The sequence below is a fragment of the Salegentibacter sp. T436 genome, assembly GCF_001932675.1.
Taxonomy (GTDB): Bacteria; Bacteroidota; Bacteroidia; order Flavobacteriales; family Flavobacteriaceae; genus Salegentibacter; species Salegentibacter agarivorans.
This window is the reverse complement of sequence record NZ_CP012872.1, coordinates 3976518-4034188: the sequence shown is the minus strand read 5'-3', so window position 1 is coordinate 4034188 and position 57671 is coordinate 3976518. Positions and strand designations below refer to the sequence as shown.

General features: G+C 35.6%; 38 protein-coding genes (1 of these 38 only partly in view). 18 read left to right on the top strand and 20 right to left on the bottom strand.

The genetic code is table 11. The features are described from left to right. Positions 1-128 carry the 3' portion of a transposase gene (locus tag AO058_RS17900; protein ID WP_075327778.1) on the top strand. The gene continues 97 nt to the left of window position 1, outside the view, so 128 of the gene's 225 nt are visible here — the last part of the coding sequence; the start codon falls outside the window, past its left edge; its stop codon occupies positions 126-128. A gap of 7 nt (positions 129-135) precedes the next feature. Here the strand turns inward: AO058_RS17900 and AO058_RS17895 are convergent. The 6 genes from AO058_RS17895 to AO058_RS17865 form a co-directional block, all read right to left on the bottom strand. Beyond that, positions 136-1268, bottom strand: a protein-coding gene (locus AO058_RS17895; RefSeq protein ID WP_156858163.1) for an IS3 family transposase whose coding sequence is annotated in 2 segments (ribosomal slippage) — positions 136-1007 and positions 1007-1268 — 1134 coding nt in all. Because the reading frame shifts where the segments join, the coding sequence is not laid out codon by codon here. A gap of 50 nt (positions 1269-1318) precedes the next feature. After that, positions 1319-2158 (bottom strand): IS21 family transposase, encoded by an 840-nt coding sequence (istA, locus tag AO058_RS17885; RefSeq protein WP_232228869.1) that lies wholly within the window; start codon positions 2156-2158, stop codon positions 1319-1321. Positions 2159-2447: 289 nt separating this feature from the next. After that, positions 2448-3023, bottom strand: a complete 576-nt coding sequence (locus tag AO058_RS17880) for a hypothetical protein (protein ID WP_075327776.1) — start codon at positions 3021-3023, stop codon at positions 2448-2450. Continuing rightward, on the bottom strand, positions 3023-5038 hold the full coding sequence (locus AO058_RS17875) for an AAA family ATPase (RefSeq protein ID WP_075327775.1): 2016 nt from the start codon (positions 5036-5038) through the stop codon (positions 3023-3025). The genes AO058_RS17880 and AO058_RS17875 overlap by 1 nt, the downstream gene beginning before the upstream one ends. 2 nt (positions 5039-5040) lie before the next feature. Then, a complete protein-coding gene (locus AO058_RS17870) occupies positions 5041-8688 on the bottom strand; it encodes an Eco57I restriction-modification methylase domain-containing protein (RefSeq protein WP_075327774.1) in 3648 nt (1215 codons plus the stop codon). Continuing rightward, positions 8688-11999 carry a helicase-related protein gene (locus AO058_RS17865; RefSeq protein ID WP_075327773.1) on the bottom strand — a complete coding sequence of 1104 codons (3312 nt, stop codon included), beginning with the start codon at positions 11997-11999 and terminating at the stop codon, positions 8688-8690. The genes AO058_RS17870 and AO058_RS17865 overlap by 1 nt, the downstream gene beginning before the upstream one ends. Positions 12000-12247: 248 nt before the next feature. On the opposite strand from AO058_RS17865, the gene AO058_RS17860 reads away from it, so the two are divergent. From AO058_RS17860 to AO058_RS17850, 3 genes are read left to right on the top strand one after another with little or no spacing between them, the layout of a single operon-like run. After that, positions 12248-13954 carry a hypothetical protein gene (locus AO058_RS17860; protein ID WP_075327772.1) on the top strand — a complete coding sequence of 569 codons (1707 nt, stop codon included), beginning with the start codon at positions 12248-12250 and terminating at the stop codon, positions 13952-13954. A gap of 10 nt (positions 13955-13964) precedes the next feature. Further along, entirely contained in the window at positions 13965-14411 is a 447-nt protein-coding gene (locus AO058_RS17855) for a hypothetical protein (protein ID WP_075327771.1), read from the top strand. Continuing rightward, positions 14353-15486, top strand: coding sequence for a hypothetical protein (locus AO058_RS17850; protein WP_156858162.1), 1134 nt, complete (start codon positions 14353-14355; stop codon positions 15484-15486). The genes AO058_RS17855 and AO058_RS17850 overlap by 59 nt, the downstream gene beginning before the upstream one ends. Positions 15487-15577: 91 nt before the next feature. Here the strand turns inward: AO058_RS17850 and AO058_RS17845 are convergent, their stop codons facing one another. The 3 genes from AO058_RS17845 to AO058_RS17835 all read right to left on the bottom strand — a co-directional run bounded on the left by AO058_RS17845 (position 15578) and on the right by AO058_RS17835 (position 17762). Further along, positions 15578-15997: a hypothetical protein gene (locus AO058_RS17845; protein ID WP_075327769.1), complete on the bottom strand. Its 420-nt coding sequence runs from the start codon at positions 15995-15997 to the stop codon at positions 15578-15580. 87 nt (positions 15998-16084) lie between these two features. Next, entirely contained in the window at positions 16085-17344 is a 1260-nt protein-coding gene (locus AO058_RS17840) for a Y-family DNA polymerase (protein WP_075327768.1), read from the bottom strand. Position 17345: 1 nt separating this feature from the next. Continuing rightward, complete coding sequence (locus AO058_RS17835) at positions 17346-17762, bottom strand: LexA family protein (RefSeq protein WP_075327767.1); 417 nt, start codon at positions 17760-17762, stop codon at positions 17346-17348. Positions 17763-17830: 68 nt separating this feature from the next. On the opposite strand from AO058_RS17835, the gene AO058_RS17830 reads away from it, so the two are divergent. Further along, complete coding sequence (locus tag AO058_RS17830; RefSeq protein ID WP_075327766.1) at positions 17831-18559, top strand: SOS response-associated peptidase; 729 nt, start codon at positions 17831-17833, stop codon at positions 18557-18559. Positions 18560-18577: 18 nt separating this feature from the next. Here AO058_RS17830 and AO058_RS17825 read toward each other — a convergent pair whose 3' ends face one another. From AO058_RS17825 to AO058_RS17805, 5 genes are all read right to left on the bottom strand, one after another. Further along, positions 18578-20194 carry a type IV secretory system conjugative DNA transfer family protein gene (locus AO058_RS17825; RefSeq protein ID WP_075327765.1) on the bottom strand — a complete coding sequence of 539 codons (1617 nt, stop codon included), beginning with the start codon at positions 20192-20194 and terminating at the stop codon, positions 18578-18580. 11 nt (positions 20195-20205) lie between these two features. Further along, positions 20206-21243, bottom strand: a complete 1038-nt coding sequence (mobB, locus tag AO058_RS17820) for a MobB family relaxase (RefSeq protein WP_075327764.1) — start codon at positions 21241-21243, stop codon at positions 20206-20208. A gap of 7 nt (positions 21244-21250) precedes the next feature. After that, positions 21251-21625, bottom strand: a complete 375-nt coding sequence (locus tag AO058_RS17815) for a BfmA/BtgA family mobilization protein (RefSeq protein ID WP_075327763.1) — start codon at positions 21623-21625, stop codon at positions 21251-21253. Between the two features lie 382 nt (positions 21626-22007). Further along, the gene (locus AO058_RS17810; RefSeq protein WP_075327762.1) at positions 22008-22457 is read right to left on the bottom strand and encodes a JAB domain-containing protein; all 450 of its coding nucleotides are present in this window, start codon (positions 22455-22457) and stop codon (positions 22008-22010) included. A gap of 73 nt (positions 22458-22530) precedes the next feature. Further along, positions 22531-22875 carry a single-stranded DNA-binding protein gene (locus tag AO058_RS17805; RefSeq protein ID WP_075327761.1) on the bottom strand — a complete coding sequence of 115 codons (345 nt, stop codon included), beginning with the start codon at positions 22873-22875 and terminating at the stop codon, positions 22531-22533. 735 nt (positions 22876-23610) lie between these two features. On the opposite strand from AO058_RS17805, the gene AO058_RS17800 reads away from it, so the two are divergent. Further along, positions 23611-25287, top strand: coding sequence for a sodium/sugar symporter (locus tag AO058_RS17800; RefSeq protein ID WP_075327760.1), 1677 nt, complete (start codon positions 23611-23613; stop codon positions 25285-25287). Between the two features lie 62 nt (positions 25288-25349). On the opposite strand, the gene AO058_RS17795 is transcribed toward AO058_RS17800, so the two are convergent. From AO058_RS17795 to AO058_RS17770, 6 genes are all read right to left on the bottom strand, one after another. After that, positions 25350-26369, bottom strand: coding sequence for a LacI family DNA-binding transcriptional regulator (locus AO058_RS17795; protein WP_083634218.1), 1020 nt, complete (start codon positions 26367-26369; stop codon positions 25350-25352). A 1-nt stretch (position 26370) separates the two neighbouring features. Continuing rightward, entirely contained in the window at positions 26371-27417 is a 1047-nt protein-coding gene (locus tag AO058_RS17790) for a UDP-glucose--hexose-1-phosphate uridylyltransferase (RefSeq protein ID WP_075327759.1), read from the bottom strand. A gap of 13 nt (positions 27418-27430) precedes the next feature. Beyond that, entirely contained in the window at positions 27431-28600 is a 1170-nt protein-coding gene (gene galK, locus AO058_RS17785) for a galactokinase (RefSeq protein ID WP_075327758.1), read from the bottom strand. 249 nt (positions 28601-28849) lie between these two features. Then, entirely contained in the window at positions 28850-29869 is a 1020-nt protein-coding gene (gene galE, locus AO058_RS17780; protein ID WP_075327757.1) for a UDP-glucose 4-epimerase GalE, read from the bottom strand. Positions 29870-29950: 81 nt separating this feature from the next. Then, a complete protein-coding gene (locus AO058_RS17775) occupies positions 29951-31483 on the bottom strand; it encodes a sulfatase family protein (protein ID WP_075327756.1) in 1533 nt (510 codons plus the stop codon). Between the two features lie 67 nt (positions 31484-31550). After that, complete coding sequence (locus AO058_RS17770) at positions 31551-35516, bottom strand: hybrid sensor histidine kinase/response regulator transcription factor (RefSeq protein WP_075327755.1); 3966 nt, start codon at positions 35514-35516, stop codon at positions 31551-31553. Positions 35517-35963: 447 nt separating this feature from the next. Here AO058_RS17770 and AO058_RS17765 point away from each other — a divergent pair, with 447 nt between their 5' ends. The 12 genes from AO058_RS17765 to AO058_RS17710 all read left to right on the top strand — a co-directional run bounded on the left by AO058_RS17765 (position 35964) and on the right by AO058_RS17710 (position 57533). Beyond that, positions 35964-38192, top strand: a complete 2229-nt coding sequence (locus tag AO058_RS17765; RefSeq protein WP_198036124.1) for a glycoside hydrolase family 2 protein — start codon at positions 35964-35966, stop codon at positions 38190-38192. A gap of 540 nt (positions 38193-38732) precedes the next feature. Further along, positions 38733-39893: a hypothetical protein gene (locus tag AO058_RS17760; protein WP_075327753.1), complete on the top strand. Its 1161-nt coding sequence runs from the start codon at positions 38733-38735 to the stop codon at positions 39891-39893. Between the two features lie 31 nt (positions 39894-39924). Further along, positions 39925-43011 carry a SusC/RagA family TonB-linked outer membrane protein gene (locus AO058_RS17755; RefSeq protein WP_075327752.1) on the top strand — a complete coding sequence of 1029 codons (3087 nt, stop codon included), beginning with the start codon at positions 39925-39927 and terminating at the stop codon, positions 43009-43011. Then, positions 42998-44500 (top strand): RagB/SusD family nutrient uptake outer membrane protein, encoded by a 1503-nt coding sequence (locus AO058_RS17750; RefSeq protein WP_083634216.1) that lies wholly within the window; start codon positions 42998-43000, stop codon positions 44498-44500. The genes AO058_RS17755 and AO058_RS17750 overlap by 14 nt, the downstream gene beginning before the upstream one ends. A gap of 72 nt (positions 44501-44572) precedes the next feature. After that, complete coding sequence (locus tag AO058_RS17745) at positions 44573-47194, top strand: alkaline phosphatase D family protein (protein ID WP_075327751.1); 2622 nt, start codon at positions 44573-44575, stop codon at positions 47192-47194. A gap of 100 nt (positions 47195-47294) precedes the next feature. Next, positions 47295-48353, top strand: coding sequence for a glycosyl hydrolase family 43 (locus AO058_RS17740; protein ID WP_075327750.1), 1059 nt, complete (start codon positions 47295-47297; stop codon positions 48351-48353). A 190-nt stretch (positions 48354-48543) separates the two neighbouring features. Beyond that, positions 48544-49518 carry a glycoside hydrolase family 43 protein gene (locus tag AO058_RS17735; RefSeq protein ID WP_075327749.1) on the top strand — a complete coding sequence of 325 codons (975 nt, stop codon included), beginning with the start codon at positions 48544-48546 and terminating at the stop codon, positions 49516-49518. A gap of 125 nt (positions 49519-49643) precedes the next feature. Next, positions 49644-51503, top strand: coding sequence for a hypothetical protein (locus AO058_RS17730; RefSeq protein ID WP_075327748.1), 1860 nt, complete (start codon positions 49644-49646; stop codon positions 51501-51503). 405 nt (positions 51504-51908) lie between these two features. Further along, on the top strand, positions 51909-53102 hold the full coding sequence (locus AO058_RS17725; RefSeq protein ID WP_075327747.1) for an aldose epimerase family protein: 1194 nt from the start codon (positions 51909-51911) through the stop codon (positions 53100-53102). Between the two features lie 68 nt (positions 53103-53170). After that, the gene (locus tag AO058_RS17720) at positions 53171-54292 is read left to right on the top strand and encodes a formylglycine-generating enzyme family protein (RefSeq protein WP_075327746.1); all 1122 of its coding nucleotides are present in this window, start codon (positions 53171-53173) and stop codon (positions 54290-54292) included. Positions 54293-54378: 86 nt separating this feature from the next. Continuing rightward, positions 54379-55956 (top strand): hypothetical protein, encoded by a 1578-nt coding sequence (locus AO058_RS17715; protein ID WP_156858161.1) that lies wholly within the window; start codon positions 54379-54381, stop codon positions 55954-55956. Positions 55957-56024: 68 nt separating this feature from the next. Then, positions 56025-57533, top strand: a complete 1509-nt coding sequence (locus AO058_RS17710; protein WP_075327744.1) for a sulfatase — start codon at positions 56025-56027, stop codon at positions 57531-57533. Positions 57534-57671: the final 138 nt, after the last annotated feature.

Here is a 57671-nt window from a genome sequence, read left to right as displayed (position 1 = left end):
AAATCACCCCGCAGCAGATCAATACCTGGAAACGGGATTTTTTAAAAGATGCCGATACGGTTTTTTCCAAAGGTAGTAAGTCAAAGAAATCGGAAGAAGAAGAGAAAAAAGATCAGCTTCTTATGTAAGCTTCCCCTAATTAGAACTGCTTGATTGTCCAAAAATATCATTTTTCATTCTCCTGTCGGTACCGACAGGAGAATGAGTTTTTGCGTATGCTACGGGGGCCATTTTTCCCAGTGCATTATGTGGTCTTACATTGTTGTAATCTTCCATCCACGTCTCGGTTTGTTCCCTTACCTGATTTAGATCTTCAAAGAGGTACTTATTGAGAACGCCTCTTCGATATGTTCCATTGAATCTCTCTATAAAAGCATTCTGGGTTGGTTTCCCAGGTTGAATATACTGAAAGTCGATTTCTTGCATCTGGCTCCATTCTGAAGCGATCTTAGCAACAAATTCAGGACCATTATCCATTCTTATTTTTTTGGGTTTTCCCCTGCGATTAATCAAATGGTTCAATACCCAGACGACACGTTTGCTAGGCAGTGAAAAATCAATTTCTATATGCAATGCTTCTCGGTTGTAATCATCAATTACGGTTAAGCCACGGAAGCGTCTTTTATTTTCTAGGACATCGGTCACAAAATCAATACTCCAGCTGCGATTAGGAGCTATGGGAGCCTCCAGGGGTTCTTTAACCCTCGCAGGCAACCGCTTTTTTACTTTTCGTCGCAAACTTAAGCCAAGCTTTTTATAGACCCGGTACACCCGTTTATGGTTCCAGGGCTTGCCTTCACTCCTTAATCGATCGTAAGCCATCCAGAAGCCTTCTTCGCTATGTTCTTTAGCTTTTTGTTGTAAGGCCGCTTCGATAGCAGTATCGTCCTTTGGAATTGGCCTGTAATAAAAAACGCTTTTGCTCATATTTAAAACACGGCACGCCCTGCTAATACCGTAACGCGTAAGTTCTTTGGCTATGGTTCTTTTACGGCAGGGCTTTAAAGCTTTTTTTCGATGATTTCTTTGGCCATTTGATGATCCAGGGATAGATTGGCATACATCTGCTTCAGCCTTCGGTTCTCCTCCTCAAGGTCCTTCAGGCGCTTCAGCTCTTTGCCGTTCATCCCGCCATAACGTTCCCGCCACTTATAGAATGCAGCTGTACTAATACCATATTCACGGCTGATCTCTGCGGCCGTTTTTCCGTTATCAAACTCCTTTAAAATCTTTGCGATTTGCTGTGGTGAATATCTACTCTTCTTCATAATTACTGTTTAAAGTTATAAAATATATTATACTTTTAAACAGTTCGTTTTTAAGGGTAGCTTACAATCTCACGCAAGGGGTAATAGATCCGCTGGTAGACAAGGTTTACGGCATTCTCCACCAAAGCTTTGTCCTGCGGGGCATAGCCCCGGGCAGGATTGATCACACAGTTGTAATGCCGTGCGAAGTCTTTAAAGCTCCGATTGATATCGGCCTCATACCTGCTGGCACGGGTAACTGCTGATTTTAGGTTGTCGGAGACAATGGCTTTGGGAACGCCTCCATAATAGCGCAGGGCATTGCAGCAACAGGTAATCAGGTCCTCACGTTTCTGGCTTTTACAGGCTTCCACGTAAGTATACTGGCTATTAGGAAGGATGGCTACAAATACTTCTACCGGGACCAGTTCCCCGGTTTCCTTATCAATAATTTGGAGCTTTTTGCCGGCATAATCAATGAAGACTTCATTTCCAGGATCGTGTTCAATTTTCATCGAACCTTTAACCTTGGCATATTTGCGCCGGTAGTGTTCCATAAACTGGGTATAACCATAAGGATCTTTAGCCTGCGCTACATATTCCTGATAATGGTATAAAAAGGTAAATCCTGGATGATTCCGGGCTTTATTGACCCCCTCAAAGTATAACATCAGTTCCTCATAGCGAGGGTTGTCAATAGTAGTGTGGGAAGGAAAAAGCTTTTCTAAGCCAGCATTATCAAGGGCCAATAATTCCTTAAGGGAAGAACCGCTGGCCTTGAACAGCCGCATATAAGTGTTTACCGTATTGCGGGAGATCCCAAGGGTGGCACCTATTTTACGGTTGCTAAATCCATCGAGATGTAAGGAAATAATTTGTTTTAAGTCCATTGGATCAAGTGTATTGGCCATATCGCTTGTTTTTAAGCGACAAGGTATTATTTACTTGATCTTTCAAAGTGGCACAAATCGAACCGATATAGGCTTAACTTAAAACCAAAAGTGGCACAATTTGAACCGAAATCACTGGCACTAACCGACCGAAATCACTGGCACAAATCGATCCGAAATATCCAGACACCAGGGAATAGAAGATGAAATACCTTATAACCGATATTTAAAACAAGAAAGAAAAGCTGCATGATAAATGAAAAATAGAACTTAATTTAGCAGCTAAGCTGTCCTGATAAATGGGGGTACTTCATTCCGAAAGAACAGAATAGAACTGAGAATTTAAAAACTGACCAAAAGCAAAAAAGGCTTCGTCTAATTGCTTTATATCTTTAATGTTTTGCGACTCTATAAATGGTAAATATTTTTCAAAATAAAATTCCTCTTTAGCCTTATTACTCATTGTGTTCCTTACGTTACTCCAAGCTCCATTATGAATATATAAAAATGCTCGGTGAATATGTTGGTCGTAGATAGGATATTTGCTTGGTTTTATAATATGTAATAAAAATATTTTCCAAACTGCTGGTACTTTTTTAAACTCTATTTTAAAGGCTTCTAATTCTATAGTGTCACTTTTTTTATAAGCATTAATTATAGGAAGTTTTGTTATGATTTTAGTATCTAATGATTTCTGCTTGAGGACACTTAATTTCATACCATTCTTCCAATTGTATAAATTTTGAATGTCTGTTTTTGTAAATATTTCTTTGACTATTGATTTACTATAAATAGCTTTATTTGAGAATGAATATAATTTTGACCACTTATCAATAAATAATTTTAGCGAATTTTCAAATTGATTATTTAAAGTAGGTAGGTTCATTAATTATTATAATTAGTTATAAACTCATCTATGATAATTTGAATACTTTTTCCATTTTCAGTTCTAAATATTTCTCGAGAGTCTGTTTCAATTATAGCTTGTTTATTCTGTTGATTTTTAACTTTATCGGTTGTAAATTTATATAACTCAGATAAAGTTAAATTGGTTAAATCCCCTTTTGGTTTAATTACTTTTCCTTTATTATCATCAATAGAAATTAAGCCATATCCTCTCTTATCGTTATCTTGAATATCACAACGTGTATGGTTTAAATCTTTATATATTCTAATATGGTCTAATAGTTTTATAGTGTATGTATATTTATTTGAATCAGTAGTTTTAACATCAAAAACTAAATTAGTGTTAGTTAATATTAATGGTGTATTTACAATATTTATTAAATCTTGATAAATATGGAATACATCTTCTAATTCTTTTCTATAGAAATTAGATTTAGGGTTATAGTGTGATTGAGGGTTTAAAGAACGTAAAACAAACCTTTCGAGTTTAACTAATGGCTTTTTATCAAAACCTATTTGGTCATAGAATGATTTTGCTTTTTCCAACAATTTACCTAATGTTAAGTCTTTTGGTTTTAATGGATTACCATCTATATCTTTTAAGTAGGTGTAAGGAAAAAAATCATCTCTAAAAAATGATTCAAGAGCAGACCTCAAATTATTTGCGCAGGCTTTAAAATCAATATGTTCTTTAAAATAATAATAGGCTTTTTGAATATGCGATTTATGTTCCGTAATAAAAGGTATGGGATAACCATTAGAATGTAACGCTTGATACATTTCCTTAATAGTCCAATTTTCATTTATAAATACTTCAATATCTTTTTCTGATGTTATACCATTTGATAACGCTAATTCTGTGTAATGTTGCTTTATATGCTGTAATGTATCATAAAACAAAGAACGGTCGTGTGTTAATATAAAAACCTGATACTGATTAACATATTTATTCAATATTAGTTTCAATATTCTTTCACGATTACTCATATCCAAAGAAATCAATAAATCATCTAATACAAGTAGTTTTAAACTATCAGTACTATCTTTTGATAGAGTACGCTTTAGTACGGCTAATCTTATAGCTAAAGCAACAGCGGTTAATTTAGCTTCATTTAAAAACGAATGAGGTTTTTTTACTTGGTTAGTTTTACCTTCATAATCAGGTAAGGTGAGTAAAATTTTAATCTCTGGACTATCATAAGAATTTTTAGAAATTTTATAATCTTTTGAATACTCAACTGATAGGTTGAAAGTAATATTATATTCTAAATCATTTTGTAAAATAGGATTGCCTTCTGTATTAAGATATGTAATTAAATCCTCTAATTGACCAACACTTTGCTTTACAATTTTTTCAAAACTCTCGTGATAAGGTTTATTGGAACTCTTTGTTGGATATACAGGTATACCTTCATCTTCTTCTATTTTAGGTGGGCCAGATATAATATAATTAATTATTTCACTTGCACTTTGACTGTTAATAGATTTACCTCCTTTATGAATACTTAAAGGGCTAAACTTATCATAAGGTAAAATCGCATATCTAAAAAAACCAAACAAGTTTATTTCGTCACTATGAGCAAAGTTATATAGACTTAACAAATGTCTATAGTTTATAAAATCTGACGATAGATTACTCTCTTTAGCAAGAGTATTTTTATTTATGTCGGTTTTAGATTTAGAAACTTCATAAAGATCGTTACTATTCATAATATCAACTTTGACGAAAGATTCAGGTGTATTGTCATCATCCTGCTTTAAATTAATATTAAGTAATCTTTCATCGTGTTTAAAATCAAAGTATTTCTTTATTTGCTTCTTATCTTCCTTATTAGCAGCTTCTAAAAGCGTATATAATGCCCAATAAATTGAAGACTTCCCACTTCCGTTCTCACCATACAACAATAAATGTTTACCTAAAACAAATATAACTTTCTCTTTAGCAAAGAATTTAAAGTTTTGAACTGCTATTTTATCTATTTTTTGCTGTGCCAAAACTAAAGAGTATTACTATTTATTAAAGCGATAATTTCGTTACTATGTATATTGCTCAATAGTATTCTATTTCTTATCGGATTATTCTCTTTATTTAACCAAGTATAACATTTACCAATAATTTCTGCTTTTAATTTATCATCCTTTAATTCTGAAATTGGATTAAAAATACTTTCTGTGTCAATAAATTGTATTACATCAATTTTCAGATCGATCATATGCAGTTTAAAATAAAGCTCATAAACCATCATATCCACTAAATCCTCAAATGCTTTAGCAATAGATTTATTTTTCGCAAAAGAATTTGCTTGTAGTGTATTTGGATTATGAAGAAATATCAAATAATCAGCAAGTATTGTAAAAGGTTTTATGTTTTCAGGTTGTATGATAGGAATATTTACTAAAGGCTCTTTATCTATCTGATAATTATTTCCTTGCATTTTCCCTTTAAAACGTAACCAAAAAGCAATTAGTTTTGAATTTAAAAGGGCTGTTAAGTATTTTAGGTTAAAACGATTAGTTTTAAGGGAATAAAAAGTTTGAGTTACATAACAATCAAAATCTGTATATGTAAAACAAGGTTCACTGTTTTTTCTCAATGAAATAATCTTTTCTCCTTTAAAAAAGTTTTCATTTCTCGCTCTATGTAAACCATAAGGTTTGTTATCTGATGTTATAATACTTGAATACCTGTCTAAATGTTTTTTAATATTAGGATATGAATCTATAGTATTTTTTATATGAGATTTAGTATAAATAATCCATTCATTATTTTCTTTGTCTCCATAATATCTGTGTAATTCAGAAGTTGAATAAATTGGTTTTATAAGTTGGACTTCTTCAGAGTTCAAATTAAGACTACTTAATTCTTGCTTATTGACTTGAAAAACACCATCATTTACATTAAAACCTTCACCTAGTTTATCTGCATTTTTTTTATTTAATTTGTCTTGAGGATAAACAATTCCTTGAGCAATTTCATTAGAGTTTAAAAACTCTACTTCGTTTTCAAGTATTGACTTAAGAACATTATCAATTTTAGGATTATTAAAAGTAATTAGCGAATTATGATATAGGGTGCTATCAAAATCTAATGCGTATTTTTCGTCAACTCCAGTATCATTTTTGAAGTTTAAGAAATGCTCCAGTTCACTTTCTTTAATGGTATCGTCTTTAAGCAAAGAGTATCTTAATGGATACGCTGAATTAGGAACTTCTTTTTTAAGTAAATAAATCATTGTTTGAATACCAGCTGATTTAAAAACTTTATAATTCCAAAAATCTGTAAAGAGCTTGATTTTGGTTTCTTTTAAAACCTTATTCCTAAAAATAGAAGCTCCAGCACTCGTTGTCCAGTTATTTTGTGCAATAAAACATTCTACCCCTTTTTCTTTTAATAAGTCTATACTAATACACGCAAAGCCATACCACAAATCCATTTTACCTTTATAATAATCTGAATTTCTAAAACCATCAAAAGCCTTTTTGTTTGTATATTCTTTTATATAGGGCGGATTACCAATAACTATGTCAAACCCTCTTTTACTATCATCCGTGTTAATAATAGGATTTAATAATTCAGGAAAATCTAATCGCCAATCAAAATGTTCAAATGATTGTTCTGGATTATTGAATAGTTCTTTGATTATTAAAATAGTTTTGTCAAACTCTTCGATTCTTTCGTCTATCTCTTTATTTCTTTTACGTTCTTTAGCTTTTAAGCCAAATCCCATATCAAAGACCTTTTGGTTTTTATTTAAATAAGCTTCTTTATTAAATAAAAATTGATTTAGTAGAACAGTTAATTTTAATTCTCTTATATCAGATTTTAGTTGATTTTTTTCTTCAAGAATTTTACTTTCAAAATAGTCTTTTTGTTTGGTTGATATTAGTTGTAAAGCCTTTTGCATGTTTTTAATATGCTCATCTGCTTTACCAACGCTACTTTTTCTATCCCAATCAATTTCAATAATTTTATCACCAAATTTGCTTACCAATGAATTTCCAGCAACAATTTTATAGGCTAAGTTGGGCAAAGGTTTTGGCTCCTCTTCATCAACTATAAGGCTTAACCAAAAGCGTAATTGTGCAACATCTACCGCTCCTTTTTCAATATCTACCCCATAAATAGAGTTTTGTATAATATTTTCTTTTACAGTAGCAGGGTTCCATCCTTTACCTAAATCGAACGCAATACGTTCTTTTAATGCATATATCTCTTGTAATAAACCCATAGGGAATGCACCAGAACCAATAGCAGGGTCACATATTTTTACGTTGTCTAAAAGATTATCTATTTCTTTAAGCTGTATGTTGGTTAACGCTTCTTTATTTTTTTGTTTTACAAATGGCCTAACTCCTTGTTTTGTGTCCTCTCCTAAATAAGTAACTAAATATTCAATTAAAGATTCTTGTGTCATATACTGCACAATTTCTTTAGGCGTGTAAAAAGCACCTTTATCCTTATTGTCTTCCAATAAGTTTTCAAAAATATGCCCTAACATTTCTGGGTCTACAGCAACTGTACGCTCTTCTGGACTATTCTCATAGATGGTGAAATTAAAACGATTAAAAAACTCAAATAAATCGGTAAATAATTCACTGGGAAATACTAAATGATCAAACTCATCTGATTCTTTATCAAACAAACCACCATTTAAATAAGGGATTTTTACATTAGAACCATCTGGCATTGTAAAATTATGATCGGGTCTTTTTTTGTTTAAGGTCTCATAAAATAATTTTGATAACCATATTGGATAAAAGTTATCGTTTTCACCAGATTGTTTATAAAGGTTTTGAAGAAAATTTTTATCTCCATCAGCTTTTTGGAAATCACCTGAAGGCGATGCCATCCATCCTTTTTTTTGTAAAAAATATATAAATACAATTTGACCTAGTAGCTTTTTGCAAAAATCACGAGCATCTTTTTTATTGCCATCGAAAACAGAATCTAGAAAACCGTGTTTAGGTTTCTCTTTTTCGACTAATACGTGCTTACTACCTTTTTTTTCAAAAACATCACCAGTCAAATGTCTAACAAATTTAGCATAGTGCGTTTCCCTATACTCATTAAAAAACTCTATAGACATCGCTTCTACAGCAAATGCTTCCTGAATATCTTCTACTTTGATTTGAAACTTATCATTTAGCTTTTGAAAACGGTCTATGGCTGTACGGTACGTTTCATCTTTGTCTCCAAAAACATAAGTATAACGCTTAGGATTGGTTTCTTTGGTTTGTACTTGGCCATTTTCAAAGAAACTATCATAAGCTATAAAGGAAAAGCGCCAATGTCTCTCAACCGTTTTATTATATTTAAAAGTAGCAAAGATTGCATTATTACCAATAATTAGTTTTTTTACTAAGGCACCTAATCCTACTCGTGCAATTTTTACTTGTTTGAAGTCTTCTACCGTTATTTCATACAGCTCAATTTTACGGTTATCGTGTGTTTTAAACTCACCGTATTTAAGTACTTTTTTTGCAGAACGTTTATCGGTTTCTGTTAATTCAAATTCCTGTTCACTTCCTTCTTCATATATAATAAAATCTTTAACTGATTTTTGAAATATTGGTCTTAAGACTTCTTTATCGAATGCGTCTCTATTATATTCTCCTGTAAATATTTGCTGTAGAGTAGTTTCCATTATTTTGTTTCGATATAAGATTCTGAAATAACTATTTGAGGTTTACTAAAAAGTGATGCTCTTTTTTGTTTTATTCTTGCCGTATCGCTAAAGTTCATTGTTTTTAAAACATCGTTGAAAAGCTTTTCAATAACCATTTGAGGATCGTTTTCAGTATTTGATTTAAAAAACTTATTTAATTTATTAGGAAGTTGTCTATGTGAGCCTTTATAGATTTCATCTAATGCTCTTTGTAATTGGGTTTTCATAAATTCATTTTTGGCAACACCAATAAAAAACTCTAACTGTGTAATTGCTTTCTTCTCTGTTGTAGATAACTGTTTTTTAGTCACATTTTTGGTTTCCATATTCTTAGCTATGGTTTTAAAATGTGTAAGTGCCCTAGAAACTTGTTTATGATGTGTTTCCGGTAATTTTACAGATTTTTCTTTAGTTTTTGCTTTAAAAATTTTAGCAGCATTTACAAAGGTAAGTTCGTGTACAATATTGTTTTCATCAGTTTTATAAAATACACCTGGATGCCCCGCACTTTTTATATATGTTATTGAAGCATTATCTACATTAATAAAGCTATTTATGCTGTTTGCTTTACGAGCTATGCGTGATTTCTTAGGAATATTTTTAATTTGATTAAACTGTGTAGGGTTTTTCTTTTTAAACTCTCTTAGTTCCTGTAAAAACAATAGTGTTTCGTTAATCTCTTCTTTTAATTTAGAGCCATACAATCCTGCTTCGCCAACTTCTTCTAATTGTGAATAGATTTGGCTGTCTTCCCCAAACGCACTATGAAAAGCCTGAAGCTTTTTAATTGCAGTATTGGTTAGTTTTATTTGATTATCTGATTTATCTGAGGGATAAAAATTAAATACGTGAATTTCTTTAGCTTCCGTACCAATACGGTTTACTCGACCAATTCGTTGCATTAATCTTGTAGAGTTCCAAGGCACATCATAATTAACAATTACATTAGAACGGTGTAGATTGATACCTTCGGCTAATACCTCAGTTGTAAAAATAATATTAAAATCATTTTTCCAATCCTCTTTATCTCGGTTGGCGTCGAAGTTTTCTAAAACAATAGGAAATTTTTCTTTACGATTAGCTGCACTTATGGTAAGTATTTTTTTTACTCCAATGTCTTTAAGTGTTTCGCTTAAGTAGTTAATGGTTTCTTTAGATTCAGAAAACACAACTAATTTCCCTGAGTGATTATAGTTTTTGTTTAGAAACTTAGATTTTAGATCTGCTAAAAACTTATCAAGCTTGGGATCGTAATCAATTTCACCCCACTCCTCAACTAATCTTTTTATTTTTATTTCATCATTTTTTAAAAGCTCAATAAAGTCCTCCTTGAAATCTTCGGCACCATATATTTGATTATTGCCTTCTTTTTCATTGATCTTTTGTTCTAAAGCTTCTTCATTCCCTTCATTAATATATTTGTTTACATCAATATCTGGAGCTACATAGACTTTATCATCTTCAAACATCTTAATCATATGATTGGTGTTTCGATGCAAACGAAAAAGAGATTTTTTAAAAGCGAAAAAACTACTTTCTAAGCGTTTTACTAGTAAAGTTTTCATTATAGCCGATAGCCTATTAGAAATGTCTTCTACGTTACCGTATCTTTTTCTATCTTCCTCTTTAATCAAAAACTGAATAGCTCTATACCGATAAAAGCCAATCCCATCTATTGGGTTTCTATTTTCATCCATTGAAGTAAGCATTGAAATAGTAGTATCAAATAATACACTTAACTTATCATCAAATTTATACTTGACTTCGTTTGGAGGTTTTATTTTAGGGAATATAATTCCTTGAGCTGCGATATCTTTTTTAAAGTCATCATTATTTTCAATATCTGTTCGACTTCTTCTAATTACTAAAGGTTCAATTACTTTATCCCTAATTTTATCAAATATCGCTTTTACCTTTTTTACATCTAAAACTTGATCTTTCTTTAGTTCGTCATACTCTTCCTTGAGAGGCGTAAAAAAAGCTTGTAAATCTTTTATACTTGGTAGTTTAGCATTCCTTTTATCTTGAAATAAATATATTTGATTTTCAATATCTGCCGGATGATTGTTTAATGGTGTGGCAGATAGCAACATTACTTTTTTTCTAGTATCTCCATTGGAACCAGGTATTCTTCTGTCAGTTTTAGTTATCGTTTGAAGCTTTTCATACATATTAGAAGTATCGTTTCTAAATTTGTGTGCTTCATCAATAACAATTAAATCAAACTCATCAGGATTAGGATAATTTTTATTATTGCCATCCAACACTTTATGAAGACTTCCCGTAGAGACAAACCAAGTGTTATTTTCAATATGAAAATCTTTGATAGTTGTTTTCCAGTTTTCTTCTAAGGCTGGTGGGTAAACGATTAATACTTTAGAATGATAACCATTCTCAAAAACAAATTTTTTAGTGATAATAGTTGCTATTACTGTTTTTCCTAACCCTACAACGTCTGCTAAGAAAAAACCATTATACTCCATTAACTTTTCATATCCCTCAATTGCTGCTTCGGATTGATAAGTAAGTCTTAGGTATTTGTCTGGTAAAAGTAAATCTATGTTGGTAGGATCGTATTCAATCCGTTTACCAAAATATTCAATTAATAATTTTATATAAAGTTCAAATGGAGTAAAATTATCATTTAGAAAAGTTTCCTTTTTAAGAGCAGAAACATCTACCGGTAAAATATCTACTGCTTCATCCCAAAGCATTTCAAATTCTTCAGATGCAAATTTAATATCATCGTAATCTCTTAATTCAACATTAAATTCATAATTAGATTTTTCTCGAGAACCTAACCCAGGTTCGGTAAGATTTGATGATCCTGTTATAACACTTCCTGTGGAGTATTGATTAAAATTTTCAGGCTTAAATATGTATATCTTTGCGTGTAAGTTTTTTTCAGGGTGTGCTTTTATTACAATTTTATTATCAATGATATCTTTTATAAATTGTATTATACCATCTTCAATATCTTTTGAATAATCTGCTTCCTGAATATCCTTTTTTAAAGCTTGAATAAATTGATCTTTTGTTTCATTAGGATCTTTTAAATATTGCTGGCCTAAGGAATGATATTTTTCTAATAAAACATCTACATTAATACCTACCAAAATCCTAATATTTGGTATGTTTTCTAGAAATGGTCTTATCTTAAAATAACCGGTAGCTCTAAAATAACCAACTAGTGCATCAAAATGGTGAATGTTAGATAAGTTATTAAATACGCCTTCAAATTTCTTTAAGAGACTGTTATCCTTTTTATTGGTAAAAAATTTAGTAGACATTGAATATTGTAGTTATAGGATGGTAAATTTAAAAATAAACTTGACTATCTTAAATAAATGACAGCTTTAGATTGAACGGAAAAAAAATTTTCTTATTGATGTATAACCGATAAGTAGAAATTTTAATTGAAACATTACTTAGCCTTCAATTCTGCGGTTTTATATATTATATATGATTAACTTAAAAAGATATATAAAACTAATTTTTTATATATTTATATTAATATCCTATAATAAAATAACAATTTATGTCAAGATATTTTTTTCTTGTCGGTATTCTGCTGTTGCTAAATAATTCTTTTGGGCAACAGTTGGACCCAACTATTGAAATTACCCTAAATCCAGAGACTAGTTCTATTTCTGATACGGATAGGGCTAAAATTCCTTTTGATGAGAAATTTTTTATAAAGGGAACTCTTCAGGAACGAGAGGCAGATTTGCTAAAAGTCAAAATTAAAATTGCCAATCATTGTTTAAATATAGGAGAAGAGGGGTGTTATGAAAAATATAAAAGTAATGATTACTACTTTTATAACAAAGTCGATGAATCTGGTTACAAAAACTTAAATACCTTAAAATTAAACAATAAAAGTTTTAGAGTTTTAATACCTCCACTTCATCCTAATGAGCAATATGAATTTCAATTCATATTTTATGAAAATCTTGGTGACAATAAGCAAATATCTGATGAAGCTATAAACGTTATTACAAATTATATCAATGAGATAGTATCATTCGATAGTCCAATACTATTTAATGATATTAAGCAAATCAATTCTGAATTAAAGGATAGGCTTTATCCGATTACCGGTGTAAATAATTATTTTACAAAGGATGGAGTAGAAGCCAATCTCGAGCAACTACTTACAGAATCTCAAATAGAAGAGTTTGAAGAATTTATTTTGCTAAATAATGATATCTATAAAAAATATGAAGACCTTAACTATTACATAAGAGGCAATAAACCACCAATTAATAAACGAATTTATGAAATTATAGGAGATTCTACTTTTGTCAGTGACTTAGAGAAAATCAGAAGTGATGATGAAATTTGGAAAAAACTTGAAAAAAGTTCACCTTCAAACTTCACCCTTTCTATGGCTGATATTCTTGATATTTTGATTTTGGATACAAAGTCAAATCCTTATATAGATAAAGATTTCGAAGGGGATACATATTATGAAATTCCATTTATTAAGGCCAATCAAAATCGTGTTTTTGAAATTCTAGCTGGTGAAAAAAAGCTTGATGGGAAGAATATTGTTGATAATGATTCCATTATAAGTTTAACGAGTGGAATGGCTATTTTTGAAACCTTCCGGAAGACAATTGATTTAGGCTCCAAGAAAGGATATTTTAAAGATATAGATACGGATGTATTTAGAGAATGGACTAAAACGGTAAATCACATTCAAGGATCAATTGAAGAGACCCGGGATTTAGCTGAAAATTACCCCAATTTATTGTCAGGTTTATACAGTTCCTTTTACGTACCCCTAGACCTTAGTACCAAAGTCAATATATCTACTAGCGAATCACCTTATTTAGGTGTTGATTTTGGAGTTTTCATTGCTCCAGAAATTAACTCAACCTTTATTTTGGATGGGATTAATTTTCATTTGAAACCTGTAAATCGGTCAGCAAAATATAGCGACTTAAAAAAATTTGATGAATTTTTAAAAAGAACTAGTATTCAAATTGGTTTAGTTCAAAGAATAGGTAGTTACGAGGATAGGTTTGAAAAATATTTCGATTTAGGTAGTCCTTATTTTGGAATTGGATTTAGAGTTATTCCTATACTTAGAATGAATTTAGGTGGAATTTTTTATAAAGAAAAAAATGTGAATCCGATAATCACCGATTTAAATACAGAATTTACTTGGGGTATTTCGGCAAGTTTAGATGTTGAGTTAAAAGATGCTCTGTCAATTTTTGGAAAATTAATTAAACCTTAATAAAATAAATATGGAAAATTTTCATTTGATTTTCACGAATTTATTCAAGGATTCTAGAGTAAGTGATCGAGATAAGAACATTTTAAAACTGCCCTTCCATAAAAGTGAACTAAAAGGTTTGGGTAAATCAAGAACTACTTTAGAAATCGAATATGTGTTGAAAGATAATATATCAATAGAGAATTTTGTTTTAAGATTCAGACTGGTAGGTGGAAGAAGTGATCAATTTTATTTTTTAATTAATGAGGAAACTAAAAGTAAAATAATAGATATAGAAATTAATAGGAAAATAGAACAAGGCGATGTTTTTAAAGTGGAATTGGAGTTAGTATCTAATTTGAGTTCTAATGAGTTGGATCTTGGCTATTTTTTAATGGATTTTTATAAAAAGTTTAGTGATGACGAATATTTTAAAAATTATGGTTGGGAAACTTTTAAGAGCATGCATGCAATTTAGAGGTTTAAAAAATTCAATTTTACTGGTAATTATTTCTGTTTTCTTTATTAATTGTGAAGGTGTCCCAATTGAATATCTCGAAAATGATGAAATTTTATCATTTGAAATAAAGGATTTGGAAACTGGAGAGGCATTAACTGAAGCGCTAGGGGATGGTGAAAACCAAATTCAACTAATTGCAAATATATCTGAAAAAGCTGATCCGAAATATAGAACAATAACTTTTGAAACTTCAGGTGGGCAATTTATTTCGAATGGAGGAAAATCCATCGATAAAAAGGTCGATGTTAGTGGGCAATCCTCAGTAATTTTAGAGGTGCCATTAAGTAAGGACAGAATATATTTGTCGGCAAAAATAAAAAATGAGGCGTACAATATTATTAATGAAAAATTTATTGATTTATTAGAATTTGAAAATATAATTAAACTTGAGATTTTAGGTTCCTCAGGAAATGAATTAACGCAGGAGGTAGTAGCTGACGGTAGTTCCATTATTACCTTAAGAGCCATTGTTGAGGTTGACATGGATGAATTTCAAAATGTAACTTTCAAGAAAAGTAAAGGTGAGTTCCTAGGTGTTGATTCAAATCAGTCAATAAAACCGATAGATCAAGATGGAATTGCTGAAATTCAATTTGAAGTACCAATTGAGTCTGGCAGGGTTTATTTTTCAGCAGAAATTGGTAATAATGATAATCAATATATAGTAGAGCAATTTGTTGATTTGCAAAAAGCCTTTCCAAATGAATTGCTAATTGAATCGAATTCAACTAGCATTACTAAGTCAAATCCGATAGATTTAACCGTTTATACATTGCGTGATAATGGTAAAGCGAGCGATGGAATTGTAGTGAACTTTAAGGCTTATCAAACATTTGAAGATGATACTTTGTCGATAGGAAGATTTACAAATAGGGCGAATGCCACTACTTCAAATGGTGTTGTTTCGGGCGTTAAATTCTATATAGATACAAATGACTATAATCCTGATTTAGACATAGTAATTGAAGCTTATAGTGAAGGTTCAGGTCAAGCAGAAGTCTCGGATTCTGTTAAAATAGATATTATTGAATAATTGATTTCTTTAACCTTCTAACTAATGCCAAGATATTATTTAGGTTGAGTTCATTTGAAATGATTTGAGATACTATCAGCTTCAAACAGTTTCAACCATTACCAATTTCTATTTGGTCATTTGAACAATTTGGCTTTTTTTCAACGTGTAATCTTATTTGTATTTCTTCATTGGTGGAAGGAGAGCGGTAATAATAATCTATATACAAAAATTCCTCTTGTTCTTTAGGAAATACAATTGTTATTTTGCGTTTACTTCTTTTTTCACGAATTAGTGTAAGTCTGTCCTCTAAAACTTGGGTTTCCTGGATTTTTAAAACTTCTATATCCTTTCCCTGTTTTGTTTCGGTTACTATAGTTACATCATTGGGTTCAAAAACGATTCTCCGATCAACCCATTTAAACTCTGACCTGTAGATGTTGGGATAAGTTTCAGTAAGAAAAGAGTAATAAACCTCCTGCCCAAAAAAGTTAAAGGGTATAAATAAAAAAATTATGCAAAGAGTTTTCATTCTCCTAAAATTATAATACTTAAATGTTTAGAAGCTTGCAGTTTACACAAAAAGCATAATAAATTTTAAAAATGTGAGTTAGCCTTTTTAACCACACCTTACGCGAATAATCTCATCGATCCTGCTAGTATATCGATTTGAAAGACGTTCCTGTTTCATTTTCCAGGTACGGCCAAGATCCATTCCTGCAAATTTCACTTTTCCGTTTTCGGTTTTGTTTAATCGATCTATTGTTCTCATAAGTATATGATGCCGGGGGTCTTCCGCAGAAAACAATGAGAGCTGCCGTTCAGAAGCTGGCGTAATTCCCATAATAATTACTCCGGCTTTTTTGTATTGGTAACCGGGTTTATATATTTTTTTAAGTCCGTATAAGGCAGCTTTAGTCAAGACCATTGTAGAATGTGTGGGATTGGAGAGTTTAACCACCATATTAGCTCTGTATTGCTTTAGGTCGGTTCTAAAGGGGTTGGTAATTAAGAACACATACAGTAAAGTGCAGTTTGAATCTTGTTTACGAAGTTTTGCTGCGGCTTTGGCTGCATATGTGGCTACCCGCTCCCTCAAATCATTATAATCGCTATACATTTTATCAAAGCTCCTGGTAACTGCAATATTTTTTTTATTCTTTACTTCTTCAAAATCCAATGTAGATTCACCCGATAGATCCCGTTTCAGTCGCAAGCCTACAACGCTCATCTGTTTTTGAGCATATTCATTTGGAAGTTGAATAAATTCCCAGGCATTTTTCACATTGATATTTAATAATCGTTTTTCGTGTTGGCGCCCAATTCCCCAAACATCGCCAATCTTTGTCCAACGCAATGCTTTTTCTTTCTTTTCATCAGAATCTATCGCGTAAACACTACCGGTGCGATCGGCAAATTTCTTAGCAATTTTATTCGCAATTTTTGCCAGGGCTTTTGTAGGAGCGAGTCCTACACTAATTGGAATTCCGGTATGCCTTAACACATGTTCTACCATTTCTTTTCCAATTCGCTCCAGGTCATACAATTCGAAGCCATTAAATTTCAGAAAAGATTCATCTATGGAGTAAACTTCTATTTCAGGTGTAAATTGGGAAAGGATATTCATTACCCGTCCGCTCATATCTCCATATAGGGAATAATTACTGGAGAAAACGGAAATTCCTTTAGCTTCAAAATCTTTTTTAAATTGAAATGCTGGCGCTCCCATAGGGATCCCCAATGCCTTTGCTTCATTGCTGCGCGCAATAACACAACCATCGTTATTAGATAGTACAACCACGGGCTTATTACGTAAAGAAGGGTCAAAAACGCGTTCACAACTCGCATAAAAATTATTACAATCTACCAGGGCAAACATACTATAGGTCTTTTATGCAGTGAGTGACAATACCCCAAATCACAAAATCATTTTCTGGAGTGACTTTAATGGGTTGATATTTTTCATTTTCAGCCACCAGCCAGATGATATCCTTTTCAATCTTAATTCGCTTAACGGTAAATTCTCCATCGAGAAAACAAACTGCTATATTCTGATTTTTTGGTCTCAAGCTTTTATCAATGACCAAGAGATCACCATTCCCGATTCCGGCACCGATCATACTATCGCCTTCAGCTCTACCAAAGAAAGTAGCTTCTTTGTTCTTAATGAGTTGTTGGTTGAGGTCGATAATATCTTCCAAATGATCATCGGCCGGGGAAGGAAATCCGGCGGAAATCCCGCAGGAAGAAAATGGCATTATTAAATTATGAAGCGAATATTTTTTGTAAATTTTCATTAACTACGAATTGAACAACAAAAATAGGTAAATTTCCAAATAATAGGATATAATCCAATTTATTTAAAATGTGTTACGAAACCAGTCTTACTAAAAAATTATCAGCTATTGAGAAACATACCGGTGCTGAACTTTTATATTATGGAACCTACGAACCATATTATCATCTTTCAGGCTATACTCATCCAAACCTTTTTTGCTTACCAATTGAAGATCCTTCACATATATATCCTATGGAGTGGGGCTTATTTCCCAATCAACCAGGGATAGATATTATCGATTTCCGAAAAGATTATAATACCCTTAATGCGAGAGGAGAAAGTTTGCTTCACTCTAAACTTTTTAAAGAACCAGCAAGAAAACGGCGCTGTTTAATCCTGGCGGATGGCTTTTTTGAACCCCATTACCCAAATGATAATTTTAAAGCTAAGCCGGTTCCCAAATATTGTTATTTGGAAAACAGAAAGCTTTTTTGTTTTGCCGGTATTTATAATGAATTTGATGATGAATATTGGAATGTTAGCCTGGTGACTACTGAAGCTAACGATTTTTTTGAAAAAATTCATAATAAGAAAAAACGGATGCCTTTAGTATTAGACCCTGCTTTTGAAGGAGAATGGTTACGGGAAGATTTATCAGATAAAGGCATTTTAGACCTGGTAAAACACGGTTTTATTAAGGAAGAATTTAAATCTCATTCGGTAGCCAATATTTATAAACGTGAGATTAATACCAATACCCCTGAATTTTTAGAACCTGTGGATGATGGAGCAGGGGAACAGGGCAAGTTATTTTAATTTTTTGAAGCCGCTTCATCAGGTTTCGTACTTTTTTTTTTCCTTAAAAGACTTACAGATATTACGCACCTCTCTATATATTTTTATATAATTTTCATTGATTTCCTCATCTGAAAAGAATTGCCCTACTTCAGGCAGTTCCCTTTCAATTAGCTGCTGCTTAAAATGTACTTTTTTATCCTTCCCATCGGCGTATGTGATAAACTCTCCTTGTTTTAAACCAAAAAACACATTCGCTCTTACTTTGTAAATTTCTTTTTCGCCCGTTGATATTTTAGTATCGAAATCTAAACCGGTACCCCGCATTACTGTTTTTGTTTCATCCTTAATAATTTCGAAAAAGCGTTCATAAAACCTTGCAGTGTCTGGATCATTAACTTTTCCGAAGAATTGATAAGATAGATTGCTTAAAATAGCCTTACTGGCTTTGTCTCCATACATCATATCATTCTGAATCTTATCCTGCATCACATATACGGTTGCTATATCATAGCTTCTAAGAGTGGCTGGAATACGATGCATATTTAATAACCTTATAGTTGGCGCTTCTTCAATAAGTAGGAAAGATGATTTGGAATGCCTCACGCTCATTTGTTTTACAATAGTATGCATTACCGTAGCGATCACCGGGGAATAGGAGGAATCGTATTTGGGATTATTTACAAGCGAGATTACCGCCGGGTTATCTTTATTATTAATATTTAGCGGAATATCATCTGCAGCCAACGCCATAAAAATCCGTTTACTGCTAATTTTCATCAAAGCTGTTGAAAGGGTACTCTTTACCCCCGCAGTTTGTTTTTCGGAATCTTTACCGCTTATAAAAGCATCTGCAAATGCCCGTGAAGTTTGGTTTGATTTTAAAAAACCAATAAGCTCATCGGTGTCCAAATATTGATAAATCGCAATGAGGTGAGGGAGGGTACAAAATTTCGGAAATGAAACCTTTAGTTTCCAAATTAAACCGGAGATTAGTCCTTGCGCAGCATCATTAAAAAATTTTCCTACGCCTACCGCACCCGATTCTTTTTGTTCCAATAGGTTCTCAATCAAGACACGAGAAACCTCATTAATATCTTCTTCATTCTCCATATACCGCGGTGCAATAGGATTTACCCGATGAATTATTTTATCAAAGGAAAGTATATAGAACTCCAGATTTCGATTTTTAAATAGGGGATAGGCCATTTCGGTAATCTCAAAATCTTTATAGTCGTGTATAAGTCCGCAGAAAGAATTTCGGCTGAAATGTTGCAAAAGGTTATAAACAACACTTTCTGTTTTACCACTACCTGCAGCGCCAATTACAGAAACTCCGCGCTTAATATTATTGATTTTAAAGGCACCCCTCTCAGTCTTAAATTGAACCTGGTATTTAGTTTCGGTATTTGATATTTCTTTCTTGGGTATAAAAACATAAAGAACCGTATTGCTTAAAATAAGAGGACATCCCAAGTAAAGGGCTATGTTAGCTATTTCCTTTAATGAAGGATCATTCGGTAAAAGTGCCCAAAGGAACAAACCACATACAAGTAGATTCTTAGGAAATGCAAAAGAGGTGATTTTATACATTCGCAAGAAAATCCCGCTCCCGATTGCAATGCATAAGATAATATTTAGAAAATTGACTTCCATAGCTGGTTGATTTAAATTCCTATTGATGCAGATCTTGAAGCTGTTAGGATGCCTTTTTGAATTGTTTTTATCAGTTTCACGCTTAGCTGGGCTTTAGAAAGAGGAATTACAGGCGGCAAGGGGATACCGGTTTCTCTAAGCATTTTTATTGCCAGGGCTTTTTCAGATGCGGGCAATCCCATAATAGCAGAAAAATATGCTTTCGGACTCTTTATAAAATCTTTCCTGGCCTGGTAAGTTTCTACAAAATTACGTTGATATTGAAATTGTTTATCAAATGTCTTTTCTGCTTTTTTGAAAAAATCATCCCTGTTAAATCCTCTTTTCACCAGTTTACCATTCAGTTCAACCTCAGAAGCTTTGTATTTACTACCAGGCGATAGGCTATGGGAATTGGAAACATCCTTTCGGCTTACAATAATATGAATATGGCTCTGTTTTCCATCCTTAAGCATTCCCTGGACAATACGTTGGCCGTTTTGCTGGTGAGGAGCTTCCTTTTCCAAATTAATAATCTGTTGTTCCCTGGATCTTATGCTGCCTTGCATTTCACCACGTTCTATTTTCCGAATTTCATTTTTGAGTTCCAGTATTTTTGTGGCATAAGGCTGATTTTCCCTTACCTGGTAATCGGTGCCTTTAAATGCTCTGTGGTGTTCGATCTTTGCGAAATATTTAATATCGTTTACATTAATTGGTCTACCATTAATCTCTCGATTAAAGCTGGAGGCATAATCTTTCATAATTGCCCTGGTATATTGTTTTAAAGCTTCAGAACTGTTTTGTAGTTTTTTCAACTCATATTGTGATGGGTTTACGGTAATAGAATAAAATTTTGGTTCCATCTTTTCCAGTTTAGCCGTATTGGCATCTATTTCCTTTACAACTATTTCCGGAGAAATTTCATCCTCCTTCTGATTGAAAAAAAGCTCCTGATCCTTTTCTTCTATACCAGGAAGCTGATTCTCTTTTTCCAGGTAATCGACATAATCTGCGGCACTTTGAGAATAATTTGCGCCCAGTTTCTGAGGTGTGATAGTGATATACATAATAGGTTTATTTATAAAAATCGGGATGAGTATCGTCTTCCTCATAGTCCCTTATCCGATTTTCGTAGTTATTTTTGGGATCTGCAGCTTCCATTAAAGATTCCAAAATGCCTAAAGTGGGGTTTACTTTATTCTTCTCTATATCTTTCAAAATTGCGATTACTGCATTTATTCTTTTTTTGACAAGGTTTTCCAGAGTCTGCATTTTTGGACCCATCATTTCATTTGGGGAAATACTATTCATTTCAAAAAAATCGACCATCGATGATAGTGTCATTGATTGAGATTTAGATAAAGCCCGGCTGAACCTTTTAAATTTTTTGGCTACGGAAGTCTTGATCTTAAGAGTCTCGAACTTCTCTTTTTTATATTCTTCATCCATTTTTTAGTAATATTTTTGCCATTTCTCAATGGTTTTCAAAGGTTTTTAGTAATAAAACAACTTCTTTTTAATTTTGATCCTTGAATAAAATTATTTAAATAACTGTTAAACAGTTACTTGGGTTTTAAAAGGTATTTCTTAACGTGGCTCTGCCCGTTACCCTCTTGCTCTACCTTTTCGTCCCGCAGGGACAAAAATTTCAACTATCAAATTGAATTTAATAGCGCTTTAATTAGTGAGAAACTGAATCCCATTTTTTATGATTGAAAAAGAAAATCTTTAAAATTAACTGTAGAGAATTGGAAGAATAATTGAGAATTCTGTAAAATGAAAAACGGGATTATGAAAATCATATCCCGTTTTAGAAACTAATTATTTCCTGTTATAAAATGCCTTCATCGGCAAAGCTGAAGTAATCCCCATCGGGAGTTAGTATTAAATGATCCAGTACCTTAATATCAAAAAGTTCCCCTGCTTTTTTGATCTTTTCCGTTAGTGATTTATCAGGTAGGCTGGGTTGCAGCGTTCCTGAGGGATGGTTATGTGCTAAAATTATAGAGGTCGTAACGGACTTTAAAACTACCGCGAAAACAATTCTTATATCTACTAAAGTTCCGGTGATACCACCTGTAGAAAGTGTATAAATACCTTTTACCTTGTTTGAATTATTAAGTAGTAACATTTTAAAACTTTCAAAAAGTTCAATATTTTGTTTATCCCAATGCTCAAAAAGAAGGTTGGCGGCATCACGGGAAGAAGATATTTTGGGAAGCAATTTTGTTTTAATACTTCCGCTGTAACTTATTGCAATTTCATTAACTTTGGTTTCCATTATTGATTTGTTTAAAGTTAGATAGTGAAAGAGGGCGCACTTTTCGACGATGACGCCCTCTTTGTTTTTTGATTTAACTATCCTTTGCGGAGTTACCCAATAAAAGGATCTCATCTACTAGAATTTCGGTGATGTACTGTTTCTCTCCAGCTTCATTGTTATACGAGCGATAGGTTAATTTGCCTTTAATAGCAATTTCCTTCCCCTTAACGATATACTTACTGGCAAGTTCAGCCTGTCTACTCCAGGCTACTAGCTGGTGCCATTGTGTTTCCTGGACTTTCTCTCCGTCTTTTAAAAATTGTTCATTGGTGGCCAGAGAGAATCGGCAAACCAACATCCCGTTTTCAAACCTGTGAGATTTAGGATCTTCCCCTACGTTTCCAATTAACTGTACTGTGTTTCTAAGCGTTTTCATAACTAAAAGATTTAAAGGTTTATAATTGATTTTTAACTGATTTACTTATTGTATCCTGAGCGTTTTCCTTTTTTGATTTTTTAATTCCGCTTCCTTTTTGTGGATTTTGTATGATTTCATTTTTCCATTTTTAGATTTACTTCCTGTAGCGCCTTCACTGTTACCTTTTTCTGATGCTCATACATTTTCAAGATTTAGAATTAGGGAGGACTTATAAAAAGGGAGCGCAGGGACCGGCTTTATGCAGTCTGGACTAACTTCTAAATCTTGGTATTTTGCATTACAGAAAAAGGTAGGGGCAGTGAGGGACGGGTGTACTTCAGATAGAAAAAAGGAAGAGTAGGGAAGGAGCAGGAAACGGAATTAAATTAATTATGAAATCCAATTAGAGGACTTAAGTGGAAAACCAGAACCGAGAATGAAGCATTTCCGCATTTTGTGCGGAATAAGCGAAATGGAAGTTGGTGGTTTTTCGCTTGTGTCCGGTGCTTATGAATGAAGCTCTTTAGCCTGGAGGTACGGAAGGCTAATGTGCTGAATGGGTTAGTTCTCAAAGGTAATTTATAAATGGTGATAAATTCCAATGATCTTAAGTTTTATTATAGGGCTTATTTTAGGAATGAAAACGATTTAATATTGTCATCTTATTAAAACAATAATATTTGAATAATTTATGAGCGTATATCTTACATTTAAAAATAAAATTTTATTTTTAACAAAATATTAAACGTAGATATGGAATTTGAATTACTCGATCAGATTGTTTTCGCAGCTTATGCTTTATTAATTATTTGTATTGGCCTATGGGTTTCTAGAGGAAAGGGAGAATCTTCGGAAGATTATTTTCTTGCGAGTAAATCATTACCCTGGTGGGCAATAGGTACTTCTCTAATTGCTGCCAATATTTCGGCAGAACAATTTATAGGGATGTCTGGTTCGGGTTTCGCTATCGGTCTTGCTATAGCCTCTTATGAGTGGATGGCGGCCATTACTTTGCTGGTGGTGGGGAAGTTCTTTTTACCCATTTTCATTGAAAAAAAATTATATACTATACCTGAATTTGTTGAGGTTCGTTATGGGACTAACCTAAAGACTATATTGGCAGTTTTTTGGATTGCACTTTTTGTTTTTGTAAATCTTACATCAGTTCTTTACTTAGGCGCCACAGCTTTGGATACTATTATAGGTGTAGGAGATGGATCTATATTTATGTATTCCATTATAGGATTGGCATTGTTTGCTGCTGCCTATTCACTCTACGGCGGACTTGCCGCTGTAGCCTGGACAGATGTCGTGCAGGTTGTCCTCCTAATTGCAGGAGGGTTAATTACTACCTATATTGGGCTTTCCCATGTTGCAGAGGATGGGAACGTCATTTCTGGGATCGTTTCTATTTATGAAGAAGTACCAGAAAAGTTCTCCATGATTCTTGAGAAAGGAGAGATTATGACTCCTAATGGAAAAGATGCCTGGTGGGATTTGCCTGGATTGGCTGTTTTGTTAGGTGGGATGTGGGTAGCCAACCTATATTATTGGGGATTCAATCAGTATATAATACAGCGTACTCTTGCTGCTAAAAGTCTTAGAGAGTCTCAGAAAGGAATTATATTGGCTGGTTTTCTTAAACTTTTGATTCCGCTTATCGTAGTGGTACCGGGGATTATTGCTTACGTGATGAATACTGGGCCTAACGGTGAAATTTCTTCAGCTTTTACGGATCCTTCTTTTATTGCCGAAGGGGGAAGGGTAATAAATGACAATGCATTTCCCTGGCTAATCAAGGAATTTATTCCGGTTGGGCTTAAAGGTTTGGTACTGGCAGCTTTGGCCGCAGCAATTGTATCTTCCATAGCTTCAATGCTGAATTCTACCGCGACGATTTTTACAATGGATATTTACAAACCTTACTTCAATAAAGGACGTACAGATAAAAATCTTGTGATGGTAGGACGGCTTTCTGCTACAACTGCCTTAATTATTGCAGTAATTCTTGCTCCGCAACTTAAAAACCTGGGCCAGGTATTTCAATATATACAGGAATATACTGGCATTGTAAGCCCTGGTATACTGGCTGTGTTTATGCTTGGATTATTTTGGCGAAAAACAACCAACAAAGCTGCTATCTGGGGCGTATTATTATCGATGCCTATTGCACTTTACTTTAAAGTTGGACCAAATAAATGGGTGGATAATCAAATATTTGTGGAGCTGCCATTTATGCATCAAATGTTTATTACGTGGATATTAACAATGTTGATTATGGTAGGTGTAAGTTATGCAGATACCAAAGGAAAGGATCACGAAAAGGCAATTATAATTTCTAAGAAACTGTTTAAAACAAGTCCTATATTCAATATATGCAGTTTTGCAATTATGCTGATAGTAGCAATGTTATATGCCTTATTCTGGTAAGAGCACTTTAAAAGGAAACCAAAATTTTCATTTTGGTTTCCTTTTAAAGTCCTTATAATTACTTAAAGCTTTTCCAAAGCCTTGGTTGAATCACGATAGAGTATTTTTGATTCAAGCACTGTTGATATTTTCTTTTTGGTAAGCTCCCCGCGGATTCTCGCTATAAGTGTTTCTACACTAAGCTTTCCTTGTTTTCCTGCATATTGTTCCACGGTTGTTAATGATGGGAGAAACTTTTCTCCCATAAAACCATTGGTAAAACCAATGACTGAGATTTCTTCCGGAATTTTATAGCCATTTTTAATGACAGAACGAATAGTGAAAATTGCCGACAGCTCGTCTGCAGCAAGAATTCCGTCAATGCTGTTTCTTTTTAATGCAGATAGTAGATTTTTTTCGAATACCCCATAATCTTTAATATGAATAATACAAGGTTTTACATTTATTCCTTTCATAGCTGCTAAATAGCCCTTCTTCCTGTGAAAATCCACGCTGGTATCATAAATTGTTGATAGGTAGGCGATTTTTTCGCATCCCGATTCATACATTTGCAGCGTAGCTTTTTTGGCTATTTGAAAATCGTCAATGGATACGTAATCACAGGGTAGCTGAGTAGTAATTCTGTCAAACAACACTACGGGAATTCCGTAATTTATTACATTCATAATGTGTGAAAAATCATTATTCCGTTGCGTTTCTTTTGCCAAAGAAATGATTAATCCATCCACACGTGCGCTTAAAAAGGTTGAGAGGCTGTCGGCTTCTTTTTTAGTGGAATCATTAGAAATACAAATAATTATTCTGTAGCCGAGGCTGCTAGCCATAGTTTCGATTCCGTCCAGGGCTTTTGCAAAGAAACTGTCTAGAACATTTGGAATAATAACACCAATAGTTTTAGTTTCTCTAGCTTTAAGACTTTGAGCCATTCCGTTAGGAATATAGTTATTTAGTAAAGCCAATTCTTTAACCCTATCTCGAGTTTCTGTACTAATTTCTGGACTGTCATTTAAAGATTTTGAGACCGTGGAAACAGATACGTTGAGCAGCTTAGCGAGATCCTTTAAAGTATATTTCTGCATCATTTTATTTATTCAGCATAGAGTAGTGTTTATTTGGCAACTCTTTAAGAGTTTTTGCTGCCATCTCTGCAGTAATATCTCGTTGGGGACCTGCAAACATTTCGTAACCTACCATAAATTTCTTCACTGTTGCAGATCTTAGTAGCGGCGGATAGAAAGACATATGAAAATGCCATTCAGGATATTTCTCTCCGTCGGTAGGAATTTGATGAATTCCTGATGAATACGGAAAGGACGTCTCGAAAAGATTATCATAAATTATCGTAAGTTCCTTTATTGCTTTGGCAAAAGACTGTTCTTCTTCTTCGTTTAACTGGCCGATATGCTGGTAATGTTTCCGTGGTATTATCATTGCTTCATAAGGCCAAACTGCCCAGTAAGGAATAAGTACTACGAAATGCTCATTTTTGACCAGGATTCGATCATCTAATTCAAGTTCCTGCTTTAAGTAGTCGGTAAGGAGACTTCGTTTATTTCTCTCCCAATATTCCTTAAATTGTTTCGATTTCTTCTGAATTTCTGTTGGGATTGAAGATTGAGACCAGATCTGGCCATGTGGATGTGGATTACTACACCCCATAACAGCACCTTTATTTTCAAATATCTGTACGTAATTGATGCTCTCGATGGCTCCTAATTCGGCATACTCTTTTTTCCACATTTTTACTACCTTCTGAATGTCTCTGATCTCCATTAACGGAAGTGTAAGGGAATGATCTGGAGAGAAACAGACCACTTTACATATTCCCTGTTCTGCTTCGGCCTTTAAAAGGCCATCATTCAACTCCTTTTTAGGAGTATCAGGCAATAAAGCTGAAAAATCATTGGTAAAAGAAAATGGCTCGGCGTAATTAGGATTGGTTTCTCCACTGGTACGAGTATTCCCTGGACATAAATAGCACGAGGGGTCATAATCGGGGCCTTTTTCAGGATTATTTTTTTCCGTTTTTCCCTGCCAAGGTCTTTTTGTGCGATGAGGCGAAACCAGGATCCATTCACCCGTTAATATATTGTATCTCCTGTGTGGGTTATCATTTAATTTAATGCTCATACTATAAATTTTTCTATGCTTTAACTTTTTCAATTAGAGTTCCTTCACCAGCTGAGACGGTAATAATATCCATGGTCCTATTGAATTCTTTAAAATAGGCCTTAGAAATCTCTTCAGAATATTCTTTGATTTTATCGGCCTCAATTAAATTAATCGTGCAACCTCCAAAGCCACCACCCATCATACGGGAACCATAAATAAAATTTTTATTTTTGGCATAAGCTACCATAAAATCTAATTCGGAACAGCTTACCTCGTAGTTATGTTGTAAGCCCTCATGGGACTGGTACATCAACTCTCCGAATTCTTTCAAATGCCCTCTTTTCATAGCCTCTGAAGCTTTTAAAACTCTTTCGTTTTCCTTTAAAACGTATGTACAGCGCTGATATGCTTTACCTGTTAACTCATGCTTGAATTCAGAAAGCATGTCAAAATTAACTTGCCGTAGAGAGGTTATTTCGGCATATATTTTCGATATAATACGTACTGCTTCCTCACATTCAGCACGCCTTGTATTATATTCGCTATCTGCAATGCTATGGGAAACGTTGGTGTTCAAAAGCAATAATTTGCAATTTTTAAAATCGGCTGGGATATATTCGGTTTCAAGAGTTTTACAATCTAGAAGAATGATATGATCTTTTTTGCTCATTACTGAAGCAAACTGATCCATAATCCCACAGTTCGAGCCTACAAAATTATTCTCTGCGCGTTGCGAAAGCTCTACAATTTGCAATTTTGTCAACTTAAGATTGAAGATTTGATTTAGCCCGCTAGCAAATCCACACTCCAGTGCTGCAGAAGAACTTATTCCTGCCCCTATGGGGAGTTCTGTATTTATTATACAATCAAAGCCCCTCAATTTTCCTCCAATTTTTTGAATTTCTTCTGTTACTCCAAGCAGGTAGTTTTGCCATGACTGGTTGGATCTCGTAATGTCGTTTAAATTGAATTCAAAATAACTGTTGAAAGTGATGCTAAAAATTCGGCATATACTGTCCGAAGCATTTTTTTTAAATTCAAAAAATATCTTTTTGTCAATTGCAGTAGGCATCACGTATCCATGGTTATAATCCGTATGTTCACCAATAAGATTTATCCTTCCTGGTGAAGCTACTTTTACTTCGCATGTAAAGGCGGAAAATTCTTCCGGGTATAAAGCTGGTTTTTCTGAGTTTTTCAAAGAGTTCGTTTTTATTTAATTATAGCATAAAGATAATAAATGTAAAAAATACGTTCATTGTTTGATTGATATTTTTTCATATACAGTTGTCAAAATTTTTTCTTTAACGAGGCCAGGTAAAGTATAAGAGATCTACTAGTAGTTATTTTTAATTCTGGGGTAATAGATTTTCTGAGAAATCTAGGTATTTGATAAATTCTCCATTCCAAATTCAAGCATTAGAGAACAATTTAATCCTCATGCTCTTTTTTAAGCGAATCTTTTCTGCCACTTCCATGCACTTTGTAAAGCTTCCGCCAAACTTCGCTCAGCTTTCCATCCCAATACGTTATTAGCCTTTACTGTATCTGCAAATGCAGCAATTACATCTCCTTCTCTGCGATCAGAAAACTTGTATTTTAAATTTATACCGGTTGATTTTTCAAACGTATTAATTACCTCCAGGACTGTATTGCCATTACCTGTGCCAAGGTTGAAAATTTCAAAATTAGAATCTTCTTTTCTTTTTATCAGGCGTTCCAATGCTAGGACATGGGCACTCGCTAAATCCATAACGTGGATATAATCCCTGATACAGGTGCCATCTCGTGTAGGGTAATCATTACCGAATACCATCAATTCTTTTCTTTGGCCTATAGCCGTTTGCGTAATGAAGGGAATCAGGTTTTGAGGAGTACCAATGGGTAACTCTCCGATTTCTGCAGATGAATGAGCTCCTATTGGATTAAAATATCTTAGTGAGATGGCATTAAGGTTTAAATTTATTTTACAGGTGTCTGCAATTATTTCTTCCCCAATCTGTTTTGTATTTCCATAAGGGGATTGTGCTGTTTTAATCGGTGCTTTTTCATTAATCGGTAAATTATCAGCTTGCCCGTAAACAGTGCATGAAGAGCTGAAAATAAAATTCGCTCGTGAATTTTTTTGTAGTTCCTGTAACAGATAGATAAGTGTGGAGAGATTATTCTCATAATATACTAAAGGTTTTTTGACACTATCCCCCACGGCCTTGGAAGCAGCAAAATGTATTACGCCTTCAATATCATTATATTTTTCAAAAAACTTTTTAACCATCTCCTTCTCACGAAGATCAATCTGTTCAAAAATAGGTCTTTGATTGGTGATTTTCTCAATCCCATCCAGGACTTGCACGTAAGAGTTGGATAGATTATCTATAATTATTACTTCAAAACCCTTTTCTTGTAAGGCTACTACCGTATGTGAACCGATAAACCCCAGCCCTCCTGTTACTAAAATTTTTGTACGCATTCTTTTTATCTTTTTAAAGTTGAAAATTATAGGAATTTTCGGTGTATAATTCTTATGAATAATTGCTACACCAGGAAAAACCTATCTTTTGGTTTTCGTTTTGATTTTTTTGAGTAATTCCCCATATTCTTTAACCAGTTCGGGCTTTTCCAGTGCAAGATTATTTTTTTCCCCCTTATCTTCGCTAAGATTATATAATTGAGGCTCAGATTGTAAACCGGATTCGATATCTTTATTCTCCATCCATTCGGGAATACTTCCATTAGTAAATGGTTCGATATATTTCCAATGTTCATCGCGAAGTCCCAAAGTAAAACCTTCTTCCAGCATAACTTTTCTACCATTCTCTGTTTTACCAAGTAAGGCACTAAGATGATTTTCACTATCGATTACCTTTTCTCCTTTTTTCATTTCCAACATATCTGCAAAAGAGGCATAAAAATCGAGTTGGGTCATCATTGCAGCTGATTTCATAGGTTTTATAGTTCCGGGCCAGTAAACAATCATGGGTACTCTGGTTCCAGCTTCATAAATACTATATTTGCCACCCCGGAAAGGTCCCGAAGGATTATGATCTCCAATCAGTTCAGCAGCCTGGTCATTATACCCGTCATTTAAAACCGGCCCGTTGTCGCTAGTGAAAATAATTATTGTATTTTCAGCTATGCCTTCTTTTTCAAGTAATTTTGTGACCTCACCAACCATATAATCCATTTGAACAATAGCATCGCCCCTAGGCCCCATTTTACTTTTATTTTTAAATTTTTCATTTGGAGCTCTGGGTACATGAATATCATGGAAACTATAAAATAGGAAGAAGGGATTATCTTTATTTTTAGTTATAAAATTGGAAGCTTTTTCTGTAAAAACAAACGGAAAATCTTCATCTACCCATTCGGCACTTTCGCCGCCTCCCATATAACCTATTCGGCTAATACCATTTACAATTGTTTGGCTGTGTTGAAGGTCTGCTTCCATTTTTAACAAATCGGGTCTTTCTGTGCCCACAGGGCGATGTCCAATTTTTTTATCATAATTAACTGCAATTGGGTCATCTTCGGAGAGATTGACCACATTGTTGTTTTCAAGAAAAACAGTCGGAACCCGGTCACCTGTTGCAGGAAGTAAAAAACTGTAATCAAATCCCACTTCCGACGGCCCGGGGGTCACCGGTTTGTTCCAATCAACCTTACCGTATCCAAGCCCAAGGTGCCATTTTCCCACTACGCCTGTGGTATAACCAGCTTTTTGAAGCATCTTAGGCATCGTTACAAAACTGGTATCTATTAAAAGCGGGGCATCTCCCGGGAGTATTTCTGCATTATTTCTAAAAGCATAATTCCCGGTTAAAAGGGAATACCTGGAGGGTGTACAGGTTGCGGCAGTACTGTGCGCATCGGTAAACATAACCCCGTTGGATGCTAACTTGTCAACATTGGGGGTTTCTACACCCTTTGCACCATAAGCACCCACATCAGCATACCCTAAATCATCAATATAGAGTAGCACTATATTCGGTTTTTTACTATCGCTTTTCGGGTTTTGACCTTCTGTCGTTTTATGCTTGCAGGCTATAAAAAGGAAGGGAATAAATAATAGGATAATTTTTTTCATAGTTATAAAGATATTTTACGGATTATCCCCTATGAAGTAAAATTGTTGAAAAAGCGGATAAAAATGTTTAGTCGGTGCTATTCTTATTTGCGAATTCGGTAGGAGTTACTTTATATTCCTTTTTAAAGGCCCTGCTAAAATAATTTGGATCGTTGTATCCTACCTGAAATGCTACTTCAGAAATATTCTTCCCTTCTTTAATAAGACGTATGGCTTTTTTCATTCTGGCGTGTTTAATATATTCCAGCGTACTTAATCCTGTTAGCTTTTTCATCTTGATATGCAAAAGAGAACGGCTAATGCCTATGTCATTGGCCATAGTCTCCACTCCGAAATTCGGATTAGAGTAATTTTCATTAACCAACAAGTCTATTTTCCTTAAAAATTCACGATCCTGATTATTTTTGGGGATGGGAGTTGAGTCGTTATTGTCTTTATTTGAGAATCTTTTCTCCAGGTTTTTTCCGGTTTCTAATAAATTATTTACAACCAGATCCAGTTCATTTAAATTAAAAGGCTTTTCTAAATAGGCATTTGCACCAGAACTCAAGGCTTTTAGTTTTAAGGTTTCATCATTTTTTGCTGTAAGTAGTATAAAGGGAATATGTTTTGTTTCGTGAGCTGATTTTACTTTTTCGCATAACTGAATTCCGGAAATATTTGGCATTTTCATATCAGAAATTATAACGTCAGGAGAAACATGTTTTAGTTTTTCTATAGCTTCTGCACCATCTTTTGCCATAAGCACCTGGAATTTATTAGAGAAGTGTTTTTTCAAAAACTTCATTAGTTCCAGATTATCTTCAGCAATAAGAATTTTAAAATTCGATTTTTTTTCAAGTTGTAAAAAATCAGTGCTTTCCAGATTTTTAGGAAATAACTCATCTATTTGTAAAGTTTTATTTCCGTTTATTTGTTTGGAATCCTCCTCCTTTTTCGGCTTTAAGACTAACGGAAATTCAATATTAATTTCAGTACCTTTTTTAAATTCGGAATTAATGGAGAGGCTACCTTTTAGAAACTTTGTGAGACTTTTAACCAATGCCAGGCCTAATCCGGAATTCCCTCCGTTTTCTCCATTATTGGATTTATAAAACGGTTCCGTAACTCTCTCTACCATTTCCCGGGACATACCTTCCCCAGTATCACTAAATTTGAGATAAATCCTACTATGCTTTAACTCATCCAGGGAATTTGATATGGAGACAGTTAAATTGATATTCCCATCCTTTGGGGTGTTTTTCAAAGAATTAGAAACAATGTTGGTGGCAATCATCTCCACTTTAGCAGGGTCAAAATAACAGGTATACTCTGAAAATTCGGATTTAAAATAGTAAGAAATTTTTTTGCTTTTGAATAAAGGCTCAAATGCCATAAAAGTATCTTTTAGAAAAAGGATTATATCGCCTTTACGCAAATCCAATTCGGCGTGGTCCGTTTCAATCCTTCGAAATTCTAATAGTTGATGGATCAATCTATTTAGTTTATTCGCACTTTTCTTGATGGATATTAATTCTTCTGGTGGGGCAGAAGTATTAACCTTATCCCTGAAAAATTTTTCTACGGAAGCAATAATGAGGGTAAGTGGTGTTTTAAATTCGTGAGAAATGAAAGTGAAAAAATTAAGCTTATGCCGATTAAGTTCACTGATTTTGTCTTTTTCCATACGCTCCAGTTGAACGGCTAACTTTTGGTTGTGTATAAATCTTACAAACTTCCAGTAAGCATAGACGAGCAGGATTCCGAGAAGGAAGTAAATGAAATAAGCCAGGTCAGTTTTCCAAAATGGAGGGAGTACACTAAGGGCAATTTTACGTTCATTTTCATTATTACTTATTGGGAGTGTTTTTATTCTAAAAGTATATTCACCAGGAGGAAGATTGGTATAGGTTGCCGTGGTTTTATTACCAACTATGTTCCAGTTTTTATCAAAACCATCTAATTTATAAGCATATTTAATAGCCTTTTCATTTAGATAATCAACGGCTCCATAATCTATTGAAAAAACATCCTGATTATGTTTTAATTCAATTTTATCGACATAATTAATATGTTTTTTGAGTAGATTGTCTTCATCAATTGAAACTTCCTTATTAAATAGTTTTAACCCTGTAAAGTATAAAGGAGGAGCAGGAGGTATAGTGTTGAAGAGTTCGGGATTGATAATGTTTAGGCCATTGACAGACCCAAAATACAATAACCCATTTTCATCTTTATAAAATGATTTAAAATTAAACTGGTTGGTAGAAAGGCCATCTTCTACATTTAAATGGGTCAGTTTTTCGGTTTCGGGGTTATATATACTTAAACCCTGGTTGGTAGACATCCATTTACTGCCGTTATTATCTTCTATTATTCCATAAACATTACTGTTTGGTAATTCTTTATTTAAATGAAATGGTACAAGTCTATCTTTACCTTTGTCATAAATTAAGACCCCTTCATTTAAAGAACCAAACCAAATATCCCCATTTTTATCTTCATAGGCACTAATAATTTGCTTTTGTAAATTCCTGTCGGAAAATAATTCTAAACCGGGTTGGACTAATTCTTCGGATTTATTCTCTAATTTGAATATGCCTGAGTATCGGGTGCAAAACCATAAATTATTCTCGCTGTCTTCCAGAATATCATAAATAAATTTATCACCTAAAACTTTGGGCATAAAAAGGTCAAAACCTTTGGTCTCATAATTATAAATGTTCAGGCCGTTTTGTGTTCCTATCCATAACCTTCCTGAGTAATCCTGCAAAATAGAATACACATAATTGTTGGAGATGGAATTAGGATCACTTCCGGAATATTTATAAACGCTTATTTTGCCAGTTTGCTTTTCGTATTTATTAACTCCCCCTAAAAAAGTTCCAATCCATATATTACCCCGGTTATCCTCATACATAGAATGAATATTATTACTACTTAAGCCGTCGGATGAATTGAGAAAGCTAAACTGATTTGACTCTTTATCCAGAATATTTATTCCTCCATCTTCAGTACCTATCCATAATCTTCCATCTTTTAGGCTAATTATGTCGCTAACGGCTTTTCCGCTTATTGATTTACGATAATCACTCGGAGTATATTTAGTTATACCTTTAGGTTTTGGACTGGTGAAGTTTATGCCACCAAAATAAGTTCCTATCCAAACGATGTTTTCTTCACTTACAAAAATGCTGTAAACAGCCTTATCTGAAAGGCTTTCAGGTTGATTGTCAAATGACTGCCCATAATGCCTGACAGTTTCCGTGTTTTTGTTATATGTAAAAATTCCACTTTCTGTCCCCAACCACAATAAACCATTATTATCTTCTTTAATACTCCTTATAACTTCAGCTTCTCTTTCTTCTTTGTTTGTAAGATTAACGTATTGAAATTTTTCAGTTTCCTGATTTAAGTAAAACAATCCCCGGGTTGTCCCTACATACAGGTTATTTTTACGGTCTTTATAAATTGAATTAATTGCATAAGTGGATCCGTCCTGATACTTTCCGGGGCTTTCAGGAATTTGATATTCTCTTATCCTCTCTCCTATATCATTGATAAGTAAAATCCTTTTATTTAAGGCAACCCATAATACATTTGTTTTGAATGATTCAATTTCCTGAACCGAAACATCTTTAATAAGATGATCTATTCCTCCTTCTTCATCAATTTTATAAAGGCCATTCGTTGTGCCTACCAGGATTTCATTATTTTCAGTTTCAAAGATTGAAGAAACGGCTCCTTCTATTTCTTTGTAAGAAAGAAGTTTTTCAAATTTATCGTATTCTGGTAAAAAAACATCTAGCCCCTTGTAAGTGCCTACTAGTAATCCGCGAGAAGTAGATTTTACCACGTTTATTTGGTTATTGCTTAGTCCATTTTCCTGATAATAAGTTTGAATAGTTTTTCCATCATATTTATTCAAACCTTCTCGAGTACCAAACCACATAAAACCATTAGTATCCTGGTCTATATCATAAACTGTACTATGCGATAGGCCATCCTGTACGGTGATTTTTTCAAAGTTTTTTTCCTGAGAAAATAGTGTCATTGACCATATGAGGAAAATTAAGCGTATTAAAAAGTTAACCTCTGCTGAAATGTTTATCGGTTTCTTCATTTAATGGGATTAGCAGTGTAATTATACAAATGTGCTATTAAATTACACAAAATTATAGAAGGATAATTTAATATTGATTTAACATTGTATTGTTGATTTCACACAAATTGATGATAAAAATAGATAAAATTTAAAAATAATATATAAAAAATTGTAAAAACAGTGGAGGTTGTGTTTTTAGACCAGATGATCTGATTTAAACTATAAGCTTTATATAAGACAGTATTTACAACAATAGTCCTGACTCTTACACTAATCAATTAAAACTTAAAACCGAAAATGAAAAATATTTTTAACCACCTAATTTTTTTATGCTTCCTGCTTTGGCCTTTTTTGAATACAAGTGCACAGCAAGAGAATAATGTTTTAAATTATTCTATGGAATCTCGCTGGACCGATGATGTAGATCCAGATAATCTTTATCCTGAATATCCCCGTCCGCAAATGGCGCGTGATAATTGGGTTAATTTGAATGGTTATTGGGACTATGCTATTAAGGGCAAAGGAGAAAATAAGCCCAACGAATATGATGGTGAAATTTTGGTTCCCTTTCCTGCTGAATCTGAACTGAGTGAGGTGAAGAAATTAGTAGGTAGTTCCAATTACCTGTGGTACAAAAAGGAGGTTGAAATAGATCAAAAAAATAAAGGAGAGAAAACATTGCTTCATTTTGGGGCGGTAGACTGGGAAACCACTGTTTTTGTAAATGGAAGAAAAGTTGGTTCGCATAAAGGAGGGTATGATCCTTTTAATTTTGATATTTCAGACTTTTTAAATGACAATGGGCAACAAGAAATTGTGGTTCGGGTCTGGGACCCTACCTCAGAAGGTACGCAAGCCAGAGGTAAACAACTCAATAACCCCAGAGGTATTTGGTATACCCCGGTAACCGGTATTTGGCAAACTGTTTGGCTTGAAACCGTTCCTGAAAATTATATTCAACTTTTAAAAACCACTCCCGATATAGATAAGGAAAAAGCTCATGTAGAGATTCAGTTGTCTTCACTAAATTTTGATGGTGTTATAGAAGTTAAAGCTTTTGCAGAAGGAGTAGAAGTTGGAACCAAAGAAATTCCTATTGGCGAAAAGAGTACGCAGGCTAAGCTTGAAATTGATATCCCCAATCCTATCCTATGGAACACAGAAAATCCATTTTTATATGACCTTGAAATTACCCTTAAAGACAGGGATGGAAACATAGTTGATCAGGTAAAAAGTTATCTTGGAATGCGAAAAGTATCCCTTGGTAAAGACGCAAATGGATATACCCGAATTTTGTTAAACAATAAGCCCTTGTTCCAATTTGGCTTATTGGATCAGGGATGGTGGCCCGACGGGCTATATACAGCTCCAACCGAAGAAGCCATGGTTTATGATATTAAGGTAACAAAAGACCTGGGCTTTAATATGCTAAGAAAGCATGTGAAAGTAGAACCGGCAAGGTTTTATTACCACTGTGATAAGATGGGAATGTTGGTATGGCAGGATATGCCATCTGGGTTTAACAGTAGTGATAAAGAAGTGCAACACGTTAAGCACGACGCTAAATTAGATTGGGAACGACCAAAAGAATCTGCACTTCAATTTGAAAAGGAATTGAAGTCCATGATCGATAATTTCTATGCTTTCCCTTCTATCGTTCTTTGGTGTCCATTGAATGAAGGTTGGGGACAATATGATACTGAGCGTATAGCCGAATGGACAAAGAATTACGACCCTTCAAGATTGGTGGATGCTCCAAGCGGTTGGGCCGACAGGAAAGTGGGTGATATGATAGATGTTCATCTTTATCCCGGTCCTGGAATGGAGCTTCCCGAAAGTGACAGGGCATCAGTGTTAGGAGAATTCGGAGGTTTGGGATGGCCTGTGGAAGATCACCTTTGGTGGAATAAAAAAAATTGGGGATATCTAACCTATAACGATGAGCAAACATACCAGCAGGAATTTTCTGCCCTTATTAAAAATCTTCAGGGGCTCATCTCCTGGGGGCTTTCAGCAGCGGTTTATACTCAAACCACCGATGTTGAAGGAGAAGTAAATGGCGTGATGACCTACGACAGGGAAGTGCTAAAACTGGATAAAGAAAAGACAAGGGAACTCTTAAAACCTTTGTACGAACCCTGGTGGAATAAACGGGTATTGATTTCCGATTCTGAACACAAAGCACATAGTTGGAAAGTGAGTTTCGAAGAACCAGCGGGAAATTGGAAAGGGCAAGATTATGAAGATTTGGAATGGAACAATGAAAAGGCTCCATTTTCTGCAGAAGAAAACCCCTTTCTTCCAGAGATTACAACCTGGGATTCTGAAACATTATATGCCAGGAAAACATTTGATTTAAAGGCTGTTCCCGAAAAGCTGTTTATCAAATATTATGCTCCAAAAACTAAATTAAAAGTTTATGTAAACGGCCAATTGGTAGAAGAATGGGAAGATGGTGGCGGAAGGAAAAGACATTATACCCATATAATGTTAGGCGGTATTCATGAGTTTCTAAAAGAGGGGAAGAATGTTATAGCTGTGGAAGCAAGCAGTAATGAAAAAGTACGCGCTTTTGATTTGGGAATGTATACAACAGAAACGGTTAAAGATAGCGATGATTTTTAGCGTATGTTAAAAGGAAAGTTGCTTCAGGTGCAAGTAAACATGTCAATTTCAGAAAATTTGAAGGGACTCAATAGTTTTAAATCTCGACTATCGAGTAAAACTGAAATCACATAATTATGAAAGTATATTATTTAATATTTCTCAATTATAGGATTATTGATCCTAAGTATTTGTGAAACCGAAGATAAGTCTGTATTAGAATTTATAGATGCTACCATTTCATTGAATTATCAATCTATTCAACCTTGAGAGTAAATATAAATGGTGAATTGATTGCTATCAAAAAACATAAAGGCGGAGAAAAACACATTATAGGAATAAACCTAATGTGCAGATGAATTTTCTGAAGGAAGGTAAAAATAGAATATCAATTGTTGTTAGAAGTCAAAATGAAAAAACTTCTTTCGATTTGTATTGAACCAAATTAAAAGATTCGGGAAATACGACTTTCTCCTCTGGAAAATAAATAAAATATCAAATATTATGATGTATAGTATGAATAAAAGTATAGGTATAATGGCCATCTTCCTTACGTCGTTGATGCCTTCATGTTCATCGGATTCGGATCCTGTTGATCCCACCGATGATATAGAAGACACTGGTGATGGTCCGGTTGATACGAGTTACCTGAACACTCAGAATCTTGGGGTCAATTTCAACGAACAGTTGGACTTTATAGATAACGATGCTCTTTTGGCTCTTGAGACGCAATGGGTGCGTGGATTTCTTGATTTTTTCAGGTATTACAATGATCCTACACTGATAAATAGTGATGAACGGATTAATAAATACCTCGGGCTCCAAACTTATGGTTTCAAAACCGTTCTCAATATAAAATGGTTGTTCAGGGGCAGTGATTACCCTTCAATGGATTCTGCAGAGATGGAATCACAAATGATTATCCTTACGAAAATTTTGGATAGGGTATGGGATAAAACGGATGTAATTGTTGTTGGAAATGAACCCTTTATTGAAACAGACCCTGAAGATTACGGACCAGCGATGTATGATTATTATGTGGAAGCTGCTAATGTGGTAAAATCATATGCAGATGCCCATGGGGAGCGCCCCATTTTTTTTGGTTCTTTTGATAACTTATACCAGTCCAGGCGCCAGAACCTGGAGGTACTCAATAATTTACTTGACTTTTCCAGGACTACTCCCTGGATATCAGGGGTTGATATTCATGTTCATCATTCCTCCACCCAGGAAATGGTCGATGCGCTTGACTTTGTCGATACCCGAATCCGGGATGACCAGAAGGTGATGATAAGTGAATTTTCACTTATGAAACATTTCCGAAGCAACTTACCTGGAAATATACCTGCCCAGTTTGCCAATGAGTATGAATTTGCCGGCAATTTAATGAATTACGAATATATTGATTATGCACTGAAAAATCAGGTGTCAAAGTCCCAGTGGGTAGATTTTTTAAGCCAGAGTAGCTGGTTTGAAAACCGCAAGCATTACCTGAGAAACACTTTCTATGATGTTTTCACCGAATATGATAAATTTTTCCTGGCCGCCTATGCCTTTAGACAGAGTTATCCTGAAATGGCTGATTTCACAGATACTACTGATCCCTGGGTTCTCAATGGGTTATATGCTAATCGTACGGTAGAGCGCGGGGAAGATGGCCGTTTTCAGTTTAATTATGCCTGGGCGGATGATTTTATAGCTATTCAAAGTAATACAAACTAATCTAATCAAAATTTAATTTAAAACAATAATTATGACAAAAGACAAATATTGGAAGATGCCTACATCTCGGTTTTGGGTGTTCGCCTTCCTCAGTATGGTAGGTTTAACAGTTAGTGCCCAAAATTTAAGTGTTTCGGGTAATGTTACTTCTATTGATGAACTTCCTTTACCGGGTGTAAATGTCATTGTTAAGGGAACAAGCCAGGGTACTCAAACAGATTTTGACGGGAATTATAATCTGGAACAAGTTTCCGAAAATGCTACTTTAGTGTTTAGTTATTTAGGATTTATTACTGAGGAAATTCAGGTAGATGGCCGGAATAGTATTGATATTGCTTTAAAGCCAGATCAGGAAGCTCTCGATGAAGTAGTTGTGATCGGTTATGGTACTGTAAAGAAGAGTGATTTGACAGGGGCGGTGTCTTCAATTAAGGCCGAAGATCTTAACCCTGGAGCCAATGCCTCAGTGGAACAAGCCTTGCAAGGCCGTGTTGCTGGGGTGCAGATAAGTCAGAAAAGTAATGAACCCGGGGGAGGTCTTAGTGTTAATATTCGTGGGGCAGGATCAATTAATGCGGGGACTGAGCCGCTGTATGTCATTGATGGGGTTATTGTCAATAATGGATCTATTGCAGGTAGTGGAGGTGTAGGATTCACAGGCAATCAGAATCCTCGTAACCCCTTAAATACCTTAAACCCTGGGGATATCGAATCCATAGAAATTTTAAAGGATGCATCTAGTACCGCAATTTATGGTTCCAGGGGATCTAACGGCGTAGTACTGATCACAACCAAAAAAGGTAAAGCTGGTCGTTTAAAAGTAAATTACGATTCATATTACGGAATCCAACAAGCTGCTACCACACTTGACCTGTTAAGTCCCACAGAATACCAAAGGGTTTTGAATGACATAATCGATGATGGGGGAGGGGATCCAGGGCAAAGAATTGAAGAAATTGAAGGGGACGGCACACAGTGGATGGACCTCGTCCTTCAGGATGCTCCTACTCAGAACCATAACCTTTCTTTCTCTGGAGCTACAGAAAACATTACTTATTACTCTTCTTTAAATTATTTCAATCAGGAAGGTCTTGTAAAAGGATCGGGAATGGAACGATATAATGTGAGATTAAACCTTGGTTCTAATTCTTCGGAAAAATACAACTATGGTATCAATACGAATATTTCATACATAAAGGATAATTTCGCCTCTACGGGTACTGGTATTAATGAAAACGGAGGAGCGCTTTATTCGGCCATCAATTATGATCCTACCCTTGAGCCTTATAACGATGATGGTTCTTACCGTCTTTCCGAGTTTGTGACCATTGACAATCCCTTATCTATTCTGAACGGAGCGGATGCAAGAGCGGAAACCTTTAGGTTTTACGGGAATACGTTTTTTGAATATTATATCGCGCCTGCTTTATCTGCAAAACTTCAATTAGGTGGGGATGTACAAGATGTTAGGCGTGATGTGTTCATTCAGCCCTACACGCTTCAAGGTGCTGGAACAGGTGGGATTGCCACTATTCAAACCGGACGAAAGGATTATGTTTCTCTGGAGGGGACCTTGAATTATAATAAGGATTTTGGCGATGACAATTTAACAGCGCTACTTGGTACTACTTATGAATATTTTCAAACGAAATCGTTTTCGGGAAATGCAAGAGGTTTTGCGCTTCCAGACCTGGGAACAAATGCTATAGGTTCAGGGAACCCGGAATTGAATAATTTAGGTAGTGGCCGAACCCAGGCAAGGTTTATCTCTTACCTGGCCAGGGTTAATTATTCCCTTGACAATAAATACCTATTTACTGCTTCTATCAGGGCTGATGGCTCTTCAAGATTTGGAGAGAACAATAAGTTCGGATACTTTCCTTCAGGTGCTATTGCGTGGAAAATGCAGGAAGAGGAATTTCTTAAGGACCAAAAATGGATTAGTGAGTTAAAACCCCGTGCCAGTTTAGGTAGTACTGGAAATGCAAATATTGGAAATTCCCTTGTTTTTCAAACATTCTCCGCTGGTGGGGACCTGTTGTTCGGAAATGATTTCTATAACACTATATTCCCCTCTAGGCTTCCTAACCAGGATCTTACCTGGGAGAAAGCGTTGCAATATGATATTGGTCTTGATTTTGGATTTTTTAATAATAGGCTCACAGGTTCTTTCGATTATTTTACGAAAGAAACAACCGATTTACTATTGGTAGTACCACAGGCTCCCAATACCGGCTTTGCGGGGCAGACTCAGAACCTTGGTGGCGTTAGAAACAGTGGTTTTGAATTAGGAATGAACTTGAATGTATTTAGAAAAGAGAATTTTACCTGGGATATTTCCGGGAATTTTGCCACGCTAGAAAATGAAGTCCTGGAAATAGGTGATCGGGGGGATATTTACAGGGGTGCACAGGCTCAAATCCCTGATTTCACTATTGTCAGCCCCGGAGAAGCTATTGATAGTTACTACGGTTTTATTGTGGATGGAGTTTGGCAGGAAGATGATAATTTTAGTGTCACGGAGGCACAGGTACAACCTGGTGATTTGAAGTATCGGGATTTAAATGGTGATGGAGTAATTAACACAGATGATCGTACAGTCATCGGTAATTCTATTCCGGATCTGACATGGGGGCTTACCAACAATTTTCGGTTCTTCGATTTCACATTGGATATTGTGATGCAGGGTGTGGAAGGCGTGGAGAGATTAAATGGAAATTTGATAAATACTTTATCTCCCAATAATTTCAGAAGAAATAGGATCGCAGAGCCTTTACTAAACAGGTGGACACCGGATAACCCTACCAATGCATACCCATCATTTGTGAACCCTACTTCGCAGGGAGGGGCCAATGCACTGATCAACACCAGAACCGTAGAGGATGCCTCCTATTTTAGGTTGCAATCCGTACGATTAGGTTATGAACTTCCTATGGAAAACTTTGAATTTTTGAATAGATGCTCCTTATATGTGACCGGTCAAAACTTACTTACAGTAACGGATTATAGCGGGGTTGATCCAGCAGCGAATGCCAGTGGCAGCAATACAATCGCCCTGGATTTTAACGCCTATCCGGTTCCAAGGACATATTTACTAGGTATAAATGTTGAATTTTAAAAAAAGCGTAATGAATAAATCATATTTAAAGACGATTAGCAGAGCAATTGTTGCCTGCCTGATCTTTAGCTCTTGTGAAGCTGAATTGGATCTGCCACCCGTAGATGAATTCTCACCTGAAAATATATTATTAACGCAAGCGGGAATGGAGTCACTTCTTTTTTCGGCCTATGCCAATGACATCTTACCACAAGGTATGGTAAAGAACGAGATCCTGGTAAATGAAATCACCACGGATATGAGTTATGTAAGGATTGGTGCTGTGGAGCGGGAGATGACCCCATTTTTAAATTTTAACTGGGATGCCTCCGATCCTTTCTTTCAGGGGCCAATTTGGAATACGCGTTATCAGGCCATAAGAGATGCCAATACAGTTCTGGAGAATATCGATAATACCTCCATAGAAGAATCCACCAAGCAACGGATTATTGCAGAAGCCCGATATTTGAGGGCAGCACAATATGTTTTTCTCTATCGGTATTTTGGGGTGGTGCCTCTGCGTACCACAACAAATCAAGAGGAACAACCTCAGGCCTTACCACTTCCCTCCCAGGAAGAATTTGAGTCTTTTGTGGAAGATGAACTACTGACCGCCGCTGAAAACCTTTTAGTCCCAGCTGAACAAAGTCAACGTGGGAGGGCAACAAAGGGCCATGCCTATGCCGTCCTGACTAAGTTTTTGATGCAAACCAGGCAATGGCAAAAGGTCGTTGAAGTTACAGGGCAATTGATGAACTTGAATTATTATGAGCTTTATCCGGACTACCGTGAATTATTTTTCGTGGAAAACGAAGGAAACAACAGGGAGATTATAGTTACCTGGTCTTATGCCAATGAAGCGGGTTTTGGAAACCAGTTCCAAAACGGTGCTTTTCCTCCTGGTTTTCTTGAGGCTGAAAAGATCCCTGAATTTACCTGGGATCCCTCTATGGCCAATTGGGCGACGCAGTTTAGCATTAAAGATGGTTTTTATGATTCTTTCGCTTTGGAAGACGACCGTAGAAATGCGATTATTGAAACCTACACCAACCGAGGCGGCAATATGGTGGAACTACGAAGTACCCCTGACAATCTTAGGAGTTTGAAATATTTTGACAATAATCAGGTCGGGAACTTTTCGGGATCAGATTTTCCTTATATACGTTATGCTGATATATTACTATCTCGTGCAGAAGCATTAAACGAGTTAAACGGTCCCACCCAAGAAGCCGTGGACCTTGTCAATCAGGTAAGAACCCGTTCTATAGAAGATCCTTATACATTGGCAGAAGTAGCGGGGACAGACAGCTTTAACGATCTTATCTTGCAGGAACGAGGCTGGGAGTTTTACAGTGAAGGCAAACGAAGGGAAGACCTTATAAGGCACGACAAGTTTATCCAATACGCCCAGGACAGGGGGTTAAACGCTCAGTCTCACCAGATACTCTTTCCTTACCCGCAAGGAGAAATCAATACCAATCCGGAGCTTACTCAAAGAGAGGGGTATTAAGAATTAAGAAATATTAGCAATGAGTATGAACTGGCAATTAATTAGCTATAGTATGAATTAAACCATAGTATTATGAATCGCAGAGAAAATTTAAAATCTATTTTGCTGGGAGGGCTTTCAGCTTCCCTATTAAGCAAGAATGTTTTTGCAGATGAAATCCGTGAAAGTATAAACCTTACGGATCAGAAACTGCCGGATCATCTCAATAGTGATTGGCATCGAATGCCGGATATGAATTGGGCCGGTCCCAATTATTGGACAAATAGACTTCAGGATTTTCGTATTCGAAACGGTGCGCTGGAATGTATCTTCCAGGGTGAAAATCGTACTGTACATCACCTGACTTTGCAGATGGGAAATTCCAGAAATAGTTTTACTTCCAGTATCGAGGTTAAATTCTCTGAGCATTTAACCGCTTCAGCTCAAAATAAAATAGGCTTCGTACTGGGTGCAAAAAGCTGGAACTTCGAGTACAGGGCTTCTGCCGTTCATGGGGATGGATTTAGGATAGGGATAAATACTCTAGGAAACATTTTTATAGGAAGAGAAGAATTTAATGAAGCCACAGTTCAAGAATCTCATTTAAAAGAAGGTGTTGTATTAGAAGTTCGAGCTGAACCATTAGGGATGGATTACTTATTGTCAGTAAGGGTTTTGGATAAAATGGGGGGAATGCTAGCTTTTGCGGAGAAAACAGGAGTTCAATCTGAGCTCCTGGTTGGAAATATTGCTTTATTAAGTCATTTTGAAAAAATTACAGAAGGGCAAGCGGATGGTATTGTTTGTTCTTTTAATAAATGGAGTTTGCAGGGGGATAAATTAATGTATAATGGAGATCAATTCTTCGGTCCCATATGTTTTACCCAATATACCAGGGAAAATAAGATCGTCAAATTGACTGCCCAGTTGTGTCCGGTTGCTCTACCTTCAAAGGTACGCTTCGAAATAAACCAAGGAGATGGATGGATGAAAATTGATGAAGCATCAGTCCAATATCCTTCATATACTGCACAGTTTAGATTCGGTAATTGGCCATATAAGGAATCGCTTCCATTTAGGGTGGTTTATGATCTTATTGGTACCGATGGTACCAGGAAAGTATTCCATTGGGAGGGAACTATAGCAAAGGAGCCTACTGATAAGAACCTAATAAAAGCCCTTGTTTGCAGTTGTAATCATGATAGGGGGTTTCCTGACCAGGATATAGTTGAATATGCGGGTATGCATGAACCTGACTTAATTATGTTCCTGGGTGATCAGTTTTACGAAATAAACGGTCATTTCGGATTTCAAAAGGCACCATTGGAAAAGGCATACTTAGATTACCTTCGCAAATGGTATATGTTTGGTTGGTCATACCGGGAACTATTTAAAAATATACCCGTAATAAACCTGCCGGATGATCACGATGTATTTCAGGGAAATCTTTTTGGTGCAAACGGGATAGAATTTCCTAAAGCCTCCATTGGAGCCAGGTTCAAGAGGGATTTCGGAGGTTTTATGATGCCACCGGAGTGGGTAAATCTTGCGATGACAACCCAAACCAGTCACATGCCTGATCCCTATGATTCCACACCGATTGATCGTGGTATACACGTATTTTATTCAAACTGGAATTATGCGGGGATTAGTTTTGGTATAGTGGAGGACAGGAAGTTTAAGTCCGGACCTGCGGCAATACTTCCTCCAGAAGCAGGGGTAAGAGATGCATTTATTGAAAATCCGGAATATCCTATCAAATCTTATGGGTATCCCGAAGCTGATCTTTTGGGAAAAAGACAGATGGATTTTTTGAAAGAGTGGGTTGAAGACTGGGGGGAAAATATAGAATTTAAAATTCTTGTTTCCGCTACACCTTTTCATGCCCTTCAAACTATGCCTGATGAAAAAAGTAATGGAATGCAAAGGCAGTTGGAAGTTCCGGAAACGGGAGATTATGTCCAAGGAGATGTTCCTGTTGCAGATATGGATACCGGGGGATGGCCGCAGTATGAGAGGGATGAAGTGATAAAAACGATTAGAAAGAGCTACAGTCTTCATCTTGCAGGTGACCAACATTTACCATCTGTAAGCCAGTATGGTGTGAAAAATTATCAAGATGGGGGGTATACTTTTGCTGTTCCGGCTTTGGCAAATAGTTGGCCCAGGCGCTGGTGGCCATCAATTAAACAACCTATTGAGGGAGAGCCGAAATATACTGGTAATCACGAGGATGCCTTTGGAAATAAAATGTACGTAAGGGCTGTGGCAAATCCCTCAAAAACGGGTCTTAAACCATCCAACCTGTATGATTGGTCCCCTGGTTATGGCGTTGTTAGCTTTGATAAAAATACAAGAAATGTGAAGATGGAATGTTGGCCACGATATGTCAACCCGGTTAAAAAGCCAAATGGACAATTCAGAGGCTGGCCGGTCACCGTACACCAACTTGAAAATAACAAGCCTACTACTCCTTTTCTACTTCCTACTTTAAAATTCAAAGGATTGAAGAATCCGTTGGTTAAAATCATTGATGATAAAAAGGAGACTCAGTTAATATTAAGAGTGAATAATGAAAAATTTCAACCTATTATGGAAAGGGAAGGAATTTTTGCTCTTCAGGTAATTGATGCTGCAGGAAATATTTTGACCCAAATTGAGGGCTTATCTTCAATAGCTTCCACCAATGATAAGGTAATGGAAATTTCAGTATAAGCTTGCGAATTAATAACGATCTTAAATGAACTGATGGATACACTTATTAATTTATAAATGGAACATTGAACAATTATTAAAACCCTTTTAAGAAAGAACAATGAAATATATTAATAATATGAAATGGATATTCTATAGGACAAAAAGAACATTCTTGCTTGGCTTTCTTTTCCTTTTGTCCAATGTATGGGCGCAACAGCCTAATCCTCCCGGCCAGTTGAAAAAAGGAGAAATGCCAGTAAATGAAGCCTATCTCTTTGCCCATATGATGCACGGAGATTATGGTGAACTTTATTACACAGTAAGCCTTGACGGTTTGCATTGGGATCAATTAAACCAGGCAAAACGTGTTTTCAAAGAGTATCATGGACACCCAGATATTGTAAAAGGTCACGATGGGAGGTATTACTTGGTAGGCAATGAAGGGGATTCTGCAGAAGATATAAATATATGGGTTTCAAGTGATTTAATTTCATGGAATAAGCATAGTACTTACAAACCTGATTTAAAAAAGACTCCTGGTTATAAACCTCTTCAACGAATTGGAGCTCCCAAGCTTTTCTATGATAAACCCAGTGAAACGTATGTCATGTCCTGGCATACCCCCCATAAGAGGGGAACAAAAGAAGATGCAGAACGTTATTGGGCCAGTCAAAGAACCCTTTATGTAACCTCGAAAGACCTGAAGCGCTTTTCTGAAATCCCAAGACGCCTGCTGGATTGGGAAATGGGTACTATTGACGTTATAATCAAAAGGGCAGAAGGAAAATACTGGACAATTATTAAAGATGAAACTTACCCTACTTTGGATTGGGTGACAGGAAAAACGATCAGAATAGCAAGTTCTGAAAATTTATTGGGACCCTATGAGAATCTCTCTGATCCAATCAGTCCTAATTTTCGTGAAGCTCCGATGTTAATCCCTTCACCTAATGGCAAGGCATGGTATTTATATTATGAACAATACCCTGGGGTTTCTTATGGATTATCCGTTGCGGATCAATTAGATGGACCATGGTATCAAATATCAGGATATACTTTTCATAGTACCTGGGATAAATATTCAATGCCAGCAAAAGTACGGCACGGTTGCATGATTACCATTAGTAGGGATCAATATAATGAACTGGTTGCTCGGTTTGGGATTAATAAGGAATAGGTAAGGGAAACAAGAAACTGATTTTTTTTCCTGGAAAAGCGTGGTATCCCAGATACTTCGTTTTTCTAATCAAATTAGTCTGAACTCAAAAAGTGCAGTGTTATAGATGATTTTGCAATTTTTTAAAATCACTAGAACTGCTCGATGATTTCTAAAATTGAAATTTTAATTGAACAAAAAACTACCCAAAATGAAATCTATTATTATCTATTCAATTTTTTTACTTTTCGCAATACATACCGTAGCTCAGCAAAAGGAAATATTCTATGCAGATCCCACGATTTATGTAGAAAATGGGAGGTATTATCTTACCGGGACCGGGGGGGACAACAGTGGATTATCCGGATTTTCAGTTTTAACCTCTGAAGATTTGAAGAACTGGGTCTCGCCTAAGGAAGATTCGATACACAAGATTTTAACCCAGGGAAAAAATAATTTTGGGACCAGGGGCTTTTGGGCTCCTCAAATATTTAAAGTGGATAATAGGTATTACCTAACCTATACGTCTAACGAACAGACGGTATTGGCTAAATCGAATTCTGTACTTGGTCCGTACCGGCAAGATAAAATAGCTCCTATTGATGCATCAGAGAAAAATATTGATTCCTTTATTTTTAAAGATGAAGATGGTAAGTATTACCTCTACCATGTAAGGTTTGATAACGGTAATTACTTATGGGTTGCTGAGTTGGATATGGCTACTGGAAATATAAAGTCCAGCACCTTAAAAAAAGTTTTTGAACAGACAGAAACATGGGAAGCTACTTCTAATTTTAAATCAGCACCCATTATGGAAGGTCCGACAATTATCAAATTAAAGAATAAATACTATTTGTTCTATTCTGCAAACCATTTTAAAAACATTGATTATGCAGTGGGTTATGCCGTCGCAGACTCTCCCTATGGACCTTGGGAAAAACAAAAAGACAGTCCTATTATTCATCGTTCTATTGTGGGGGAGAACGGATCCGGTCATGGTGATTTGTTCGAAGGTTTGAACGGCCAGTTGTATTATGTATATCATGTTCATTTCAGTGAGCACCAGGTTAGTCCCAGGAGAACGCGGATTGTTCCTGTAAAAAAGAAATGGGATTCAAAAGAAAAGGTATACAGCTTTAGTGTGAATGAAGATGAAGTATTGATTCCTGTAATATCCAAAGATTGAAAAACAGAAAGGGCAATGTTGCTTTGCCTTACTTTTTTATACCAGAATTATGGAGTAGGCCTCATACCATAAATACCTGTTGAACCTATGAGTTTTAAAAAATGTATAACAAAAATTAATATCTTATGAAAAATTTAATTACAAGGTTTGTATTAGTAATAATGACCTTTACCCTTATCCTGGCCTGTTCTGAGGATGATTCCATTCCGAAAAATCCCATAATAAAAATTACAGGTAGTTCAATTGATTTTGGTAATATAGATATTACTGAAAGTTCACAGGTTAGGTCTTATACAATTGCTGCAGAAGAGCTTGCCCATCCTATTAATATTTCTGTGGATGCACCATTCTATTTATCATTGGATGCGAATATGGAATTTCAAAATTCAGTTTCTTTGGCACCCGGGGATTTTGGTAATGAAGCCATTCCAGTGTTTGTGAAATTCCAACCTGGTTCAACCGATGAGGGATTTGTTGAAAAGGAGATCGTCCATGCGAGTGAGGATCGGGAGAATATTCCTGATATATCGGTTTCTGGGGTTGCAGTTATCCCAGGAGAGCCGATGGTGGTTCCTGACAGGTCTTCAATTGATTTTGATGAAGTAATAGTTAACGAGCTATCAGAAATTCAAAGTTATGTATTATCAGGATCTGAACTGGAGTCTGAAATTGCCCTGGAAGTTACAGGTCCATTTAAGATTTCCACAAATCAAGATGGAGAATTCACAAACTCCCTGGATCTTAGTGCATCTGATATTATGGGGGATCAAATTATATATGTAAGGTTTGAACCTGAAGAAGAAGGAGAGGTAACAGGTTCAATAAGCCATTTATCGGCGGACTTAGAGGAAGCCATAGAGTTAAGTTTAAATGGTACTGGAGCCCCCCTTCCGGATATTGCTATTTCTGTAAGCCCAACCGAACTCAATTTTGGAGGAGTACCAATGAATGAATCTGATATTCTTTCTTATAATTTGGCGGGAAGAGGACTTTCTTCAGAAGTAACTGTAAATTCATCACCCAATTTCCTTGTTTCAAGAGCCAGGGATGGGCAGTTTTCAGAAACTCTCACCATTGCTGCTGAAGATTTTTCTTCGGATGTTGAAATATTTGTACAATTCGAATCTTCCGGTGAGACCGGCGAAAAAACCGGAGAAATCACTCATAGTAGTTCAGAGCTAGAGATGATTGACAGGGTAACACTCAGAGGAAGCACACTTTCTGCCGAAACAAAACTATTTGCCGATGATTTTGAGTACACGGCTGGTGAATCAATTCCTTCCACGAATAGAACAGGAAATGGAACAGAAAACGAATTACTTGATGGTTGGTTAAAGGTAAGAGCTGCAAATGCTGCTATACCGATTATTGATGATGGGTTAAGTTATTCGGGGTATCCAGGCTCGGGAGCAGGAAATGCAGTTCTTCTTGATATGGATGAACCAGGAAGTAATAGTAATGTTTATGCTCATAATCTGAGCCAACAGCAAACTCCTGATTTCGCTGGAGCTTATTATACCTCCTTCCTTTTAAAGGTTGATGCACTTCCGGATGATACGGGTGGTGGAATTAATAGAGTTGTTATGATGGTTGACTGGTTACCAAATGGAGCAACTAAATTTCTTAGTAGCGTACAGGTAAATTATAATAATGGAGATCCGAAAATAGGGGTAATGTATGAAGGCGATTTTAGCCTTACAGATATCACTCCAGAAATCGGAGAAACATATTTAATAGTACTTAAGCATAATGTTCCGGATGCCAACCTGGATAACGATAACAATTCCGCTTCAGTATATGTTTTTGAAGAAGGGTCTATACCTTCTACAGAACCTGAAAATGCGGATGCTACAATTGATATTGCTGCAACGGGTGATGATTTCTTGGTTAAAGCTGTTACCCTTGTAAGGGATAACAGTTTCGCCGGAGCTTATGTAGTGGATGGCCTAAGGGTAACCACACAATGGAGCGATATTTTTGAATAGTACTAAAGAGAATGAGAATTAATGGATCCGAAAAATATTTTAAATGGATGGAATATTAGGGGGGTAAACTGTAAATATGAAGATAGCATATCTGCAGAAAAAGGAGGTTTAAATACCCATTAGTTATTATTGAATCCCTGGAGTTATGAATTAGCTGCTTCAGGGATTTCAAAAATAGTGGTTAATGAAAATTTTATTTTCCCTTGTTTCGCGTGCTTTTTTACGGGACAATTAAAGAAGGAAAATTATTTGATTAAGTTAAACAAACACAGGAAACAAGAATAACAGGGCCTAAAATCTACTCCCGGGTATGGAAAATGGCTCTTTAAGGTTTAAATTTATATCCCAGTCCTAGGACAGCTAGACTAAGTTAAATTAATAAAATGAAGGAAATTAAAACCTAAGATGAGATTAAAGAAAACATTCGTACGCTTCTTCACACTTTTGTTTATAGCGGTGTTTATTTCGTGTAATGAAAATATAACAAAAGAAAAAGCTGATAGTAAAGGAGCCCATAGAGGACAGAATTTTGAAAAACAGGATTATTTAAGTAATAAAGATTTTGATACTATTATTGACAATAAACAAGTGAAACTTTATTGGATCGAAAATGAGAAAATAAAGGCTGCCTTTACAAACTATGGGGCAAGAATAATTGGGCTTTGGGTACCAGATACCAATGGAAAGTTCACAGATGTTGTTACTGGAATGAACACTATAAATGCTTATACTGAAAGCACAGAGCCTTATTTCGGGGCCACTATTGGTAGAGTTGGTAATAGGATTGCAAAAGGAAAGTTCACACTTAATGGAGAGGAATATACTATTCCTACAAATAATGATGACAATACATTACATGGAGGAAATAAAGGTTTTCACGATATAGTTTGGAGCGCGGAAAAGAAAAATAATAATACGCTTGTTTTTCATTATACCTCCCCCCATATGGAGGGAGGTTTTCCTGGGAACCTGGATGTGAAGGTCACCTATTCCCTTACTTCAGAAAGAGCTTTAAGAATAGAATATGAAGCAGTCACAGACCAGGCTACACCGGTCAATCTTACCAACCACGCTTTTTTTAATCTTAACGGTGAAGGAAGCGGAAGGATCCTGGAGCATAAACTTCAGATATATGCTGATAAATATACACCGGTAAGAGATGGGCTTATACCTTCGGGAGAATTAAAAGCTGTAGAGAATACTCCATTTGATTTCACAGAGCCTTACACTATTGGTGAGCGAATAAAAACCAAGAATGAACAACTTGAGTATGGGGGTGGTTATGATCATAACTTTGTACTCAACAAAAAAAAGGTAAAAGCTATGAATCATGCTGCTACTATAACTGGTAACGAATCAGGCATTGTAATGGATATTTATACTGAAGAGCCAGGACTTCAATTTTATAGTGGGAACTTTATGCAATCTAAGAATATTTTTAAATCAGGGGCTAAAGATGATTATCGAACAGCTTTTGCCTTGGAAACACAACATTTTCCAGATGCACTCAATCAACCTACTTTTCCGTCAATTATTCTCAATCCAGGTGAAAAATATCAGACGATTTCGGAATATAAATTTACACATAACAAAAGATGACTTATAGCCATTAAATTCAAGTTTTTAGGATTTTATATATTTTGGTTGACCAATAGATAATTAATGATATGGGTATAAGAACTATTAGGGTATTAGTAATGATTGTAATTATTCCTTTTTTACTGGGATCTTGTAAAGAAGCATCAAAAGAGAAAAGGGATATGGTTTCAACAAAAGAAAAGGATTCCATTGCTTTTAATGTGATAAAAGAAAAACCTGGTGGGATTGAAGTTCCCCGAGGAATGGTTTGGATTCCGGGTGGAAAATTTAACCAGGGAGCAGTAAATGAAGATAAAATGGCGATGGCACACGAAAAACCCACCCATATGGTAGCTATAGATGGTTTTTTTATGGATAAAACCGAAGTGACTAATGCAGAATTTCGTGAGTTTGTTGAAGCAACCGGTTATGTTACGGTGGCTGAACGTAAGATAGAGTGGGAGGAAATGAAAACACAACTTCCTCCAGGAACACCCAAGCCTCATGATTCTATATTACAACCCGGTTCGCTGGTATTTAAAAAAACCAAAAGCAGTGTTCCTAATCTTTATGATTATTCCCAGTGGTGGGAATGGAAAATTGGCGCCAATTGGAGACATCCACAAGGCCCTGGTAGTGATTTGGAAGGGAAAGATAATTATCCGGTTGTTCATATTGCTTTTGAAGATGCTCAGGCTTATTGTCAGTGGGCTAGAAAAAGACTACCCACTGAAGCAGAATGGGAGTGGGCAGCTAAAGGTGGCTTAGAAGGTGCCCGTTTTTCCTGGGGAAATAATGAAAAAGTACTCTCTGAACATGCCAATACTTGGGAAGGGGAATTTCCTGCAAAAAATACCAGGAAAGACGGCTTTGAAAATAAAGCTCCTGTAAAAAGCTACCCTGCCAATGGCTATGGATTATTTGATATGGCGGGAAATGTTTGGGAGATTACCCAGGATTGGTATAATATCAATTATTATAAAGATCGAAGTACAAAAGGAGTAGCAAAAAATCCCCGGGGAGCTGAGGAATCTTATAACCCTAACAACCATCCAAATATGAAGGAAAAGGTGATTAAAGGTGGTTCTTTTCTTTGTAATGCATCTTATTGCGCCAGTTTTCGGCCATCAGCACGGATGGGAAACTCCCTGGACTCTTCACAGGAACACTTAGGATTTAGAACAGTGGCTGATCCAAAGATGCTAGAGTAGATTTCCTGGATCTTAACGGAGTGGCAGCCGGTTATTATGGTAAGAAGTCAGGATAGAGAATTAATAGAATAGATATAGTTTATGAAATGAAAAAAAATGTAAGCCTCTTACTAATGTTTCTCTTTCTTTTTCAGGCTTTACAATGTATTGCTCAAGAGGAGAGTGTCCTTGATAGTATTAAATTTTTTAGACAAGGAGTTTACAGGCCTTTATTCGAGGAATCCCAAAATATCCCGTTGGCAACATTCAATCCAAAAGAAGTGATTGAAATGTCCACAATGTACCCTACCACGCATTATTTAGATACCCGTGCCGTTGTAAATGTAATCGGGGATAGACTTTCAATAAAATCCAGTCAAAAGACGAAAACCAGTATTTGGTTTGGGGGATTTAATCCCTTCGCCACTTATTTAATTGATGTTGCTTCAGTTGAAGGTGAAGGTGAAATTGGTTTGGAATTCAGTGATTCCAAAAGAGAGGACCAATTTTTTATTACAGTCGCTTATAAAAATGAAAATATTATTGATGTACGTCAGAAAATCACAAAGGCCGGAAAAGTAGTCCAGGATACTTCCATTGCTACATCCAGTCAAAAAACACTGGAAGGAAAACTTATTGTGCAGATGTTGGGTAGCGGTGTAACACTTTATATCCAAAATAAAAGAACTTCACCTGAACCAATTGGACAGTCTGATTTTAGTAAACATATAGATTTGCGAAAAAAGAGGTATATCCGAAGGTTTCAGTCAAAGCTTTACAGCAGTATACTAAAAGGAGAGGTAAATGTATCAAAAGCCAGGTCTGTACTTGGAACCGGTATAGGTCTTGCGGATATCCGGGCAATTACTTATGAGGATGGAGAACCCTTACTGGATCAAAACCGATTATGGTATACCATATCTATAAGGGGCAGGGCATTACCTCACCATATACAAGGGGTCTTTAGTCTAAATCCCACGGTTTTTGATATAAAATTCGAAGGTGTAATTCTTTTTGATCGAAATGACGGGTTATTGAGAAATGAAATTGCATCACATATTTTTTTTGATAGAAAGGAGAATATGTGGCGTGGGATAACCACGGGTTTTAGTGCTTTCGCAAATCCAGAAGAAGAAAAGCAGTTGCTAACGGTAGAAAGTAAAAGAGATCCTCGGTTCGGGTTTTCTATAATGAAAGCAAAACCATTTGGAGTGGCAGGAGATATTGAGGATCCGCATATTTTGTATGATAGTAAATTAGGGAAATGGCTAATACTTGCTAGTAAAAATTATAATGGATATAAAGCGATTATGATGGAATCGAACTTTTGGAACAAAGGGTATAAAATTATTTCAGGCCCAGTCAGTCATAATTCTACTGGTACTTCTATTCAAAAAGTAGGTGGCGTACGGTATTGTTTTTCAGGAAGTGATGAGCGTGAAGTATTTATATACTCCTATCCTGATCTGAGGGAAATAGGTACTCTAAATATAAACCAACCACCTTGGAACGAATATTCGGGTACTAGGGTTTGGCCAAATGTCGTTGAATTGCCCGAGGGCTACCCCTTTAAGTATGTAGCCTTGATGATGGATAGAATTAATTACCCGGGATTAGAAGGACCACATTGGTCCTATGGAGCTTTATACCTCTACCATGGCAGTAATACTGGAAAGACGAATTAATAATTGCAACTATTACCGGGCTTTAAATGATTAGAGAAATATAAAAACTGTTTAAAAATTAAATAAAAATGAGTAATTCAAAATTTATTCTAAGTGTATTGTTGATCCTTGGAAGTTTATCAATTGATTATATATCTGCCCAGGAGGAGGATTCAAAACCCAATATTTTACTTATTATGGTAGATGATTTAAAACCAAATTTAGGAACTTATGGGGATACTTTAGCAATCAGCCCTAATATTGATAAGTTGGCCGGAGAAGGAATGCGTTTTAATAACGCTTATAGCAACCAGGCCGTATGCGGTCCTTCACGGTATAACATCCTTATGGGATCACGTTCCACTAGCACAGGTTTATATAATTTTGGTAAAGAATTCCGGGATGTGATTCCCAATGCAGTAACCTTGCCTCAACACTTTATGAAATCGGGTTATCACACGGAATCAATGGGGAAGGTTTTCCATATTGGACATGGAAACACCAATGATGAGGCTTCCTGGAGCATTCCCCATTTCAAAGAGAAGGTCATTGAATATGTGGATCCCGAAAGTACTGGCAGACAGCTTACTCGGGAAGAAGCCTTTTTTGAAAATACCAGGTTGTACATTGAAGATACACCTCCTAACGATGAATTGCCAAGAGGAGCTGCCTGGGAATCTCCTGATGTCTTGGATGAGGCTTATGCTGATGCACGTGTTGCGAACCATGCTATTAATCGTTTAAGAAAATTAAGTAAGAATCCTGATCAACCTTTTTTTATGGCTTTAGGATTTGCACGACCACATTTGCCATTTAGTGTTCCAAAGAAATATTGGGATTTATATGATCCCATGGATATGCCTATGCCGGAATACGAAAAAGCACCGGAAGGCTCTCCTTCCTTTACAAAGAAGCGAGATCACGAGATGTCCCAATTCTTTCCTGTTCCGGTAGGCAAGGAAGTCTATGATGATGATTTAAAACGAAAGTTGATCCACGGCTATTATGCCAGTATTAGTTATATGGATACCCAGCTTGGAAAAGTGATGGATGAATTAAAAAGGCTGGAACTCGATGAAAATACCATTATAGTGCTTTGGGGAGATCACGGTTGGCATTTAGGTGATCATGCAATATGGACTAAACATACTAATTTCGAACAAGCCAACCATATCCCACTAATTTTTAAAGCCCCCGGAGTAACCAAGGCGGGCAGTACTACGGATCAGTTTGCGGAATCGGTAGATGTGTACCCTACCCTGGCAAGTCTGGCCGGGTTGGAAAAACCTAAAGGTCCTCAGCCCATAGATGGAATAGACCTAACCCCGGTATTAAAAGATGGATCAAGGGAAATTAAAGACCATGCTTATCATGCATTCCCAATGGGTGGATATTTAGGGGAAGCCATCCGCACTGAACAGTATAGGATGATCCGATGGACACCAATGCGTGATACTGAAAAAGAAGTACTTTACGAATTGTACGATTATGAAAATGATCCCAAAGAGACTATAAATATTGCTGAAGAGAAACCTAATGTAGTTTCAGAAATGACTAAAATACTGGAAAGGTATCCTAAAGCAAAGAATCGGTTATAGCGAAAAAAGAAGTCAGTAAACCTAATTATATGAATTTTAACCTTAAAAATATCTCGATATTGCTAGTGTGTAGAGTCTTTGTTTGTTTGGGTTCAAACAAACAAGGACTCTAACGCAATGCTAAGCTGATTGAAACCA

Coding starts and splice junctions, on each gene's coding strand:
- istA (WP_232228869.1), bottom strand. CDS start 2,158: ATGGCCAATACACTTGATCCAATGGACTTAAAACAAATTATTTCCTTA.
- AO058_RS17880 (WP_075327776.1), bottom strand. CDS start 3,023: ATGAACCTACCTACTTTAAATAATCAATTTGAAAATTCGCTAAAATTA.
- AO058_RS17870 (WP_075327774.1), bottom strand. CDS start 8,688: ATGGAAACTACTCTACAGCAAATATTTACAGGAGAATATAATAGAGAC.
- AO058_RS17865 (WP_075327773.1), bottom strand. CDS start 11,999: ATGTCTACTAAATTTTTTACCAATAAAAAGGATAACAGTCTCTTAAAG.
- AO058_RS17860 (WP_075327772.1), top strand. CDS start 12,248: ATGTCAAGATATTTTTTTCTTGTCGGTATTCTGCTGTTGCTAAATAAT.
- AO058_RS17855 (WP_075327771.1), top strand. CDS start 13,965: ATGGAAAATTTTCATTTGATTTTCACGAATTTATTCAAGGATTCTAGA.
- AO058_RS17850 (WP_156858162.1), top strand. CDS start 14,353: ATGACGAATATTTTAAAAATTATGGTTGGGAAACTTTTAAGAGCATGC.
- AO058_RS17845 (WP_075327769.1), bottom strand. CDS start 15,997: ATGAAAACTCTTTGCATAATTTTTTTATTTATACCCTTTAACTTTTTT.
- AO058_RS17840 (WP_075327768.1), bottom strand. CDS start 17,344: ATGTTTGCCCTGGTAGATTGTAATAATTTTTATGCGAGTTGTGAACGC.
- AO058_RS17835 (WP_075327767.1), bottom strand. CDS start 17,762: ATGAAAATTTACAAAAAATATTCGCTTCATAATTTAATAATGCCATTT.
- AO058_RS17830 (WP_075327766.1), top strand. CDS start 17,831: ATGTGTTACGAAACCAGTCTTACTAAAAAATTATCAGCTATTGAGAAA.
- AO058_RS17825 (WP_075327765.1), bottom strand. CDS start 20,194: ATGGAAGTCAATTTTCTAAATATTATCTTATGCATTGCAATCGGGAGC.
- mobB (WP_075327764.1), bottom strand. CDS start 21,243: ATGTATATCACTATCACACCTCAGAAACTGGGCGCAAATTATTCTCAA.
- AO058_RS17815 (WP_075327763.1), bottom strand. CDS start 21,625: ATGGATGAAGAATATAAAAAAGAGAAGTTCGAGACTCTTAAGATCAAG.
- AO058_RS17810 (WP_075327762.1), bottom strand. CDS start 22,457: ATGGAAACCAAAGTTAATGAAATTGCAATAAGTTACAGCGGAAGTATT.
- AO058_RS17805 (WP_075327761.1), bottom strand. CDS start 22,875: ATGAAAACGCTTAGAAACACAGTACAGTTAATTGGAAACGTAGGGGAA.
- AO058_RS17800 (WP_075327760.1), top strand. CDS start 23,611: ATGGAATTTGAATTACTCGATCAGATTGTTTTCGCAGCTTATGCTTTA.
- AO058_RS17795 (WP_083634218.1), bottom strand. CDS start 26,369: ATGATGCAGAAATATACTTTAAAGGATCTCGCTAAGCTGCTCAACGTA.
- AO058_RS17790 (WP_075327759.1), bottom strand. CDS start 27,417: ATGAGCATTAAATTAAATGATAACCCACACAGGAGATACAATATATTA.
- galE (WP_075327757.1), bottom strand. CDS start 29,869: ATGCGTACAAAAATTTTAGTAACAGGAGGGCTGGGGTTTATCGGTTCA.
- AO058_RS17775 (WP_075327756.1), bottom strand. CDS start 31,483: ATGAAAAAAATTATCCTATTATTTATTCCCTTCCTTTTTATAGCCTGC.
- AO058_RS17770 (WP_075327755.1), bottom strand. CDS start 35,516: ATGACACTATTTTCTCAGGAAAAAAACTTTGAAAAAATCACCGTACAG.
- AO058_RS17765 (WP_198036124.1), top strand. CDS start 35,964: ATGGAATCTCGCTGGACCGATGATGTAGATCCAGATAATCTTTATCCT.
- AO058_RS17760 (WP_075327753.1), top strand. CDS start 38,733: ATGCCTTCATGTTCATCGGATTCGGATCCTGTTGATCCCACCGATGAT.
- AO058_RS17755 (WP_075327752.1), top strand. CDS start 39,925: ATGACAAAAGACAAATATTGGAAGATGCCTACATCTCGGTTTTGGGTG.
- AO058_RS17750 (WP_083634216.1), top strand. CDS start 42,998: ATGTTGAATTTTAAAAAAAGCGTAATGAATAAATCATATTTAAAGACG.
- AO058_RS17745 (WP_075327751.1), top strand. CDS start 44,573: ATGAATCGCAGAGAAAATTTAAAATCTATTTTGCTGGGAGGGCTTTCA.
- AO058_RS17740 (WP_075327750.1), top strand. CDS start 47,295: ATGAAATATATTAATAATATGAAATGGATATTCTATAGGACAAAAAGA.
- AO058_RS17735 (WP_075327749.1), top strand. CDS start 48,544: ATGAAATCTATTATTATCTATTCAATTTTTTTACTTTTCGCAATACAT.
- AO058_RS17730 (WP_075327748.1), top strand. CDS start 49,644: ATGAAAAATTTAATTACAAGGTTTGTATTAGTAATAATGACCTTTACC.
- AO058_RS17725 (WP_075327747.1), top strand. CDS start 51,909: ATGAGATTAAAGAAAACATTCGTACGCTTCTTCACACTTTTGTTTATA.
- AO058_RS17720 (WP_075327746.1), top strand. CDS start 53,171: ATGGGTATAAGAACTATTAGGGTATTAGTAATGATTGTAATTATTCCT.
- AO058_RS17715 (WP_156858161.1), top strand. CDS start 54,379: ATGAAAAAAAATGTAAGCCTCTTACTAATGTTTCTCTTTCTTTTTCAG.
- AO058_RS17710 (WP_075327744.1), top strand. CDS start 56,025: ATGAGTAATTCAAAATTTATTCTAAGTGTATTGTTGATCCTTGGAAGT.